The sequence below is a fragment of the Pseudoalteromonas sp. SG44-1 genome, assembly GCF_014164315.1.
Lineage (GTDB): Bacteria > Pseudomonadota > Gammaproteobacteria > Enterobacterales > Alteromonadaceae > Pseudoalteromonas > Pseudoalteromonas rhizosphaerae.
In genome coordinates, this window is the sequence record NZ_JACJEW010000031.1 from 1 (window position 1) to 57,671 (window position 57,671).

Below are 57,671 nucleotides of genomic sequence, written 5' to 3' on the forward strand. Positions count from 1 at the left end.
ATCGGCAAAATCATTAAGAACACAAAAGTGATCATTATCGCGTGATTTTCGTGATCAAAGCTTAATGAGAATAAGCGATCAAAGTTAATGCCATTGGGTGATCAAAGCTGGTGAGAATATGCACTCCAGATTGACGACCATCTTTTGTCATTCTTCTTAGGCAACAATACGGTTGTAAATCTGGTAGTACTAAACCTGGCTCTCTTACACCGAAAGTAACGCAACTAGCTTCAAGCATGAACTTGCGATATTGAGCTGGGAATTTAAAAGATAAGTCTTTTTCAGCACAAGACACTTCGTCTTCCGTTGGTAATAGTAAAGGCTTTGGGACCGGTTCATTCTTTTCTTTTAATAGTGCTATGACTTCTTCAATTTGCATTGTATTTTCCTGACTTATAAATGCCTATCAAACGCGGTAGCTTTAAACAACAAAACAGCACAAAAGTGGTTACCGCGATGTCGATTTTATGTAATCTTTAGTTTGATAACACATTTCGCACTTGTTCTTCATTCTCGGCATATTCGTCTACAAGATAATTAATCAGCTCGTCGACACTGCGGCCAATTTCTCTAACTGCACTTGGGCTATCGATATAATATACGATGAAAACAGGCGTCGCTCCCTCAAAATAAAAACCTGTTATCATGTCGTCTGATTCCCACAGCGGAATTACGTCTAAACCAGGTGATGAAAACCCGTCTGGTTCAAGATAATACTTTGGTTTATTGCACCTAAACTCAAGGTCTTCGTGCACAAAATCGCCTAGAGTGAGCTTCATTAAGCCACTCGTCAAATTGAGCTTAGCAATTTTTAGCACTCTAGCGTGCTCAGTGATCCTCATAGCATCCTACTCTTTGGTATAACAACCTTAGAAGGATTATACAGGGCCTTCTTAGGTATTAAAGTTACAATAGTTCTTATTTGAAGTATCATCTGAATTTAACACGCGCATTTCAAAATCGTTCGCTAGCGAGTATGTTGCCAACACTTCTTTGACTTCTCTAGATTTAACTACAGCAGCACATGCAGAAAGAATTCGTCTGCTTTAGCAGATGGCTCGCTTTCAGACTCATAACTTTGTTGCATTTCAATTGCCAGTTCAGTAGCTTGAGGCCACTTGGAGGGGTACGTAGATGTGAAATCGTATAGTCTACACTGTGCCATAAAGTCTACGTCTCGTGAAAACATTTCCATCTCTGGTTCATCGTTCGTTAAAAAGCTCAATTCAAAATAGCCATGCCATGCAAAACATCCAAAATCGAAAACTAACATTGTTTGATTGCACAGCCGATGTCTCCACATTTTTAGTTCGTTTACCAGTATAGTTTGTAGTCGTTGACGAAATTCTAAAACTTCCATTTTAATACCCTATTTTTATCTGATCAGAACCCATGGCAAATCAGTCAGGTAATATGCGCTCATTAAGTGAATTTACAATAAATAGAGCCTATTACTCCCAAACTCTACCAAACTATGGCAAGACACTTCTGCCATTTCAATTCGAAACCCCTGAACCTCAATTATCCCTTCATTTTTATCAAAACTAACCGAATACACCTGGCCAGTTTTAGGTAAAACGAATTTATAGGCGTTAATTTTTCAAAGCTTTGCGCCAAATATAACTATGACCATTACATTGTCTGAAGTAACTCAATACTCATAATTCATTATTTTAAATTAATGTTTACTCATGGATCAAAGTTAGTCTTTAATTCTGCCTAACAGTTCAATTACTTCTTGCACCACCCTATCTGGTTCATCATTTTGAGGATAATGATAGCTCTTATCAATTAATACAGCTTTACCTTGTGGAAAAGACTCAGCCCAAGCTGAATGCAATTCGCCCCACATTTTTCGGCCTTCATCGGTAAAAAAGAGTAATGGCGGATTTTTATACTTTTTCACGGATGCAATAACGGTTACTGGAATATCTGGGATCTGTGGATAATCTGGCAATGGTCTTTTCGCCCAAAAGTCCAGATACTGGTTGGACATACCATTAGCCATATCGTCTAATTTCACTTGTGTTATTTCTTTCTCAGCTTTTGCAAGATCAATTTGGCGCATGATATCAACATCATGCTCCGAAGCAGGCTCAATCAGCATGAGGGCTGAAACCCACTCAGGATAAGTTGCAGCGAATCGTCTTGCGATATAAGCACCATATGAATGAGCAATATAGACAATTGGTTTTTCAACGTGTAACGCTTCAAGTAGCATGAGAGCTTCGTTTGCATACTCTTCCGAGCTGTAGTTTTTTCTCAATTGCGTAGAACCGCCGTTACCAATTCTTGAATAACGAATGATGCGGGCTTCCTTTGCAAACTTTTCAAAAACCGGCTCCCAATCAAATACCCCCGCAGAGCCACCAGCCTCTAAAAATACAGTATGCTTGCCACTCCCCCGCGATTTCGTACTCAACATCATAGCCATTAACCTTAATAAAATTAGGCTTGGCAAACACACTTGCTGTGACAAAAAAATAGCAAAGCATCAATCCAAATTTCACTTTTTTCTCCTTAAAGACTAAACCTGTAGATAAACTCGTTTTAAATTCACTTTTATTAATGAACCATAGCCAAGTTACTATTTTGGTCGAATTATTTATTGTATAAAAGCTAGAGTAATAATCTTATTCGCGGTGGTTTTTTCAGACAGCTTAATTAATTTAGTATCGACTGTAACTATGCTTCGGCACACAGCAAAAACAAGAAAGCGCGGTGTAAACACCACGCTTTCAACTAATTCAAATCTGCTTAAAACTTACCGCTTATGGCTTATGGCTTAAAGCGCTAGTCTTCACTTTCCATAAACCGTTGCAATTGGTCTTTAAGGTTCGGCGGTATGCCTTTAATAACTAACGTATCAGTGGCCTCGTTGTACATTACCCGTTCGCCTAAGTGTTTGCGCTCAAAACTGATGCTCACGCCGCCGCCAAGGCCAGAGAATTTAACCATACTGGTAACGGTTTTTTTATCGACCGGGAATGACTCTTCTAAATCATAGCTTTGCTCTTTGCAAAAGCTTTCAAATGGGTTGTCGTCACCTTTGGTGAGCGTTGCTGATAACTCGCTGACGTTAGCATCTTCACCAGTAGTAACGCAGTCATTACAGTAATCAAATACTTGTTTACGCAGATCGTCTTTTTCAGATTTATCAAATTGTTGCTCTGATAAATAATCTTCAACTGCATTGAGCATTACTTGGCTTTGCTGTTTTGGATCGATGCCTTCTTCGCAACCTAAAAAGTCTAAGAAAAAGTCGGCGACTTTGCGCCCTGCTCGGCCTTTAATAAATGAGATATAACGATTGTCTTCTGCTTGGGTGTCCCACGCAGTTAAATCGATGCGTGCAGCTAGTTGCATGCGGGAAATATCTAAATGGCGTGACGAGGCTAAATCAAGCTCAGAGGTAATAGAGTAATGCTCTTTGATGTTGATCATTGCAATCAGCATATAATCGGTTGCTACGTATTGATAATGACAAAATACTAAATAGCCAGTTTCGTTAAACGCGTACTTATCAAGTTCCTCTTTAAGTACAGCTGAAGCTTGCTCTGTCATGTGCCAAAAGCCAAGCTCGCTATTGCGGTAACTTTGCATGGCTGATGCAACTACAGAGTTTTTATCACCACTAAAAGCACAGTACCCTTTACCTGGTTTGCCGTTGTATGCGTGATGAAGTTGCTCGATGAATACAGCGACTTTATCATTCACTGCCATTTCGTCATTGCGCAAATGAATTTGCGTATCGTCGTCTTTTTTGTCTACATAATGAACGACTAACTTTTTAACATCTATTGCCATCTTTGTTTTTCACGCCTCTGGTGTTAAAATGTGAGAATATAACTCTTTTATTGAACCAACTGATGCCAATCTTATCAAAATATTCTAATGATGAAGTAGAACAAATCGTCGATCAGCTCATTGATGTGTTAACTAAGCACAATGCGCCGGTTGATTTAAGTCTTATGTGTTTAGGAAATTCTATCACGCATATCTTAAAAGAGCATGTACCAACAGGGAAAAGACAAGCGGTTGCAGACAATTTTGCCAAAGCACTTGCGCAATCGGTTAAATAGACTTTATGAATTTATCGCAGCACAATCAGTTTTCGTCTAAAGCGAGTCAATTATTAAGTTGGGGGCATTTGTTTACTTTTGCCAATATCGGCTTAGTGTTGCTTATAAGTTTAAGTTACTTATTTGCTGACTCTCCTCCCACCAGCTTTATGGGTATGCTTTATATGCTAGTGACATGGCTTAGCCACACTAGTTTTATTACCTTTATTGCCTTTGTGCTGACGGTATTTCCGCTAAGTTTAATATTTCCTTACCCACGTCATATCCGCGGTATGGCAGCAATACTTGCCACCTGTGGTGCATCACTACTGACGCTTGATGCCTATGTGTATTTTAATTTAGGCTACCATTTAAGTAGCTCTGCATTACCTGAAATTATTACCTTATTATGGCATCGTTTAACCAGCTCTCCAGCGCTGACAACCCTGCTCGCTGGCGGAATTGTGATGCTTATTTTTGCATTTCAATTATTAGCAAGTAACTATACATGGCACCATTTAGCCCGCTTAAAACAATATAAATTTGCTCGTTACGCCAGCTCATTGTTATTAGTCTGTTTTGCGATGAGTCACAGTATTCATATTTGGGCTGATGCAAATTTGAAGTTTGATATTACTAAGCAAGATAATGTCTTACCCTTGTCCTACCCAACGACAGCAAAAAGTTTATTGGCAAAAAATGATTTACTTGATATTGAAAGCTACGAGCAAGCACATAACGTAAAGGTTAATACACAAAATGTAGATTACACGGCTCCAACACCAATTGCTCGCTGTGAAGAATTTACTGCTGCGACAGTCGATATTTTAGTGTTTAGCTCTGCGCCTGCGTTAACTAATTTTGCTAAACAGCACAAAAATTTAAATAAAACCGAGCAGCTTTTACAACCCGTTCATCATCAAGATGTGCTATTTAGCTTGATTTACGGTTTACCTGCATACTACAAGCCAGCCTTAATGACAGAGCAAACATTGCCGGTGTGGCAAAGTAATCGTCGTAGTATTAGTGTCAGTGGCTTTAATGATTTTAACTATATCAATAGTACAACAGCGGGTGATGCAGCAATTCGTATCATTAACGCCGATGAAAACACTGCGCTTCGTGAGGGAGTCAATCAAGTATTTGCATTTAGTTTAGCCGATGTTGATCACGGTATTGTGAGTGCTTCATCTTTATACAGCACGGATAGAAAAGTAACCCGTACTGAAGGCTTGATCCAACCAAGCGATTTAATTGCCACAAGCGTTGGCCAATATTTAAATTGTGCTGATATCGCAAAGCAAAGCATGCTAGGCGTTAATTTGTATAACAAAAAAGGCGATATGGGCGTTAATTATTCGCAAGGCGTATTTATTGCCTATAAGAAAGACCGTATTACATTAATTGATTCTGATGGTAATTATAAAAATATCTCTGCTGCACAAGGCTTTTCAATAGAGCAAGGTTTAGATATTCCGTTTTTAGCACAAAGCATTAAAAAGCTAAAAACCTTTACCGAATAACTGCTACTGGCAATTTACCCAAGTTAGGTTATAGTTTTCATATATGATTATGCCCTAACTAGGGAAGGCTAGCGTAATGAAACTGTGTACTCTTTTCGTTATTTTTATTAGTTTGCTATTTGTTGCTGATCAGGCGGCTTCCGCAGATCAATATTACAAGTGCGTAACCGACAGAGGCACTACATTTAGCCAATTCCCCTGTGGCGGGCAGGCAACGCAACATAAAATAGCAGTGTCGCCCAACGTCACTCCGGCTACTGTAAATCATGTCAAAGCGCTTAACTCCCTTGAGCGTGAACAAATTATTCGTAATCTCAACGCTGAGATACGCAGTGTTAAATATAAACTCGCCATTTTGAGTCGTGACCGTGATCGCGCTGAATACGAGCAACTGCAACGGCTAAATCGTTTAATGAGTGATGATGATAAAAAAAAGCTGAGTAAAGAGATAAAAAAGCAGCTAAAAGTGATCAATAAAACGTTTGCCAAAAACACCAAAACGACCACCAAACAGCTCTCCGCACTCGAAAAAAAACTGAAACGTTATGAATAAACTATTGGGTTTTACCAATATATAGCATACTCTTAACATGTGTAGAGCATATACTCTACAGGTCATTTTGGAGTACCCGTTCATGCAACCACAAAACATTGCCGAGCTAATTTTAAATGGCTTTAAAAAGCATTATAAATTATTTCAGCAGATCACCGCACAAGCACCTCTGGCATTTGCAAATAAAAACTGGACAAAAATGCACGACATTAGTCGCTTGCGGATCACTTATTACGATGATCGGGTTAACGAAACCACCCAGCAACTACAAAATCAGCAATTAGCCAATCAATTGGATGAATCACTCTGGCTGCAAACAAAACAAATCTACCAGCACTTTTTAACGTTTCATCCACAAGCAGAATTAGCCGAAACATTTTATAACTCTGTGTTTTGCCGCTTATTTCATCGACGTTATTTTAATAATGATTTTATTTTTGTAAAAGCCACCTTGGCAGATGCTCCTGCGCTTCCTGTAGAAGCAGAATACCGCAGCTACTTTCCTGTTGTAGACGGCTTAAAGCCCACTATCCGTAAAATAATTAATCAATTTGATTTTAAAGCCGATTTTGTTAATTTAGAGCGCGATATACGACTTTTAGTAAAAGCGTTTTATAAACAAGCACCCGACACCCATCACCGTGCGTGGCAAATGCGCTTTGACATATTACAAACGCCGTTTTATCGCAACAAAGCAGCCTATATTGTCGGCCGTGTAGTATCACAAAGTGGTGTGCAGCCATTTATTATTGCGGTGTTACATCATCAAGAGCAAGGTCTGTATCTCGATGCTTTACTGACTAACTCATCGCAAATGCGGGTTATTTTTGGCTTTGCTCGTGCTTATTTTATGGTTGAAACCCACGCTCCTTCCGCATTAGTTCGGTTTTTAAACCAACTAATGCCCAACAAAACCTTAGCAGAGCTTTACAATGCCATTGGCTTTCATAAACAAGGTAAAACCGAGTTCTATCGCGAGTTTTTAACCCATTTACAACGCTCCAGTGATGATTTTGTGATTGCCCCTGGCACACCGGGCATGGTGATGATGGTATTTACCCTACCTTCATTTGATTATGTATTTAAAATAATTAAAGACAAATTTGGTGAAAGTAAACCATTTGGCCGCGATACCGTTCTCAAACGCTACCAATTAGTTAAAAGCCATGATCGGGTTGGTCGTATGGCAGATACCATAGAGTATTCTAACGTCGTATTCCCTGTTGCGCGTTTTAACGCTACATTGCTTGCACAGCTTAAACAAACTATTGGTTCATCAATGATCATCGAAGGCGACTTACTGATCATCAAACATATGTATATTGAGCGACGCATGACGCCACTGAATTTATATTTAGAAAAAGCTAATACTGAAGATGCCGCTGTTGCCATTGCAGAATATGGCCAAGCACTCAAGGAAATGATCGCCGTTAATATTTTCCCAGGCGATATGTTGCTTAAAAACTTTGGTGTCAGTAAACACAAACGCATTATTTTTTATGATTATGATGAAGTGCAATATTTAACAGACATGAACTTTAGAGCACTGCCTAAAGCCAAAAGTTATGATGACTACTTAACCAATGAGCAAAGTTACTCTGTGGCACCACAAGATGTATTTCCAGAGCAGTTATGCACTTTTGTAATGCCGAACCCGCAATACAAAGCAGTTTTCAGCCAAACACATCCAGAACTATTAGACGTCGCATTTTGGCAGCAAGCGCAACGAAATATAAAAGCAGGGGTCGTTAGCCATATCTACCCTTATCCAGCAGCGCAGCGTTTTATCCATCAATGGTAGACGAAAGGACACACAATGAATATCAGTAAAATAGATTTAAACTTACTCGTTTATCTCGACACATTATTACGCGAATGTAATGTTACTCGCGCCGCAAACCAGCTTAGCATTACACAGCCGGCAATGAGTAATGGTTTAAAACGTTTACGTAACCTGTTTAACGATCCGATCTTAGTACGCACCAGTGATGGTATGGTGCCCACTGAACGAGCTATTGAATTGCAGCCGGTGATCCGTGGCATCTTAATGACATTAGAAGAAACGCTTGCACCAAACCGTGAATTTGAGGCCAGCCAAAGCAAACGGGTATTTAGGATTATGGCCAGTGACTATGCTGCCAGCACCTTAGCACCTAAGCTACTGAGTAAATTACACGATGAAGCGCCGGATACCACACTCGATATTCTCACTCCAAGTGATGTTACTTTTCATGATGTAGAAAACGGTAAAGTTGATATGGCAATAAATCGTTTCGAAAACCTACCGCAGTCGTTTCATCACAAACGTATTTGGAAAGATAGCTTTTGTTGTTTAGTAAAAGCTGACAACCCGATCATTGAAAATTTTAGCCTCGATAGTTATTTAAAAGCTCGGCATATTTGGGTAAGTAAAACAGGTTTTGGTGTCGGGGTTGGTATGGATCCTAAAGACGTACAAAAACTTGGCTGGGTTGATGAAGCGCTCGCCCACTTTGGTAAACACCGAAATATTGCCACATTCACCCGTAATTACCACGTTGCAATACATCTAGCGAAAGAGAAGAACCTGATTGCGACACTCCCTTCAAAAGCCGCTAATATTTATTTAGATGATCCTGGTTTGCAAATTCTGGAGCCTCCCTTCCCTATACCACCATTTGAGTTAGATATGATTTGGAGCCCATTACTTCACAGAGATGCCAGTCATATTTGGTTACGCCAAAAAGTAGCCGAAGTTGCAGATGAATTAAAGTAACGCTCTTACAAAAGCCCTGTAAAATTTGCTTACTGGTATTTTCAAGTAAGCAAACATCAATTTAAAAGTATTAATAATCATGATGTTAAAATAATTTAAAAATGGAATGGCAATTGCTTTAAGTTACTTGAACTTTAATATTCATTTAACTTAAAGAGGTCAATATTATGAATGCCCAGCAAGGAAACGAAGTAAATCATATCACTGACATTATCCAAGTAATGAACAGCGGCATCGACTTTTATGAAAAGGCGCAGGAAAAAGTACAAGATCCAGCCATTGGTGCGCTATTTCAGCGTATGATAGACGCACGTAAAGTCAGCGTTGAAAACTTACAGCCTTACGCTATTAATCAGCAAGGTGAACGAGAAGATGGTTCGTCTTTTGCTGTTGAAGCTCGCCGAGCATATACCGCACTGATCACAAAATTTAGTGCCAACAACGACCAAATTTATGTCAAAGAGCTTGAAGAAGTGGAAGATAAAACACTTGAAGAAATTAAAGCTGCCATGAAAAAACCACAACCGCACGATTGTGAAGCCGCCCTCGCTAAAGTATTACTGACCATGCAAAGCTGTCATACGGAGATGAGCCGTATGCAGAAGCATTAACCACAATGCTTAAATGAAAGCCCAGCCACGCGCTGGGCTTTTTTATGCTCATAATTATAGTTAAATGATTTTTATAACAAAATAATGCAAATAATTAATAAAAATAGCATATTTATTTAACCACAGCATGATTTTAATCGTCTAGGCTTATTAATAGGTACCTACTATCCCGCTGTGGCGCCGCAGCATTTTATCAAAAATAACAAGGTTCCATTATGAGAAATAAACAACATGTAAACCCACAAAACGCTGACGTTGATATGACGCCGATGCTTGATATTGTATTTATACTTTTAATATTTTTTATTGTTACAACTTCATTTGTAAAACCTGTGGCAATAGAGCTGCAACGGCCTGTAGATAAACCCAGTATTGATAAACAAACTAAAAGTGCTCATTTTAGTATTGACCAAAGCAATGCGGTGTATTTTGCGGGGCGATTAATTGACTTAAACCAAGTTGCCACTAACCTTGCGATGTTTGCTGCGAAGTATAATATCGCCACAGTACAAATAGCCGCTGACGAAAACAGTACGCATCAAACTTTAATGACAGTAATGAATAATATCAAAGAGTATGATAACTACCCCATTGCACTCACATCACACTAAAAGCAAAAAAAGGGCCAGACGGCCCTTCAAAACTAAATAACGTAGGAGAAGTTATTTTTAGAATCGGTATTCAGCACCTACATAGTAGTAAGCACCGTTAAAACCAAATGGTGCTGAACGGCGTGAGTACTCAAATACACCGGTTGAACTGATAATAGTATTACCAGAAGCATCAACAATTGTGCCTGAGCGAGAATTACCTATGGTATTTTTATCAGGGTAAACGTCAAATAAATTATTTGCACCAATATTTAGTGACAAGTTGTCTGTGACAAAATAATTTACTTTGATATCGGTAAGAATTTCAGCGCCGTAAGTCTGGCGACCGCCATCTTCAACCGTGTATTCGCCATAACGATTGAGCGATAAGTTTACCGTCCAATCTTCAAGGCGATATAATGCACTTAAGTTTACTCTGTCTTGTGGTTGCCATTCTTCGATGATTGAGGTTTCTTGCGAAGAAAATACATCTTCGACAGGGATCGTTTCCAAACCACTGCCCGCAGGAGTAAATAAATCAACCACATCGGTTTCAGTAAAGTTAGCCGCTAATGTAAAATCTAGGGTACCGCCTAAGCCTTCCGTGTTCCATGTCGCAACAAAATCCACACCTTGCGTTTCGGTATCTGCACCATTTAAGAAAAACTGCCCTGCACCTGCGCCAGAACTAACCAATGCAGCATCTAGCGTTGATGACAACCCTTTACCTAAACGGTTACTGATCACAATACGGTCGTCAATATCAATTGAATAATAATCAACGGTAACATTAATATTATCCGTCACGTTATACACAATACCTAAGCTCATGTTTTGTGACTTTTCTTCTTTAAGTTTTGGAATACCAATACTCTGTGCAAGTGTGCTGTCGTTTCTAAAAGTACCAACTTCTTCTGCAATTAGATCGCCATTAGGACCAACTACAAACTGGGTACTGATATTATTGAAATACAATTGCTGCATTGATGGTGCTCTAAAACCAGTACTCACCGCACCGCGCAGTGAAACGTCATCAGTCACCGACCAGTTACCCGCTAACTTAAAGTTAACCGTATCACCAAAGCCTTTGTAGTTATCGTAACGCAGTGCGCCAGAGATAATTACATCATCAATAATGTAAGTTTCAGCATCAAGGTAAAACGAAATCACATCACGTGATTCATCCACAGAAGATTCCGGCGATGAACCACCAAAACCTTGAGTACCACCTGCTGCATTTTCGCTGCCAATACCACCGCTCATACCATCGTAAATATTAACACCATTATTAGTATCATAATCACGGTAAGCGTATTCACTGCCTTCTAAAATACGATATTCATCGGTGCGAAGCTCGGCACCCATTGCCAGTGAAAAATTATCATAGTCTTGTGTAAAATCAAGATTGATTGTTTGCAGTGATAACTCCATGCCATACGCATACGCTTGGCGAGGAATAGTGGCACGAATATCATCAGCACTTAAACCTTGATCATAACGTAATAAATTAGCGTATGAACCATTGATAGTGTCACTAGTGGTATAATCGATGCTGTTTTCACCATAGGTGTATGACAGGTCAAGACTAGAGCTATTATCAAACTCTTTTTTAAAGCCAAAGTTATACGATATATCATCAATGGTGGTGTTGATCATTGGCAAGAAGCCCATCGGGATCACCGCATCACCATCTTGTAAAACTGGGTTGCCATCAGCATTGGCATTATGACGGAAGAACGCGGCTGATTCGTTATCTCGGGTTGAATAAGTAATAAAGCCATAGAGCTCACCACCAGCAAGTTCATAACCGGTATTCACCGTTAAAGCAAATTGTTGCGAGTCTGCATCACCAATTCTAAACGTATCACGTGGTGCAGTCAGCTCACGAGGATCGCCCGCTAACAGCGTGCCATCATCAAGCTCTGTGCAACCATAAAACTGGCAAGAGCCATGTAAACCGGCACGATTTGTAGGTGCACGGTCGCGGTAGTTGATAGTGGTATTTAAATAACCATCATCGCCTAAAGCAAAGCCTTTATTAAAATCAACCGTAACGGTTTCGCCATCACCTTCAGAATACTGGCCATAATTAACCGCGGCTTTACCGCCTTCATCAGCATCTTTTAATACGATGTTGATAACACCCGCAATCGCATCTGAACCATATTGCGCAGCCGCACCATCACGTAATACTTCGATACGTTTAATTGCAGCAGCTGGGATCGCATTCATATCTGTACCTGCGGTACCACGACCTACAGATGTATTAATATGGATAATGCTGGCTTGGTGACGACGTTTACCATTGATAAGTACTAATGTTTGATCTGGCCCTAAGCCACGTAAAGTAGCAGGTCGTAGTGCATCAGTACCGTCACTGATCGATGAACTTGAAAAGTTAAAAGACGGTGCGATAGCTTGTAACATACGACCGACTTCTGTTTGTCCGGTATTTTCTAGCGCTTCTGCACTTAAAATATCAACAGGTACGGGTAAGTCTTCGACCGAACGCCCTGCTACACGGCTACCAACGATGGCGATTTTTTCAATATTTTCTTGAGCGGCTTGTTCTTGTGCATTAGCAACTTGGCTATTGGTTGCCATTAAAAGTGGTATTACAGCAGCACTGACCCCTGAAAGCTTTCTCATGTTGTTATCATTCCTATTGATTTGTTTGAGTTTTATACTCAGTAAACCATTTTGATCAACAACCGCATCGAGTTCAGTATTTTTCAGCATTGTACTAAGCGCTTCTAACTGAGTGTAATAACCATACACTGATTGAGCTTGGTATTGTTTTGCTAAATCAAACGAAAAAACCACGGTTTGTTCTGTTTGTTTTGCAAACTCTATCAATGCTTGATCTGCTCGCTGCGCTTTTATATCAAATTGTACCATCTGTGGATTTGCAGCCTCAGCCTGAACTTTTAGGCTAAATACTAAAGGTGCTAATACAATTAACCCACAAATTGGATACGTTTGGTTACTGCGCAACTTATACAAACAGTTGAGAAAGAATAATCCGCTATGCAATCCTATTTTTTTATTAATTATTTTTTTACTTTTTATATTTACCATTGTAACTTCTGACACTTTAAATCAAAGAGCAAGCATAAAGCTTAGCTGTGATCACCGTGTTTTAGGCTTACGATATGTTCACCTAAACGTTCATGCTCAATGGCTAAATTGATGCGCAGGCTATCAAGTAAACCGATAATATCACCGGCTTTAAACACCCCAGCCACTTTTAAAGAAGCTAATGCAGGATCAGCAAGTTCAAAACGCGTTGCGGTATAGCGACTCACTTCTTGCAGTGCTTCGCTTAACGACTCGCCATTAAAAATTAGCATACCTTGTTGCCATGCCAGATCCCGTTGTACATCATCTTGTGTTAACCGTTTGATTGGCTTAGTAATGCTTTCTTTAATTAATGCTTTTTCGCCAGAGATAACAATACTAGCATTAATTTTTTTCACACTGTCGGTATCATTACTAGCACTTTGCAATTGAACAAAATCATCAGCATTTACTGCAACCGAAGGATCCGTGATCATCACTTTACCCTCAGTAACAACCAACTCAAGATCCGATGCTGCATTACGTTGCACATTAAAAACAGTCCCCAGTGCGGTAAATGACTTATCGCCCGCCATCACCGTAAATGGACGTGCGGCATCTTTAGCAACATTAAAACGCCCTTCGCCTCGACTTAAAATCAGTTGTCGGCGGTTTTTTGTATACGCAACTTCTAATAAGGTATTGGTATTTAATTGCACTATCGTACTATCTGGTAGCACAAACGTTGCTTGCTCACCGACTTTAGTACGGTAAATTTTACTGTACTTGGCTTGTTCTTGTGGTGTTGTTGGCCACTGTTCAATACCAACAAATATAAAGCTGGCAACTAGCAATGCGGCAAAGACACTTGCCGCAATCGAAAAATTAATTTCTCTGCGGGCAGGCTTATTGATGCTATTTTTATTGGGAAATAAGCTACTCAACTCATTTAATACGCTCAGTTCATCCCATAACTGGGCTAACTCAAATACCGCATCTTGATGAGCTTTATTTTGTTGCACCCAGTGCTGAAATTGCATACGTTCTTGCTTTGATAAGCCCCTATCCATAGCACTTATCCAACGACTGGCATCTGCTTGAATAGCATCTTTAGACGAAAATTGATGAATATTACTCATTTTCCCACCCTCCTGGCAGGTTCAATAGTGGCACTGCTGTGCTCACCTAACTGCTCATGTTGCTGCATGTAGCGCATAGATTGTAACAGACCTTTGGCAATATGTTTTTCAACCGTACTTTCACTTAACTTCATTTGCGCTGCGATTTCTTTTTGGCTCATGCCATATACTTTCTTTAAAATAAAACATTTTCGCACTGGCTGGCTTAGTTGCTCAGTAGCACGGCAAAACAGTAAAAAGCGCTCTTTTGAGGTCACTTCATCCTCAAGCTGCATAGATCGCAACGACTGCTGATAATCATCAGAGGTATCTAATGAATCGCAATGCTGATTATCCCATTTAGCAATATGGTTAAGCGCCAAATGCTTGGCAGTCTTTAGCATATAACTGCGCGTATATTTAATATCTTGTTTTAAATCAGCCTGATAGCTCTTAACAAAGGTTTCTTGTACTATATCTTCCACGTCATCTGGTTGTACAATCCGCGAAACAAAACGTCGCAACTGTGAAGACAGATCAATAAATGTTGTAGATAATGTCGGCTTGCGCGTCATTATTAACTTTACCCTTGCTATTATTATTACGCCTAGGGTACGAGTTTTAGCGCCAATTACAAGGCAATTTGTTAATTTTGTGGTTATTAAAGCAGTTTCGCTAACAAAGCACTTACAGCACGTCATAATTAAGCTATTGTCATACAAAACAATGACTTCATTATTTTATAAACAGCTTTATTGCGGGGCGCATAAAAGCGCTCAATTATTTAGTTATTAAACTAAATTACGCTTTAAAAACCACGGTTGCTGCGACTTGGTTCATATAGCCCTAATATGTTCTACACTCTTTAAAATGCAATGAAAAAAATAAACACCAGCATATACCTGTAAAAATTTAAGGTATACACTCGTATTTAACTAAGCTAAATGGATTAAGCACCACGTAAGTCAAGCTGATGATAAAATCAACAGAATGTCATGCTATTAGCTTATAAAATGTTACATATTATTTATACTTAACAATTGGAACTGTGGAGTAACCATGCGTCTGTCTTTCGCACCATCAAAATTATCTTTATTCTTATTTACCTCGGCTTCGTTGTTTCTACAAGGTTGTAGTGAAGCACCTAAAGCCGAACAAGCAGCAATGCATCCAGCAGCTGTGGCAACAACCATAGCAACCTATGAAGATGCCCCATTCACTATTGAACTACCGGCAACCTTATCAGGTTCTAAAGAAGTTCAAGTACGTGCCAGAGTAACGGGGATCCTAGAATCTCGTAACTTTGATGAAGGCCAGACAGTTAAGCAAGGTCAGTCACTTTTCACTGTGGATTTAGCCCCCTATCAATTGGCGGTTGAAAGCGCGCAAGCAGCTCTTAATGGTGCAAAAGCATCTTTAGTGCAAGCCGAACGTGAAGTGAAACGATTAGCCAAACTACGTGCTGAGAAATCAGTCTCACAACGGGATTATGATAACGCCAGCTCCACCCAAGATATTGCTAACACGACGTTAGAGGCCGCGAAAGTTGCATTAAAAGAAGCCCAACTGAATTTAGAATATGCGCAAGTAAAAGCACCTGTCGCTGGAGTGGTGGGCCGTGAATTTGTGTCGGTAGGTACTTTTGTATCAGGTCCCGATCTATTATTAACGCAAATTACCCAGTTTGATCCTATTCGTTTACGATTTGGTATTTCTGAGCGTGAACAATTACAAATGCGTCAAGATGTTGCAAATGGCTCATTATCGCTGCCAGAAAAAGGTCAGTGGCACACGAGCATTAAATTGCAAGACGGTTCACTCTCCAATAAAAGTGGCAAAGTTAACTTCTCCGATGTACGTATTAATCCAAATACCGGCACCAGCGAACTACAAGCAATTATCCCCAACACTGATTTTGAACTTCGCCCAGGTCAATTTGTGCGAGTGATGTTAAGTGGTGCGGTACGCAAAAATGCATTTGTAATACCACAACGTGCGGTACTTGATAATGGCACTGGTAAATTTGTTTATGTAGTCGCTAAAAATGAACAAGGCGGCACGATTGCGCGCCCAGCTCCCGTTGAAGTAGGTGAGTGGATCCAAAAGCCAGATAATCAAGGTGATAAAAACTTTTGGTTGATTAAATCAGGCATACAGCAAGGCGATGAAGTGATCATCGATGGTATGGCAAAGATTTTCTTTCCAGGCATGCCAGTGGCCGTTAACAATGCAACAAACAACGTAAGCGCAGAATAGGCGCAGGGAGTTTTATGTTTTCTCGTTATTTTATCGACAGACCTATTTTTGCGTTTGTGATCTCAATTGTTATTGTGCTGGCGGGCCTGGCTGCCATGCGCAGCTTGCCGATCGCCCAATACCCTGAAATTGCCCCACCCGTTGTGCAAGTGACAGCAGCCTATCCGGGTGCGTCGGCTGAAGTACTCGAACAAACCGTAGCCGCGCCGATTGAAAATGCGATTACCGGTGTTGAAGGCATGATGTATATGTCTTCAACCTCGACCAGCTCTGGTGCAACAACCATTGAAATAACGTTTGAAATTGGCACCGATATTGACCAAGCAGCAGTTAACGTCAATAACCGTGTAAAGCAAGTTGAAGCTCGTTTACCTGAAGAAACACGGCGCCAAGGCGTGGTGGTGCAAAAAGGTTCATCGAGTTTTTTGCAAGTTCATGCGTTTTATTCACCGGACGGCACTCGTGATAGTCTATGGACTTCAAACTATGTCACCCTGAATATTTTAGACCGTATTAAACGTGTTCCTGGTACAACGAGTGTACAAATTTTTGGTGCGAAAGATTACGCCATGCGTATTTGGCTGCGCCCTGATGTAATGAGTCAGCTCGGTGTTACTGTTGAAGAAGTCGCAGGGGCAGTTCGCAGCCAAAACTCTCAATATGCAGCCGGTTCGATTGGTGCAACCCCCACTTCACAATCAGCGCAAGAGCTGGTTTACAGTGTTACCGCTCAAGGGCGTTTATCAGAGCCTGAACAATTTGAAGAAATCATTATTCGTTCAAACCTTGATGGCAGTAGCTTACGTTTAAAAGACATTGCCCGTGTTGAACTTGGTGCAAAAGATTATAACTTCAGAGGCACTATCAACGGCAAAGAAGCTGTACTATTAGGTATTTTCCTACAACCTGGTGCCAATGCACTTGATGTAGCAGCAGAAGTTAATGGCGTATTAGCAGAGTTAACTCAGCAATTTCCCACTGGACTTGCTCACTTAAATTCGTACGATACCACCCGTTTTGTTGAAGTCTCGATCCGCGAAGTAGTGAAAACACTACTTGAAGCAATGGTACTGGTTTTCTTAGTGGTGTTCTTATTTTTACAAAATTGGCGCGCCACACTGATCCCAACTCTTGCCGTACCGGTGTCATTACTTGGTACGTTTGCTGGCATGTATATGCTTGGTTATTCTATTAACTCATTGACTTTATTTGGTATGGTACTGTCTATTGGTATCGTAGTGGATGACGCCATAGTGGTACTTGAAAACGTAGAGCGTATCATGCACGAAGAGCATGTGAGCGCCCATGAAGCCGCAATAAAAGCGATGAAAGAAGTATCAGGACCTGTTGTTGCTATTGTTCTAGTACTTTGCTCAGTGTTTGTGCCAATTGCATTTCTAGGTGGCTTAACTGGCGAACTATTCCGTCAGTTTGCGATCACCATTTCAATTGCTGTGAGCTTATCTGGCATAGTTGCACTAACAATGACCCCAGCTTTATGTGTGCTTATTTTAAAACAAGAGCATAAACAAACCGCAAGCTTCTTTTTATGGTTCAACCGTGTATTTACTAAAATAACCAGTAAGTATGTGGGTGCTGTTGGTTTTATGGTGCGCCGAGGCGCATTAGGTTTATTGCTGATGATTGGTATGGTGTCAATTACCATTGGCCTTTGGAAAAGCACTCCAGGTTCATTAGTGCCTGATGAAGACCAAGGCTACTATATTTCAGCTATTTTCTTACCTGACGGCTCATCCCTTGAGCGTACAGAAAAAGTAGTGGCTGAAGTTATTAGCGCCGTACAATCTAATCCTGCCAATGAAAATGTGGTGGCATTTACAGGCTTTGATTTTATTGGCGGCGGTTATAAAAACAGTGCAGCCACCTTATTCGTCACCCAAAAACATTGGGATGAACGAGAGGTTGATACTAAAAGTTTGGTTAATGAGCTGTTTATGAAAACTGCGCATATCAACGAAGCACTTGTTTTAGCGTTTAACCCCCCTGCTATTTTTGGTTTAGGGAGCACTGGCGGATTTGAATTTTATATTCAAAACAAAGGCGCAGGTGGCCCAGAAAAACTGCAACAAGCCATGGGTTTAATGATGGCTGAAGCACAAAATAGCCCTATTTTAAGTGGCCTACAAACGTTGTGGCGACCAAATGCACCGCAACTTAAAGTTGATGTAGATCGTGAACAAGCCCGCGCAATGGGCATTGAAATTGACGATGCCTTTACAGCCCTTGCCGGCACACTGGGTACTTATTATGTGAACGACTTCAATAAGTTTGGCCGAGCTTGGCAAGTACTCATGTCAGCAGAAGCTGAATTTAGAATGAAGCCTGATGACATTGGACGAATTTATGTAAAAAACAGTCAAGGTACTATGGTCCCTATGTCTGCGTTTACTAATATTGAATATAGCCGCGGACCAGAAAATCTAAATCGTTATAATAACTTGCCTGCGGTAAAACTGCTCGGTAATGCTGCACCCGGTTACAGCTCTGGCCAAGCAATTGCTGAAGTTGAACGTATTGCAAAAGCAGTATTACCACCGGATATGACCTACGACTGGACCGGCTCTGCGTATCAAGAAAAACGCAGCTCAGGTACCACAGGAATTGCTTTAGGCCTTGCGGTGATCATGGTTTTCTTAATCCTTGCAGCACTATATGAGCGTTGGTCATTGCCACTATCGGTGATGCTAGCATTGCCATTTGGAACCTTTGGCGCATTGGTATCAATCTGGTTAGTAGGCATGACTAACGATGTGTACTTCCAAATCGGCTTAGTGACCTTACTTGGTTTAGCCAGTAAAAATGCCATTTTGATTGTTGAATATGCATTGATGAAACATCAACAAGGTTGGAGCGCAAGCGCTGCAGCACTTGAAGCTGCCCGCCTTCGATTTAGACCCATCATCATGACTTCGATGGCCTTTATTTTAGGTGTAGTGCCATTAGTATTGAGCTCAGGCGCCGGTGCAGGTGCACGTCATAGCGTTGGTACTGGCGTTATGGGCGGCATGATGGCAGCAACCTTCCTTGCCGTGTTCTTTGTACCACTGTTCTTTTATTGGTTAACTGAGCGCAAACTTACTGAAAAACGCTCGCGAGCAGATTTATCCGATGAAATTGCAAGCCACCACAAGCGTGAACATGTCGACACCCAAGAGGGTAATTTATGATTTAAGCTCAGCTACAAAAATATAAGGGCAAACAGTGGTTTGCCCTTTTTTATGGTAATTTGATAACTAGCAATTTTATACTGTCGGCGCTACTATTAAACTATTGCGTCGAGGAGCCTTATGATGAATAGTGAAAAATTAACCGAGTTTGAGCAGTACTTTCAGATTGATGAAAGTAATCGAGTAAATTTATTTGCTGTTGACGATAGCAAAGTGCCTACTACCTTAGCGCAACTAGAAGCAGATATCCCACCGTTATTTAAATTGGCCAATGAGGTTAGTGAATTAGAGCAAAGCTCGTTAAGACCATTGCGTAGCCTTGGTGATTTGGCACAAGAGCTTGCCGTATTTTTACAAGCACAATCGCGTAAAATCGACTTGATCATGAGCCATATATTAGCCTCAGAGCAGCCCGAAGATAACGCCATTTATTGTGATAGCTACGGCGGTGGCGGTGTCAAACTAACCGATACAAAAGTCTACTCTATTGGCCAAGTATTTCGCACTAAATTATTTTTACAGCATGAAGCCTCTGCTATTTATTGTTATACCGAGGTAGTTGCGGTTAATAAGATTGACGATGAACACTACCAATACACCCTACTTTTTAAAGCCATCCGCGATACTGATCAAGAACTTGTGGTACGTGCTAGTTTACATGCACAAACCAGACAACTGAAAAAGCGTCAGCTGCTGCAACATGAAAGCGACAACTTTGATAACCAAGACACAACAGAGCCAACAAAACCAGAATAATATAGATACTAGCAACCCTCATTTTGAAGTGGCTTGGCTATAGTTGAAATGCTAAACTAATAGCACCTTTGTTTGTTTATTAAATTCATGAACTTTAGACTTTTACCCGAATGGGCTGAGCAAGACGCCGTTATGCTCACTTGGCCACACCAAGCCACTGATTGGTGCGACAATTTAACCGCTGTAGAGCCTGTATACGTGCAATTATGTCAGCATATTTGTAATGCAGAGCAATTAGTGATCATCGCTCATGATGAAGCCTTAAAAACACACATTAGCCAGTTATTGCATACCAACGCTGTTGATTTGAGCCGCGTGCATTTTGTTGTTACTCCCTGTAACGATACGTGGGCACGTGATCATGGCCCATTAACCTGCGCCGCAGTTGCTGATAATAGCCAACTAAAAATTGTTGATTTTACCTTTAATGGCTGGGGTAATAAATTTACCAGTGAATTAGATAATAAAATTAATGCGGTACTAGTTAAACAACTTGCCGATACGCGCAATCAATACCACGTGCTTGATTTAGTTCTTGAAGGTGGCGGTGTAGAGATTGATCAACACGGTGTACTATTGACCACCAGTGAATGTTTGCTTAATCCAAATCGTAATCCAAATCTAACCCAACAAGACATTGAACAGTGCTTGCGTGAACAACTTGGCGCCACCGACTTTTTATGGGTTGATCATGGCTATTTAGCCGGTGACGATACCGACAGTCATATCGACACTTTAGTGCGTTTTGCGCCTAATGATACCTTAGTGTATGTAAAGTGTGATGATAAAAATGACCAACACTTCAGCGCTCTTGATGCCATGGAAAAGCAGTTACAAGGTTTTAAAACAACAACAGCTAAACCTTATACCTTAATTGATTTACCATGGCCAAAAGCCGTATTTAATGATGATGGCGACAGGTTACCTGCCACCTACGCAAATTATTTAATCATTAATGGAGCTGTACTTGTGCCTATTTATGCTGATGCCAATGACGAATTAGCCTTAGCACAAATTCAAACGGCCTACCCTGAGCATCAAATAATAGGCGTAAACTGCTTACCAATTATTCATCAATTTGGTAGTTTACACTGCATTACTATGCAATTACCCCGTGGATTTTTAGCTGGAGCATCATTATGAGCAGCCCTGCAAATTTAACCGTTGCCTTAGTGCAGCAAAGTAACAGTGATAATGCCGCACAAAACATGGCAAAATCAATTGCCGGTATTCGCGATGCCGCAAGCCAAGGCGCACAACTGGTGGTGTTACAAGAATTACATCGCAGTCTGTACTTTTGTCAAACCGAAGATGTTGATGTATTTGATTTGGCAGAGACTATTCCTGGCCCAAGTAGCGACACTTTAGCTGAGCTTGCAAAAGAATTAAGCATTGTTATTGTTGCCTCTTTATTTGAAAAACGTGCCACAGGGCTTTATCACAATACTGCGGTAGTGCTTGAAAAAGACGGCACAATTGCGGGTAAATACCGTAAAATGCATATCCCTGACGATCCAGGCTTTTACGAAAAGTTTTATTTCACTCCGGGTGATTTAGGTTTCGAACCAATTCAAACTTCTGTCGGCAAACTTGGTGTCTTAGTGTGTTGGGATCAATGGTTTCCAGAGGCTGCGCGTTTAATGGCAATGGCCGGTGCTGAACTATTAATTTACCCAACCGCAATTGGCTGGGATCCACGTGATGACGAAGGCGAGAAAACACGTCAAAAAGATGCGTGGGTAATATCGCAACGCGCACATGCGGTTGCCAATGGCGTACCCGTGATTAGTTGTAATCGTGTCGGTCATGAAAGTGATCCAAGTGGTCAAAGTGAAGGTATTCAATTTTGGGGTAACTCGTTTATAGCGGGTCCTCAAGGTGAACTGCTAGCAGAAGCCAACAACACTGATGAGCAACTGTTACTTGTTGAACTTGATCAAAAGCGTTCTGAAAATGTAAGACGCATTTGGCCGTACCTACGCGACCGTCGTATAGATCATTACCACGATTTAACCAAAATATATCGCGATTAAGAATAAATTAGCGCCTCAGTTGAGGCGCATTAAAGGAGTAGTAAATGGCGTTTGCGCAATGGGCAGCCTTGCCTTGGGTAAAATCTCAAAAAGATAAAATTCAATGGGGGCAACTCACTGGCAGTGGTTTAAGTATTGCCATTGCACAAGGAGTTAAACAACAAGCTGGCTTAGTGCTTATTGTTACCCCTGATACACCCAGTGCATTGCGCCTTGAAACAGAGTTGGAGTGCTTGCTCCCCGAGCATCCAGTAATGATATTCCCTGATTGGGAAACGTTGCCTTACGATCATTTCTCACCCCATCAAGATATAATTTCATCGCGCTTAGCCACCTTAAATACTTTAAAAAAAGAACAACAAAGTGTATTAATTGTGCCTGTGTCTACCTTGATGCTACGTACCGCCCCTGCTTCGTTTATTTATGGTTCAACCATTAATTTTAAAGTCGGTGATATTCTCGATACCCACAAACTTCGCAGTAACTTAGAGCAAGCAGGCTATTTACATGTGCAACAAGTCATGGAGCATGGTGAATACGCCATTCGTGGCTCGATTGTTGATTTATACCCAATGGGCAGTCCGCATCCATTTAGACTCGATTTTCTTGATGACGAACTTGATACCATTCGTTTATTTGATGTTGAAAGCCAACGCTCGGATGAAAAAGTCGATAAAATTGAATTACTACCTGCTCATGAGTTCCCTACCAACGAAGCCGATGTTGAACGATTTAGAATAAACTACCGTGAAAAATTTGGTGCCAGCTCATCGCAAGATTCCGTGTATATGCAAGTGACCAAAGGCAATTGGCCTGCTGGTATCGAATATTATATGCCGCTGTTTTTTGAGCAATTAGCCACTATCTTTGATTACCTGCCAGATACTGCAACAGTGATGCAACTGGGAGATTTAGAAGATGCTGCGGAGCATTTTTGGCATGATATTAATGTGCGTTATGAAAACCGTCGAGTCGATCCACTGCGCCCGTTACTTGAGCCAGTTGCACTTTATCAACCCATTAATGAACTGTTTGAAAATTTAGGCAACTTTGCTCGCATTCGGTTATCGCAAGCAAAACTCGCGACAAAAGCAGGCAATAAAAATCTAGTCACCAGCGAGTTACCCGCAATACGCATTGATCATAAACTACATGAACCCTATCAAGCATTTATAAATTATGTAGCAGCGCAAAAGAAACAAAAAGGCCGTATCTTACTGTCAGTAGAATCCGATGGTCGCCGTGAATCTCTGCTCGCTATACTTAAACCCAGTGGCTTAAAGTTTAAAGAGTTTTCATCATTCGATGAATTTGTAAATAGTAGTAGCGATGTTGGCTTAATTGTCAGCCCACTAGAACAAAGTGTGGTACTTGGTACAAAGCCCGCATTATCCATTGTTACTGAACAAGAATTACTTGGCATTAAAGTATCGCAGCGTCGCCGTCGTAAACATAAATACGAAGCTAGCCAAGATGCGCTCATCCGTAACTTAGCTGAACTTAAAGTTGGCCAACCGATTGTACACTTGGATCATGGTGTAGGCCGCTACCAAGGTCTGCAAACGATTGATGCGGCGGGACTGATCACTGAGTTTGTAACCATTACCTATGCCAATGAAGCAAAGTTGTATGTGCCAGTGTCAGCCCTGCATATGCTCAGTCGTTATTCTGGTGGCGAAGAAGCCAGTGCACCGCTGCATAAACTGGGATCTGATGCTTGGGAAAAAGCGAAAAAACGCGCGGCGGAAAAGGTACGTGATGTGGCCGCTGAATTACTCGATATTTACGCCCAGCGCCAAGCAAAACCGGGGAATGCCTTTAAACTTGATGGTGCTGCTTATCGCGTCTTTAGCGATGGGTTTCCATTTGAGGAAACTGACGATCAGCGTAACGCTATCGAAGCTATGCTAGGTGATATGCAAAGTAAACAAGCAATGGATAGGTTAGTCTGTGGTGATGTAGGTTTTGGCAAAACTGAAGTTGCGATGCGCGCCGCCTTTGTTGCTGTAAACGACAATAAACAAGTAGCCGTTTTAGTACCAACTACCTTGCTTGCACAACAACACTTTGAAAACTTTAAAGATCGATTTGCCGACTTACCCATTGAAGTCGGTGTGCTGTCTCGCTTTAATTCACCTAAAGAACAAAAAGACACCCTAGAAAAAATGGCTAAAGGTACCTTGGACATCGTCATTGGTACTCACAAATTGATCCAAGCCGATATTATATTTAAAGATCTTGGCTTGCTCATTGTCGATGAAGAACACCGGTTTGGGGTACGTCAAAAAGAGAAGATAAAATCACTGCGTGCCGATGTTGACATTTTAACACTCACTGCAACACCTATCCCACGTACATTAAATATGGCCATGAGTGGTATGCGTGATCTTTCAATCATCGCTACCCCTCCTGCAAAACGCTTAGCGGTTAAAACATTTGTTCGTCAACGCGATGCAGATTTGATCAGAGAGGCGGTATTGCGGGAAATAAAGCGTGGTGGCCAAGTATACTTTTTACATAATAACGTTGAAACTATTGACCGCGTGGCAGAAGAAATTAGTGAGTGGGTACCTGAAGCAAGCGTCGCTTCTGCCCATGGCCAAATGCGCGAACGTGATTTAGAACAACTGATGAGCGAATTTTACCACCAGAAATACAACGTACTCGTATGTACTACCATCATTGAAACGGGAATTGATATCCCCACAGCAAACACAATTATTATGGATAGAGCCGATAAACTAGGCTTGGCGCAGTTACATCAGTTACGGGGTCGAGTTGGTCGCAGCCATCATCAAGCTTATGCTTACTTATTAACGGGTAATCCTAAAGGGCTGTCGAAAGATGCTGTAAAACGCCTTGAAGCCATCGAGTCACTGGAAGATTTAGGTGCCGGTTTTGCACTCGCAACCCACGATTTAGAGATCCGTGGTGCTGGTGAGTTGCTTGGTGATGATCAATCAGGACAAATGCAGACCATCGGCTTTAGCTTATATATGGAAATGCTTGAGCAAGCTGTGAAATCTCTTCGTGAAGGCAAAGAGCCTACCCTTGATAACTTGCTACAACAACAAAGTGAAGTGGACTTAAAATTAGCCGCTTTACTGCCTGAAGATTATATTCACGATGTAAATGCGCGACTAGGTATTTACAAACGGGTTGCCAGCTGCGCTAACCTAGATGATATGGACGAATTACAAGTTGAGCTGATTGATCGCTTCGGCCTGCTGCCTGATGCAACTAAAAACCTATTTAGTTTGCAACAACTGAAACTCAAAGCCAGCGAATTAGGCATTAAAAAAATTGAAGCAAATCCAAAAGGTGGCTATTTTGAGTTTAGTCAACATACTAAGGTTAACCCTAGCTTCATTATAGGTTTGATACAAAGTGCACCTAAGGTGTATAAAATGGATGGTGCAAATAAGTTGCGCTTTGCGATCGATGAGGCGAATGCCCGCGAACGCTTAAAAATGGTCACTGCAATGATTGCAGATTTCGAAAAAAAGGTTAGCCATTAATGTTGCTTAAAAAATCTCTTATCCTATTGTGTTGTGTATTTAGTAGCACAGCATTTGCAGAACGTTGGTTTGAAGTAGAAGTACTGATATTCAAACAGCGCCCTGCCCCTTATTTGCAAGAGGATTTTAGCTTAGACAAAGAGCAAATTAAGGCCAAGCGTAGCGTTGATTTACTGACACCACTTTATACTGCGCAAGCTAAACAGGAGTGTATCAACGGCGACACTCGCTTTAATTCACAGTCATTAACCGATTCTGTGATTGGTGCCAATCGCTCTAATTTATGTGATGGCAGTATTGACTACCTACACAGTTACTCAGCACTGCCACTTAGCCCAATAGCGCCTGTTAAAGACGATATGGAGCAAACCTACCTACTTGCTCCCGAACAGCTACAATTTATATCACAACAGCAAGAGCTGGCGCAAAAAGGACTCAAGCCTATACTTCATACCGGATGGCGTTTTGAAGGTGCGAGCCAATCTCGCTCTGAAAGCATTAAACTGTTTGGCGGTAAATTATTACGCGCTCCTGTGATTGCGCAAACGCCACAGTATACAAATAATGACTTTATTAGTTTAGTCAACACCAACCAGAGCATAGCCCCAGTAGTTGAACAAGCTACGGATCAATGGGAGCTAGATGGTAGCTTTAATATTTACTTGCGCCATTATTTATTTATTAATGCCAGTTTTGATGTGAATGAAAGACAAGCCAACGGTGAAATCCAACACGCTCGGTTCGCACAATTCAAACGTGTTATAAGTGGCGACATTCATTATTTTGACCATCCTAAAATGGGCATGATTGTACAAATTAGAAAATTCAAACACTAAATAAAGGAAGATGACCGAATGAAAAAGCTTTTAATTATTGCTGCAGCATTAAGCCTAGCAGCTTGCTCAAAAGTAAGCTTAGAGAACTACGAAAAAATCGAAATTGGCATGGATAAAACTGCAGTAGAAGCTATTTTAGGCAGTGCTGATAATTGTGTTGAAAAAACCCTACACACAAATTGTACATGGGGCGATGACAGTAAAAACATTGAAATAACCTTAGTGTCAAACAAAGTATCTTTGTACAGTAAAACTGGTTTAGAAAAATAAACCATTGCAGTAGGTAGTAACAAACTTACTACCTACTGACTTAATGTTATTACCACCAATAAACAGGATAATGACGTTTAGGATTGCGTGATAAATTATTAACTAGCAACCCAACTAACAGCATAATTGTCGTACCAAACAACACAGGGCTAAGCACATAGTAATAACCAAGCTGTTGTATACCATTACCACCAATAACCGCAATCAATGCAGTAGCGCCACCGGGAGGATGCAAAGTACGTGTTAAGTGCATAACTGCAACTGATAATGATACAGCCAAAGCACTTGCCAACATTAAATCAGCAGTTAGCAGTTTTGCCACAGTCACACCTACCAACGCGCTGAGAGCATGACCGCCAATAAGATTGCGCGGCTGAGAAAACTCCGCTAATGGCGCACCGTAAACAAGCACTGCAGTTGCACCTAAAGAACCAATTAAAAATAAATTAGTTAACGGATCAAACTGTAAACTTTTACCAATTATAGCAACCAAATAAATGCCCAAAAATGACCCAAGTAAAGACCACATAATTTTACTCATTGGTTTACGTGGTGGACATTGACTGGTTGCGGCCATCCTGGAAATCAGAAAGCGCATATCACTTCCCCTCAAGCTGTGTAAAATGAGGGAGATAATACCTGATAGATAAGAAAATCGACGACAACTTTTATTCCATTTCGCTATAAATAAGCTCAATACTAACAATTTTACTTCTATTTAAAGTGATTTTATAACGCTGATACTTTATCTCTTCGTCATTTTGATATGAAAGCACTACATTTAGTTGATAGCGGCGCTCCACACTTTGTTTTGATATTTTATTACTATCAAGATGATACAGTTTACCTTCGCCTTTTTTTAAGTTCCGCGCAAACGCCGCTAAACTAAACTGCAAGGTCTGTTGCAAGCTATCATAACCAGGTAAAAACTCTTTTGCATTAACCCGAATTTCACTGGCAAAGTGCAGCCATTGCGCTGCTTGTTTATTTTGTTGACGTCGTTTTGAAAATATTTTTCGTACATCCTCTGGAATATGTTTAAAGCGTGTATATTCAAGCCAGATGTATTGTGTAGCTATTTTATCTTTGGTTACACTATTTCGAAATTGAAACCGCCATTTTGGCCGCCCTTTCACAATGGCTCGCCAAATAACTCGTGTTATGTCTTCTTTAAAAATTTCTCGCATCCCGTAAATAGCGCCCAAAATGATCACTAATGTCGCAGTCACTTCGGTAAATGAGATCCGCGCATTCAGAACCACAACCATAACAAGCGCCATTATAATCGCTGTAACGGTTCCTTTAACCAATCGTTTTAAATAACTATTAAGGTAACGAGTATTACGATTTAACACCACACCATGCTCAATCAAACGCTGTAAAAGACGCATCTTATTGGTGATCCGGTTTGCATCCTGAAGGGTTGATTCCGAGTTATATTGCAGCTCATGTCGATAATCTTGCTCGGCTTTACAAAAATTCATCAGATCATTACGCTCTTTCGCGAAATCACTGCTACGAGGCCCTTCGTCAAGTAATTTTAAAAACGACTGCTCAATATGCCAACTCAGATAGTTATCTGCATTGGTATAAAACGAGATCAGTTTTTCATCATCTGGTGTGTAACGCCTTAGTTTTTTAAGTAAGCTTTGACTTTGTTCACATAATTCAATAGCGCGCTGATAAAACTCATCAACTTCTTCAATCTTCAAGGTATCTTTGATATCGGTATCAATCGCTAGGCGGACTTGATAACAATACAAATTGAGGTTTTGCCGATAGTCTTGTTGTTCACCTTTATTTTTACTAACAAAGCGACTGCGCACTAAAGGTAAATGGATATTATTGGCGTTATACGCTAAATACGATTTGAAGTGGTTATTAAAATACGATTCTTCTGTTAACGTTTGCGGATTGATGCCCATTTCATTCGGAATAGAAAAATACATATCAATGCGCTGTTCAGAGCGCGGGCTCAATTCAGGTTCAATTATAAAGGATAAGTTTTCATCCTGTTTTAGCAATCAGCTCTCCTAATAAGTAAAAAGATGCCTCTAGTTTACTGCCACACTTTCATTTGTTCAATAAAAAAAGGCCTAGTAAAAACTAGGCCTTAGATAAAATCAAAGTTACTTACTGATTAAAGTTTAACATTCACACCAGCAAAGAAACGACGACCTAATACATCATATGTGAACGGATCAGTATTTGAATCGTAGTTACCTGAGTAATAAGGTGGTTGTTTATCAAATAAGTTATTTACACCAGCTGAAACACTCACGATATCATTTATCATATATGAGCCACTTATATCGTGGTATACAATAGATGGAGTCGTTGGTGCAATACATTTACCCGGTTCATTACGACATGTAAAGCTATCCATTCCGGCAATATAACGGGCTTCATACGTTGCATCCCAGCTATCACTGCTTGCTGTAAGGTGGAAGTTTGACTTAAGATCTGCAAAACCACCGCTACCATTTGTAACGTAGCCTTGGTAATCAATCACAGCACCAGTGTCTACTACATACTCGTCTAAATATGTTGTATCTAAGCCTGCTTTCCAAGCTACACCTAATGCATCAAATGAATACGCTAAGTTTAAATCAATACCTGATGTTTTTTCAGAACCGATATTACGTAACTGGTTATTAAATACTATACGACCATCTGGACGTATAAATGCACCGGTATTTTCACACAGTGTAGTACCTGTGCCGCTAGGATTAATACATTGATCAACAACGAATTGACTAGTGTAAGTACTGATCGCATTTTCAATTTCAATATCGTAGTAATCTACTGTCATTGAAAAGCCGCTAATCCACTCAGGCTCATACACAATACCGAATGTTAATGTATCAGCTTCTTCTGGAGTTAAAGCTGTATTACCACCAACAGTAACTTCAGCTTGATCGTCTGCGCCAGGGTAAGTTACACCATCATAAGATATTGCTTTACCAGAATACAATTCATCAACAGTAGGTGCACGGAAAGCTGTTGAACGCACAGCACGCATCATTAGCTCGTCTGTTGCTCTCCAAGTTAAACCTAACTTCCAAGTATTATCTGAACCAAAGGTGCTGTAATCAAAAGCACGAATTGCCGCACTTAATTCAACACTTTGCGCTAAAGGTGCATCTGCTAATAATGGAATTGCAAATTCGACATAAGCTTCATCAACATCAAAGCCGCCACTTGTTGGATCGATACGAGGATCATTACCTAGACCTTGTGCAGCAATTGAGTCAGGATCTTGCCATGCTTTTTCTTGACGATGCTCTACGCCAGCAGCAAATGCAGCATAACCTGCAGGTAGTTCAAACATCTCACCAGACAGTGAACCAGCAACGATAAATAACTGGCTGCCACCTGATTCTTGTTCTTTGTAAATATAAGGATTTACATTTGCTTGAGCCCAATCAGCTTCATTTAAAGGATTAAATGTGCCAGCATCTACGGCCGCTTTTAACGCCGAAACATTGTGAAGATTGCTGGTTTTACTTACTGAATCGTTACGACCAAAATTTGCAGAAAGATCCCAAGAGTAATCATTAATTACACCTTCAGCACCAACAACTATGCGCACAGTATCTACAGTTTGGGTGTAGTTACGAGTACCACTTTCGCTCATACGACGACGGTAGCTAATTGGGTCACCTGCAGCGTAGTTGGTTGGCGTTGTAACATAATCACCATTTGCATCTTCTACAAACGCATTATTAACAACTTGACGTTTATCATACGTTTGGCCTAATAAGCTATTGCCCATAGTGCTTGGATCGTAGTTAAATGCAAAGTTAATTGGTTGTGGAGCTAACTGCTGCTCTGACCAACGTTTAGTATAAGTGAATTCACTGAAGAAATTTGTATCGTCGGTAAGTTCATATGTACCAAGACCCGTAATATTTAAACGATTCATTGGTGTATATAAATAGCTACTTTTTGAGTAGTTGTATGCATCAGCTGCTGTTGTGTAGCGATGTAAAGTACCGCCTAGTCCACTTAAACCACTGTCGTCAGCAACACCCGTCTTCTCTAATTCACCATCTTTATTTAAGATATCAGCCGTCACATTACTTTGAATGTGTCCACCTTCGCTGAATGAAGAACCACCACAATATAGGCCATTTGCGCCTTCTAGTAGTGGGCAGCTTGAGAAGTCACGATCACTTTGGCTTGCTTGGCCACGATTAGTGTACTGAGCACCAAAAACAATGTTACCTTTATCAAAAGAAGTACCAACTGTAAAATCAATTGAATTTTCAGTTGCATCATGCTTTGAAGTCATTGCAGTGTTTACATTTAAATCTAAACCTTCAAAGTCATTTTTAAGGATGATGTTTACAACACCTGCCACAGCATCAGTACCATAAACAGCAGAAGCACCATCTTTAAGTACTTCAATTTGCTTGATCATTGATACTGGAATAGTGTTTAAATCAACGGTAGACGCTGCACCAGTCCCTGAGTTGATCATACGACGACCGTTAACAAGCACTAAAGTACGTTGAGAACCTAAACCGCGAAGGTTAATCGATGCGTTACCGCCAGATCCATTATTAACACCAGGGTTTGTCATTGCGCCGCCTGTAGCGGTCATCTTTTGTAATACGCTATCGATGCTTGTTGCACCCATTGCTTTAATATCATCGGCGCCAATTAATGTAACTGGGCTAGCGGTTTCCATATCTGAACGCTTAATGCGAGAACCCGTTACTTGAATTTTTTCGATAGTTTGCGCCGCATTTTCAGCTGCTGCTACTTGCATTGTTGAAAACATAGGAATAGCTGTGACAACAGCTAAGCCAATCATAGATTTTTTCATGTGAAACCCTACTTGTTGGAGAAATACCTTGCTCAGGTAGCGCTCGTTTTATTTGAGAATATCGAGTCAGCGATGGCAACTTAGGCGGATTTAACTGAATGAAATCTGAATGAGTGGTCAATAATTATCTTTGTGATTATTGATAAACCTGCAACAGGTACGTTAGTTAATGAATGTTTCATTGTTAACTAGTTAATACACTTTAAGTTCATAAACTTAAGGACAAACAAAAACATTTTAAACATGTATGAAATCAAACTAATGGATTTTGTAATTATATGTAATTAACGTATAAAAAATACCTAAATCAGAAAATTTCACAAGTTAATCACATCATTTTATTAAAACTGCAAAACTGACCAACAACTGCTAACCATAGTTATGCAATAATTTTGCGTATTTAAGCTCTATGCAACTTTTTTGATAGCAATGTAGTGGTTTTTAGCTTTGTTCATTGCAGCTTAATGTCAAAATAAGGTGGTTTTATGCGCACTCTATAAATTTAACTGAAAATATAAAAACGAGGCGAGACTTAAACTGAAAACTCTGATTTACAAATAGATACTCAACTTAATGTTTAGCGTATTATTTCAGTAAATATTGCTTTGAAGTGTTTTGATGAGTTAAAGGTTCAATTAAAAAAATGGGTCCAGTGCATTATTAATGCATGAAGTCAGCTAATACTTAGCTAATGAAGGTACCAAAAATTGCGTGTATGGATGGGTAGAATAATTGATAACGAACGTTCGTAACTCTATACTCTAAGCTTCGGGTAGCAAACTTCTTAACCAACAATCCGATTTAATATGAATTAAACTGATATCAATAAATCGCATCAAAGTAATAAAATATCTGCTTAAATTGGCCCTGTGGATTTTTAACTTCGAGTGTCAACTTCCAGGTCATATTACGCTCGGAACAAATGCCAACCATACCTTGCGCGACTAAAATATCATTACGCGGCTCAAACAACACTGGAATATATCCCATATACATAGTGATACCTTCAAGCTTAGCACTGTGAACTAACAATGTGCTTGGTAACGATAAATGTATTTCAAAAGGCGTCTCTGGTGTTATTTGTTGCTCACTCAACCAAATTTTCACCTGATTATCATACTCGCATAACTGATTTGGCCGACAACTTGCATCTTGGGTTTGCGCTTCTATACTTAGCGGTTGTGGGCCACACGCCATTAACATATGCAATGCGCTTAAAAACACAACTAAAAGCTTAATTGGCATAGTATTCCTTAGATAAATTAAAGGCCGATACTAATCAGCGTACTGTTAAAATACAACCACTGAACAAAATTCTTACACAAATGTACAAAAGTGTGTCAAAAAATAGCCAACTGCATGTGAAAAATTGATTGATGTCATAATTTTATGCAATTGACCTATCTTTTTTAGGCCAAAAATTTTATCATTTCCCCGCAAAAATAAGGGTTTCTCGAGTTTGTTTTCTGAAGCAGTCAAGGCATTGAGGGTTTTTTGATAACATACTTGAGAATAATAGTAGGCCCCACTTTATAAAGTGGGTAATTCATTTCTAAACGCATTTATTGCAGCGGAAGCCAGAAAATGAGCCAAACAGTAGCATCACAAACTGAGTACAACTATAAGGTTGTACGCCAATTCGCTATTATGACAGTGATTTGGGGCATCGTTGGCATGAGTATTGGGGTTCTGATTGCTGCCCAATTAGCTTGGCCAGCACTTAACTTTGATACACCATGGTTAACATACTCTCGACTACGTCCGTTACACACGAACGCAGTTATTTTCGCATTTGGTACCAGTGCACTTTTTGCAACATCTTATTATGTTGTTCAACGTACTTGTCAAACGCGCCTTCTTTCCGACAAATTAGCCGCCTTTACATTTTGGGGCTGGCAGTTAGTTATCGTACTTGCGGTTATCACTCTACCTCTAGGTATAACAAGTTCAAAAGAATATGCTGAGCTTGAGTGGCCAATCGATATTCTAATCGCTATTGTCTGGGTTACCTATGCAGTTGTATTTATGGGCACCATTGCTAAACGTAAAGTGTCTCATATCTATGTTGCTAACTGGTTCTATGCTGGCTTTATCATTACTGTTGCAGTACTTCATATTGTTAACAGCATGGCAGTACCAGTATCACTGACTAAGTCATACTCAATCTACGCCGGTGCAGTAGATGCTATGGTTCAGTGGTGGTACGGTCATAACGCTGTAGGTTTCCTATTAACAGCTGGTTTCTTGGGTATGATGTATTATTTCGTGCCTAAACAAGCTGGTCGTCCAGTTTATTCATACCGTTTATCAGTTGTTCACTTTTGGGCATTGATATCACTGTATATCTGGGCTGGTCCTCACCACTTACACTACACTGCACTTCCTGATTGGACACAAAGTTTAGGTATGGTGATGTCAATCATCTTATTCGTTCCATCTTGGGGTGGTATGATCAACGGTATCATGACGTTATCTGGTGCATGGCATAAACTACGTACTGATCCAGTACTACGTTTCTTAGTTGTATCGTTGTCTTTCTATGGTATGTCGACCTTCGAAGGCCCAATGATGGCAATTAAATCAGTTAATGCTCTTTCTCATTACACTGATTGGACTGTTGGCCACGTTCACTCTGGTGCGCTTGGTTGGGTTGCAATGATTTCTATCGGTGCTATTTACCACCTTATCCCTGCGTTATTTTCACAAGGTCGTATGTATAGCGTGAAACTTGTTAATACACACTTCTGGTTACACACTGTGGGTGTTGTACTTTACATTGTAGCAATGTGGATCTCAGGTGTTATGCAAGGTCTAATGTGGCGTGCAGTAAATGCCGACGGTACATTAATGTACAGCTTTGTACAGTCGCTACAAGCATCACATCCTTTCTATGTTATGCGCTTCTTAGGCGGTGTATTCATCGTCACAGGCATGCTGGTTATGGCTTATAACGTTTACCGTACAATTTCAGCGAAGAATGATTCGTTGAAATTAGATGCGCAAGCACAATTAGCATAACGGAGTGAGATGATGAGCAATAAAAATTCACAAAACAAACATGAAATAGTCGAAAAAAATATCGGCCTTATGGCTATCTTGACTGTTTTTGCTATCAGCTTCGGCGCATTAGTAGAGATCACTCCACTGATGTTCCAAGACGATACAACAAAGCCAGTGGATGGTTTACGTCCACTAAACGCGCTGGAAATGGAAGGCCGCGATATCTATGTACGTGAAGGTTGTTATAACTGTCACTCACAAATGATCCGCCCTTTCCGTGATGAAGTAGAACGTTACGGTCACTACTCTGTTGCTGGTGAATCAGTATGGGATCACCCATTTCAATGGGGTTCTAAACGTACTGGTCCTGACCTAGCACGCGTAGGTAAACGTTACTCGGATGACTGGCATTATGCTCACTTAGTGAATCCACGTGCTGTGGTTCCTGAGTCAAACATGCCAGGTTTCCCTTGGTTAGCAGAGGATCGTGTTGACACTAGCCTTACTCTGAAAAAGCTTAAAATTTTCCGTGATACATTTGCTATTAATCCACAAAACCCAGCTCACCCTGGTTTAGGATATGGTAGTGATGAAGAACTAATCGCTGATGTTGCTAAAGTTGATGCAATGAATGACGGTAAAGGTGCGACAGAAATACAAGCCCTTATCGCTTATTTGCAACAACTTGGCACGCACTTGAAGTAATTAATTATGGATTACGGAACATACAGAGGCATTTTAACTCTGGTAATTTTAGTACTATTTATTGTCATTGTTGTGTGGGCATATAGCAAGCGTAGTAAAACTCGTTTTAAAGACGCCGCTAATGTCATCTTTGAAGATGAGAAAAAACACAACGATACAATCTCTAACGAGGAAAAGGGGTCTGAGAAATGACTAGCTTTTGGAGTATATGGGTTATTGTATTAACCCTTGCATGCTTATTTATCATTTTTGGCTTACTAGTGTGGAATTTAACAAACTACACTGGTGTTAAAGAAGGTGAAAGCTGCGGGCACGAATTTGATGGTATTGAAGAACTAAATAATCCGCTACCTAAGTGGTGGACTTACATGTTCTTTGCAACATTTGTATGGTCAGTTTACTACTTAGCAGCATACCCAGGTTTAGGTAATTGGGAAGGTATTGCTAAATGGAGTAGCTCTAACCAAGGTATTACCTCTTTAGCTGAATCTAAAAAAGCAGTTGAAGAAGCCAAAGCGAATGGTGAATTTGTAAAGCTTGATAAAGAATATGAAGCTGCAGATGAGCGTTTTGGTCCTATTTTTGCCGCTTATGCTCAGCAAGATATCGAAACGCTTGTTACTGATGAAAAAGCACTGGAAATTGGCCAGCGTTTGTTCGCACAAAACTGTTCGCAGTGTCATGGTTCTGATGCCCGTGGTGGTCAAGGCTTCCCTAACCTAACTGATAAAGATTGGTTGTACGGTGGCACGCCAGATAAAATCAAAGAAACACTGTTACATGGTCGTATTGCTGCAATGCCACCTTGGGGTGCTGCATTGGGTGAGCAAGGCGTTAAAGAAATGACTGCTCATGTACTAAGTTTATCAGGTCGTACCGTTAACCAAAAAGACGCAGCCGCAGGTGCAGCTAAGTTTGCAATGTGTGCCGCGTGTCATGGTGCTGATGGTAAAGGTTCAGTTGCACATAATTTACCGTTTGGTGCACCTAACTTAACTGATAACATCTGGCTATATGGTGGTTCTCAACGTGCTGTTGAAGAAACACTTAACAACGGTCGTGCCGGTGTTATGCCAGCTTGGAAAGACATTTTAGGTGAAGAAAAAATTCATCTATTAACTGCATACGTTTATAGTTTATCGCAAGATAAATAACTAAAACGTTAATAGAATGTTTATATTTTAATGTTTTAATTCAATAGATTAATTCAGATCAAAAAAGCCTCCATCTGGAGGCTTTTTTTTAGTTTTTTCAACTTAAATCCTATAAAATGCCCTTATCGTAAACTAATTAAGTGTATTTATGACCCCTACTCCTTGGTATAAAAATTTCTGGCCGTGGTTCTTAATCTTTTTTCCGCTAGTTGCCATCATTGGTTGTATTTCCCTTTTTATAACTGCGATCGGCAATGGTCCTGATATGGTGGTTGATGATTACTATAAAAAAGGCAAAGCAATTAACTTAGAACTGAGCAAATTCGAGAAAGCTAAAGCGTTATATTTACATGGTGACTTGCTAATCGAAGCTGATAAAGTCAGCTTTAAATTCAATAAGGGGGACACCAGTAATATCCACTCATTAAAACTATCGTTTTATCATCGAACGATTCAGGCTCATGACTTTAGTACTCATTTAACCCCAAATGCGAATGGTGAATTTACAGCAATTGTCGAACCATATACTGATGGTGCTTATACTGTATTTATTGAGCCGATAGACGGTAGCTGGAAATTAAAAGAAAACATCACTTTGCCAAGTGAGCAAAGTATTGCCATAAGTCCTGAATATAAGTAGTCACCCCATCATGTCTAATAACTGCTTTCATTGCCTTGAAAGTGTACCATCGGGTTTTAACGCTACTGTTGTTATCGACGGTAGCGCGCAACCGATGTGTTGCATAGGCTGTCAAACCGTTGCCGAGACTATTGTTGCTCAAGGCATGACCGATTATTATAAATTCAGAACCGTGCGCGCTGGTAAAGTAGAACAGCTAGTTCCTGAGCAATTAGCATTTATTAGTAGTTACGATAACCCAGATATTCAAGACGAGTTTATTTCTCAAATCAACGACATCAGTGAAGTGTTATTGACCGTTGAAGGGATCACTTGCGCTGCCTGTGCATGGTTGATTGAAAGGCAACTGTTAAACATACCCGCAATCAAACGCGTTGACGTAAATACATCAACAAACCGCGCGATGATCCAATGGCATAAAGATCAGACACCATTAAGCGACATTATCAAATCGTTATTAGAAATTGGCTACAAGGCCTACCCGTTTCAAGTTGATGTTGAAGCAAGTCAAAAGCAGCTAGTTGCTAAAGCGTATATACGCAGGCTCGGCGTAGCAGGCTTAATGACCATGCAAGTGATGATGTTTGCTTTCGCCATGTACTTTGGCATGTTTTCTGGTATGGAAGAAAACTTTGAACAGTATTTTAGATGGATCAGCTTAATACTCGCTTCACCGGTTATTTTATACAGTGCTATGCCCTTTTTAACCAATGCAATTAATGGCTTAAAAGCCAAGCAGTTAAACATGGATCTTCCTGTATCCCTTGCTATTTTTGGCGCATATGGCGCAAGTAGTTACGCCACAGTGATGGCCGTGGGCGAAGTGTATTTTGAATCAATTTGTATGTTCACCTTCTTATTATTGCTAGGTAAATATTTAGAGTTTAGGGCTCGACTGAAAGCCAGTGAGTTTACTGCTAACTTACAAAAGTTATTACCACTTACAGCCCGTACTTTGGATGAAAACGGCCACGAACATATTATTGCAGCTAAAAAATTAAAACTCGGTGACCGAGTCTTAATTAAAGCCGGAGAAACAATTCCTGCAGATGGTGTTATTTGCACTGGCAGCACCACCGTTGATGAAGCAATGATGACAGGTGAGCATTTACCAGTTAGTAAGTACATTGATCATCAAGTTTTTGCCGGTACCGTGAATCATGATGGTGTAATTGAAATCCTTATCAATAAAATTGGTCAAAATACTCTTTTAAACCAAATAATTAAATTGCAGCACAGTGCGCTTGCCACCCGTCCTAAACTGGTGGAAATCACCGACAAAGTGGCGCAGTGGTTTGTTGCCTGCTTGCTGGTATTTGCCTCACTTACCGCCATCGGCTGGTATCAAGTTGACCCTGAACATGCCTTTTGGATCACCATTGCGGTCCTTGTTGCAACTTGCCCATGTGCGCTAAGTTTAGCAATTCCAACCGCCTTAACCTGCGCGGTGGCTACCTTAACCCGCAAAGGAATACTCATTAAGCAGTCTCATGTGCTAGAAACACTACCACAATTAACGCGCGTTGCTTTTGATAAAACAGGCACGTTAACACAGGGGCGTTTTAGCCTAGATGCTGTGGACTTATTAGCAAATTCTTTATCTAAAAAACAGATTTTGGCTCTTGCAGCACAACTTGAAAGTTACTCCGAACACCCTATTGCGACTGCATTTAATGAGTTCACACCCACACAGCGCGACTTAACGAATATTAAAATTCATCCTGGCTGTGGCATCACCGGTGAAGATGACAATCATAACTATGCAATTGGTAAAAGTGGTTGGTTCAACAGTAAAAAAAGTAATGCTCAAGCAACGTTCTACATTGATCAACAACCGGTTGCTAATTTTTACTTTGTAGATGAAGTAAAAAGTAATGCTGCAAACTTAATCACCTCTTTGCAACAGCAAGGCTTAACCTGCCACATGCTAACTGGGGACGCCTCAAATGCAGGGCAACAAATTGCTAAGAAGCTCAAACTTGATAGCTTTAAAGTAGGCTGTCTACCAGAGGATAAACAAAGCGAAGTGAAGCTGTGGTCAAGCCAAGGTGAAATTGTTGCTATGGTAGGAGATGGTGTCAACGACAGTCCAGTGTTTAATAGCGCGCATTTATCTATCGCAATGGAAACTGGCGCTGATATTTCCAAAAACACCGCTGATGTGGTATTACTCAATAGTGATTTAGCCGCTATAGAGCATTTATTGACGGTATCGAAAAAAACACGCCGAATAATAAAGCAAAATTTAGCGCTTTCATTGCTCTATAATGGTTCAATCTTACCGCTTGCGGCATTAGGCCTAGTTGCACCTTGGATGGCTGTGATTGGGATGTCTGCCAGTTCCATCATAGTGATCAGTAACTCACTAAGGTTATTAAAATTATGAGTATAATTTATATTCTAGTTCCAATTGCTATTTTATTTGTACTGATCGCGATTGGGGTGTTTTTTTGGGCCGTTCGCGGTGAACAATTTTCAGATTTAAACAAACAAGGTCACAGCATTTTGTTTGAAGATGATAAAGAGCAGCACAAAAAAAGTAATGATTGACCCCTTATTTTTCAGCGCTTTTATCATGGGCCTTATTGGCAGCGGACATTGCATCGCAATGTGTGGTGGTATTGCCAGCTCCTTACAATTAGCCACAGATAAAACCCGGCCATTGCAGTACTCCATTGCGTATAACATCGGTCGTGCCGGCAGTTATATGCTCGCAGGGGCGCTCGTTGCTGGGATCAGCAGCCATTTTGCCACCCAAAGTCATTGGTTCGCGTTAATTTTAGCGTTTTTAAGTGGCCTGTTTATGATTTTGGTTGGCTTGTATATCATGCGGTTAGGCGCAAGCTTACAATGGCTGGAATCGCTAGGGAAAACCTTGGTGTGGCAGCACTTGGTAAAACTAAATCGTTTTATAATGCCAATCAACTCATTACCTAAAGCAATGGCTTATGGCGCATTATGGGGTTGGTTACCCTGTGGTTTAGTTTATTCAGCGCTAACCTGGGCGATGACCAGCAACACAGCCCTTGATGGCGCTCTAGTCATGCTATTTTTCGCGCTTGGTACGTTTCCCGCGATGTTAAGTATCGGCATGGGCGCACAAGTATTACATAAAGTATTAAATCACCCATGGGCACGAATAGCACTGGGCAGTGTACTTATTTGGTACGGGATTTATTTACTTATCATTGCAACTGACAAGCTGCTGCATTAACCTTAACAAATTAATGTGACAACATTTAATGGACTGAACTAATGGATTTATATCAAAACAAAGCCAAAAATAATTGCACAATCAGCTGCAATGACTGCAGTATTAGTCAACTGTGCTTACCTTTTACCCTCAATGGGCAAGAAATGGATAAACTTGATGAAATCATTGAGCGTAAAAAACCATTACATAAAGGGGATTTTCTTTTTGAATCAGGAGCGCCACTGAACGCTATTTTTGCTGTTCGCTCTGGTTCATTTAAGTCCTACACCCTTTCAGAGCAAGGTGACGAGCAAATTACTGGCTTTCATCTCGCAGGAGATTTAATCGGCTTTGATGCAATAAATAAAATGGCACACCAAAGCTTTTCTCAAGCGCTCGAAACCTCAATGGTATGCGAAATTCCATTTGAAACACTCGATGACCTAGCGGGTAAATTACCAAAACTACGCCAGCAGATTATGCGCCTGATGAGCAGTGAAATTAACTACGACCAAGAAATGTTTTTGTCACTGAATAAAAAATCAGCCGAAGAGCGCTTAGCTAGTTTTATCTACAACTTGTCAAATCGCTTTGGCGAACGCGGGTTTTCTCGTAAAGAGTTTCGCTTTACCATGACCCGGGGTGAAATTGGTAATTACCTTGGTTTAACCGTTGAAACGATTAGTCGTTTACTGAGTCGTTTTCAAAAAGCTGCTTTAATAAAAGTGGAAGGTAAATTTATCACTATTCTAGATAGTGATGGGTTATCCGCAGCTGCAGCAATTCACCCAAAATAAACTTGATCTAGCGCAACAAGTTGTTAGCTGTTACTTTAACTACTCGCGTTATACGTTACACTCTAGCTATAAAGTAGTTAAAGGAGCAGCTTATGAACACCATCAAACAAATACTCGCCATTATTGATCCAACCGCTGAGTCTCAGCATGGTTTATCTCGCTCTATCGAATTAGCCAAAAAGTCCGGTGCCAGTATCACCGCTTTTATGAGCATTTATGATTTTTCCTATGAGATGACGACCATGCTCTCTGGCGATGAGCGCGAGGCAATGCGCAATGCCGTCGTTAAAGACCGTCAGTTATGGCTGGATGAAATTTTGCAACATTACCCAGACGTCGATATTAACAGCCAAGTGGTTTGGCATAATCGCACTTATGAAGCGATCATCGATACGGTAATAGACCAACAGTTTGATTTGGTTGTAAAAGGAACTCACGAGCACGATACACTTAAGTCAGTAATTTTTACTCCAACCGATTGGCATTTAATTCGTAAATGCCCAGCCCCGGTATTATTGGTAAAAGAGCACGCTTGGCCTTCGCAGGGTAATATTTTAGCTGCTGTTAACGCTGTAAGTGAAAACCAACAGCACCTTGATTTAAACCATCGTATTATTCAAGATGCGCAGTTTTTATGTGAACTGGCTAACGCAAGCCTTAGTATCGTTAACGCCTATCCTGCGACACCGGTAAACATTGCAATTGAAATCCCTGAGTTTAACCCCAGTATTTATAACGAGTCGGTTAAAAAACACCATATAGAATCAACCCATGAGTTAGCAGCTAGTCATCAAATCGCCCAGCAAAACTGTGTCATAGAAGAAGGTTTACCAGAGGACGTGATCCCGGATGTAGCAAAGCGCCTTAATAGTGAATTAGTGGTAATTGGTACGGTTGGCCGCACTGGATTAAGTGCAGCCTTAGTAGGTAACACCGCAGAGCATGTTATTGACAGCCTTGATTGTGACGTATTAGCCTTAAAACCCGATGGCTATGTGAGCCCGCTGGCAAAAGATTAAATAAATTTTGTTGATTGAAACTTTAGGCATATAATACGCCCCTTTATTTTACCCATAGTTCTAAAGGGGGCGTAATGTCGCATTCTGTTCAAGCCAAAGCTCAACATAGCTTATCTAAGTTACAAAAACGCTTACGTCGTCAAACCGGTCAAGCGGTGATGGACTTCAATATGATTGAAGAAGGCGACCGTATCATGGTGTGCCTCTCTGGTGGAAAAGACAGTTATACTCTACTTGACATGCTGCAGCATTTACAGCGTGTTGCACCTATTAAATTTGATTTGTTTGTTGTTAACCTTGATCAAAAGCAACCAGGCTTTCCTGAACATGTATTGCCAGCATATTTAGACACTCAGAATATTGAATACAAAATTGTTGAAGAAGACACCTACAGTATAGTGACTGATATTATTCCTGAAGGTAAAACAACCTGTTCGCTATGCTCACGCTTACGTCGCGGCATTTTATATCGTACCGCAAATGAAATGGGGGCCACTAAAATCGCCTTAGGTCATCATCGCGACGATATGATCGAAACCCTATTCTTAAATATGTTTTATGGTGGCAAACTGAAAAGCATGCCAGCTAAATTAATGAGCGATAACGGCGAGCACATGGTAATTCGTCCATTAGCCTACTGTAAAGAAACAGATATTGAACAATATGCTATCAGCCAAGCATACCCTATCATTCCATGTAATCTGTGTGGCTCACAAGAAAATCTGCAACGCAAACATACCAAAGCGATGCTTGCACAGTGGGATATTGAGCACCCTGGTCGTATTGAGAGTATTTTTACTGCAATGCAAAATGTTGTGCCTTCGCATCTAGCAGATAATGAGTTATTTGATTTCACCAACTTAAAAACCGGTGAAGTAATTGATGGCGGCGATATTGCGCTTGATAAACCAGACATACCAAAACAACCTGTACTTAACGATGATGAAACAGCTGATGTTGTGACAATTAATTTAAGTTAACAAATTAACTTAAAGAATAACAATGCCGCGTATATCGCGGCATTTTTGTTTTCCGTTGATAAAGTCAGTTACGGCATATCCATCAACGCTTGGCTTTGCTCATCGACCTTAACTTGATAGTTTTCATGCCTTAAACCAAGTAACTGTGGTAACGTTGCAGCAATACAAATTGACGATAATGTTCCCACAACAATTCCTACAAATAGTCCGATAGAAAACCCCTGTAACGGCGCACCAGCCAATAACCACACACTCGCCACTGTTGCAAGAGTAGTGCCTGAGGTGATTAAAGTACGGGTCAAAGTGCTCTTAATTGATTCATTGATCACCGTATTCACGCTAGCTTGTTGTGTTGTGGAATCTAAGCGCAGTAGCTCGCGTACCCTGTCACCGACAATAATTGAATCATTTAATGAATAACCAATGATTGCCAGTAAACTCGCTAATACGGTTAAGTTAAAATCAAGCTGTAACCATGCAAATAAACCAACTACCACCACCACGTCATGCATTAAAGCCACAACCGATCCCAACGCTAAACGCCACTCAAAGCGTAGCGCTAAATAAATCATCACGGCAACCATTGCCGCAAATAATGCCAAACAGCCTTGTTCAAATAATTCATCGCCAACTTGTGAGCCTAAGTAAGAAGATGACAACACTTCAGCACCCAATGTCTCATCTTGCGTAAGCGTTGCTAACCAAGGCGATGTACTGGCTTGCTCTGCCTCTCTTAACTGAAAGTGCTGGCTAGATTGAGCGCTTAAGGTAAAGTCATCATGGTGATAATAACTAATTTTTTTCGCCAGCTCAGCCTCACTAATTGGCACTGCAGTGGTAAACTCAGTTAAATAGCCACCAGTAAAATCAAGGCCGAAATTCAATCCTTTTGTAGCAACCCCTATTACAGAGAGCAGCACTAATAGGATAGATAAAACCAACCCCGATAAACGTAAGCGGGTTGTGGTGCTCATTTTTTCATTTGAATTGCTCATGCGCGAGCTCCTCGCTTATTTGCCAATTTTAAATACAAAGTCTGACTCAACGCCTTAGAAACATACACCCCGGTAAATACGCTAGTTATTAGCCCTAACGCCAGCGTAATTGCAAAGCCTTTGATTGGCCCATAGCCAATACCATATAAAATAATTGCCGTGATCATAGTGGTAATATTAGCATCAAAAATTGTCGCAAATGCTTGTTGGTAGCCCTGCTCTATCGCTTGATATGGTGCTCGGCCTTTACGGCGCTCTTCTTTGATCCGCTCAAAAATAATAACATTAGTATCAACAGCCATACCGATTGTCAGTACCAGCCCGGCTATGCCCGGTAAAGTTAGCACCACACCAGGCAGCAGTGACATTAATCCTACTAAAGCTGTTAAATTCAATAATAAGGCAATATTTGCCACCAGCCCTAAACGACGATACCACAGCGCCATAAAGGCTAATGTAATACCCATTCCCAACATTAAGGCCGCGAGCCCATTATGTATGTTATCTGCGCCCAAGCTTGGCCCAATGGTTTGTTCTTGTACGATTGTCACCGGCGCAGTTAATGAACCTGCACGTAATAGCAATGCTAAATCCTGCGCCGCTTGTGGGCTTTGCATATTAGTAATACTAAATTGGCTACTCAAATGTTGAGCTATATTGGCTACATTAATCACTTCACTTTTTTTAACTACTTCACCTTTGGCATTTTTATAATATTCAGAATACACCGTTGCCATTGGTTTACCGATATTACGTTTTGAAAATGCTGACATCGCCTCGCCACCTTGGCTGTCAAGGCTAAGCTGCACTAGCGGCTTGCCCCATTCATCGCGCCCTGCATGGGCATTATTGATGTGCTGTCCTGAAAAAATAGCAATTGGGTCTAAATTGATCGAGCCACCATTTTGCAGGTTAAAGGTTTTTCCACCGATTTCTTTAAGCTGATAAAAATCAAGCGACGCTGTTGCACCTATAATACGTTTTGCTTCACTTGGATCTTGTACACCGGGTAACTCAATACGAATACGTTGTTTACCTTGGCGCTGCGTAACTGCTTCAGTAATGCCTAATTCTTCAATACGGCCTCTTAAAGTGGTTAAGGTTTGACTCATTACTTCTTTATCAAACGCATTACTACCTTGTTCACTAAAACTAAATGCCACCGTTGTTAAATTACCCTGTGAATGCGCAGTTGCCATTAAACACTCAAAACGCTTTAGTACATTCGCCTGTACTGCGGCTAAGTCACTTTTAGCAGCAGGCAACGCGTGTAATTCAAAACCATGGGCATTTTTTTGTACACGAACACCTCTGGCTTTTTCATCACGAATAATTGTTTTAGTTTGTTCATACGCACTATCAAGTTGCTCTTGTTGCGCTTTCACTAAATCAACATCTAATACAAATAACACACCACCATTAAGATCAAGACCTAATTTTATAGGTGCTAATCCTAAGCTTTGTAACCAATCGGGACTTGTTTGATGCGTGACTATTTTTGCATTCAACTGCGTAAATTCACTTTTTAACGCTTGTTGCGCTGCGGCACTTTTGGTTGGCTCTTGTAGTAACACATTTAATGAAAGGCTGTTTTGCGCCACTTGAATTGATTGCTCAACCAGAAACCCATGTTGATTTAAAAAATCAATAACAGATTTTTGCGAAGGAGTATTCGCTAGTAACTGCTGTGAATGTTGCTGGATCTGCGTTGTACTCAGATGCAGCCACGATTTTGCTGGATATAAATTTGGTAAGGCACTGATAGCTAATAATACCAGCGCCAAAAACATCGCCATATAGCTTATTTTAAAACGCTGTAGCTGCGGTTTTTTTGATGAATTTTTTAACATATTGCTTCCTTTAAACCAATGCAAGCATCGGTTTCTCGCCTCATAGGCGCAGTAATTTATTTGCTTTAGTTGAATGACTAAAACATCGAAAAAATTAGTAGGAAGAGTTAACTGAAGTAAGTAAGTACTGCACGGTATTGTAAGTTGGCGTCTTTCCAACCACTAATCCGTGATTTTTTACCTTCGTAGGCTACAAACCAAGGTAATGTTATTGGCGGTTCAAGGGGTTGTAAGTAAAGTTGGCGCGCAAGGCTAGGTACAAAAAACTCAAATATTGCCACATAACTTGGCTCAACTTGGCTTTGATACAGAAATAACGATGAATTACTCGCTGAAAAGCGTGGCTGTAAAGACTCAAACCCCGCGCCTTCTGTTTGTTGATCAGCCGCCGCAATTGGTATCTTCTTGGTAAAAGGGGTGCTATCTGATACTGAAGTATCAAATACCTTAACCTCTAAAACACTCAAATCAGATAACATCGCCGACTGAAAAAAAGCGGTAGGCTGGCTCACATTAGTCTCAGCGTTGCTCACAGCATTAGCCTGCACACTAAAAAGTGCAGTAAACAGCAGTAATACAGTAAGGACTAAGCGAAAACGGATCATTTTATTATCTAAATAGCAAGCTGGTATTATAAATGGGGAGTAATTGCCCTATTTCAATAGCTAATTTGCAATTGAACAAAAAAAACCGCAAGTAAAACTACTTACGGCCAAAAATCACAGTCGATAATTAAGCGACTTCAAGTGAGGACATGTCAATGACATAACGATGAGACAAATCACCTTCTTTTAAGCGTTCAAAAGCCTGATTAATATCTGCCATGTTGATCATCTCTACTTCCGGTAAAATATTATGCAGCGCACAGAAATTAAGAATTTCTTGAGTTTGTGCAATACCACCAATCAAAGAGCCAGCCACGCGGCGACGCCCCAATAATAATGGCACCGAGTTTGATTCAGCCATCTCACCCACTTGTCCGACTAATACTTGAGTACCATCAATATCTAATAGGGGCATATAAGGGGTAAAGTCATGCTTAACTGGAATAGTATTAATGATCACATCAAACTGATTAGCGTATGCTTTCATGGCTTGTTCGTCTTTAGATACCAGTAAACCTTCAGCACCATATTCCAACGCTTGCTGTTTTTTATCATCTGATCGACTAATAGCTGTCACATGGGCACCCATTGCCGCTGCGATTTTAATTGCCATATGGCCTAACCCACCTAAGCCAATAACGCCAACTCGGCTTCCAGGCCCGACATTAAAAGTACGTAGCGGCGAATAAGTGGTAATACCCGCGCATAAAATTGGCGCACACTTAGCAAGATCAAGTGATTCTGGAACGTTTAAAACAAACTCTTCGCGCACTACAATGTGTTTGGCGTAGCCACCTTTGGTTGATTCACCAGTGATACGATCTTTTCCTGAATAAGTTCCGACCATGCCTTCGCGACAAAATTGCTCTTCGCCTTTGTGGCATTGGTCACACTCAAGGCAGCTATCAACCATACAACCAACTGCTACATTATCGCCAACTTTGTATTTAGTCACTTTGCTGCCAACCTCAGTGACACGACCTACAATCTCATGTCCTGGTAAAATTGGGTAACTGGTGCCACCCCAATCATTATTTACGGTATGTAGATCTGAATGGCACACCCCGCAATATAAGATTTCAATCGCAACATCTTCATCGCGCAAATCGCGTCTTTCAAAATGAAATGGCTCTAATGGCGTATTAGCTTGATTTGCTGCGTATCCGATAGTTTTCATCTGCTTTCCCTTCTTTGTTAAAAACTGAGTTTAATTAACCACTCTAAAACATTGTCTTAAGCTGCCTAAACTGTACTATGTGCTGTTAGTAGTATAGCCCTAGATACAAACTGTTAAAGTTTATACTCTAGGCTACTAGAAAAAGTTTAATGCAGACTTAATAGAGTTAGAGAAAATATGCGCGGAATGGGTAAACAAGAAGCAATAAAACATCATGATGCGATGAATTTAAAGCAAAGCATTGTCACCTTGTGGCCTTACTTAGTTGCTTTTAAAGGCCGTGTAACACTTGCAACACTGGCATTGATCGCCGCAAAGGGTGCCACTTTATTGATGCCATGGGCGCTGAAAGAAATAATCGACAGTGTTGATCCAAGTTTACAAAATATAGTCATCGTACCCATAGCTTTACTGTTACTGTATGGCGGACTACGTTTTGCGAGTGTGTTTTTTGGTGAAGTACGTGATGCGTTGTTTGGTCGTGTAACTGAACATGCTATGCGCCATATTGGCCTAAAAGTATTTAATCACCTACACAGCCTTGAGTTGTCGTTTCATCTTGATAGGCAAACTGGCGGCATTAGCCGTGATATAGAGCGTGGCACCAGTGGCTTAAGCTTCTTAATGCGCTTTTTAATGTTCAATATTGTGCCAACTTTATTTGAAATAGCCGTAGTTGCGATTATTTTTGCAACTTTATTTTCGCCGTGGTTTGCCGTAGTTACCCTGCTTGCAGTGGCTTTATATATTACCTTCACGGTTGTTGTAACACAGTGGCGCAACCGCTTTATTCGCGAAGCAAACCAAGCCGACAATAATAGTAATAGCCGTGCTATTGACAGCTTACTTAATTATGAAACCGTTAAATATTTTAATAATGAAAAGCATGAAGCACAAACTTATGATGGTTTTTTAGCTAGTTGGGAGCAAGCCCGGCTTAAAAACCGCTTATCGTTGCTTGCCCTTAATTCAGGTCAAGCCTTGATCATAGCAGCAGCGATCACCGCCTTAATGTGGCTTGCTAGTATTGAAGTGGTTAAAGGCACACTCTCTATTGGTGAGTTGGTAATGATCAACGCCTATATGATCCAATTATTTTTACCGCTCAATTTTTTAGGCTTTGTTTATCGAGAAATTCGCCGCGCCTTAACCGACCTTGAAAATATGCTCGGACTATTAACCCGTAAACCACTCATTTCAGATAAAGCAAATGCACAACAGCTCAATATACAACACGCTGATATAGAATTTAAAAACGTTAACTTTGGCTACCATCCATCAAGACCTATCATTAAGCAGCTTAGTTTTTCTATTAAAGCAGGCAGCAAAGTCGCGGTGGTGGGCGCCAGCGGTGCAGGAAAAAGCACCCTAGCCCGTTTACTGTATCGCTTTTATGATATTGACAGCGGTGAAATACATATTGATGGTCAACAACTTACTAGCGTCACACTCAACAGCTTGCGACAAGCGATTGCCATTGTGCCACAAGATACTGTGTTATTTAATACCAGCATTCGCGACAACATTGCTTATGGCCGTCCAGATGCTACAGCACAAGGCATTGATAATGCTATTAATATGGCGCATTTACGCAGCTTTATTGATAGTTTAGATAAAGGTGATCAAACCCTCGTTGGTGAACGAGGTTTAAAAGTTTCAGGCGGTGAAAAACAACGAATTGCCATAGCCCGAACCATTTTAAAACGCTCCCCTATTATCATTTTTGACGAAGCAACATCAGCGCTAGACTCTCATTCCGAGCAAGCAATATTAAAAGCCATGTCTGCACTGGCCTCTAATCATACCAGTTTAGTTATTGCCCATCGCTTATCAACAATAACAGATGCAGACACGATTATTGTGCTCAAAGAGGGTCAGCTGATCGAGCAAGGCAAACATGATGAGTTACTTACCCTCAATGGTGAATACGCGCGCATGTGGGAACTTCAACAAAAAACAGCATAAACATGGAGACTCATCTTCGGCGCGGGATACACACTGTATGTCGCGTTGCTTGTTGTTTCACCTAACTGAGAAGTAATTCACCTCAAAAGTTTGTCTGTTTTTAGGTTATCAATAACAATCCGAGTTAGAAAAACGTGAGATAAAAATAATTAAATTACATTCAGGGAAATCCAATGAAGAAAACACTTATTGCAGCAACACTTGCTGCCACATTTCTGACCGGCTGTTCAGAGCCTAAAACAACACAAGCGCAACAGCAGCCTAGTGCCGAAACCCAGACAGCAAAAGCTGAATTAGGTAGCTTTGGGGTAGATTTAACAGCCCGCAATGAAGCCATAAAACCAGGTGATGACTTTTTCATGTACGCCAGTGGCACATGGTATGACAACTACGTTATGCCTGCCGATAAAACTCGCTACGGTGCATTTGCAGGATTGGCAGAGCGCAGCGAAGAGCGTGTTAAGGCAATTATTGAAGAGATCGCAGCCCGAAAAGATTTAAATACTGAAGAAAAGTTAGTTGCCGATTTCTATAACGCGTATATGGATACCGATACCCTTAATAAGCTTGGTGTGTCGCCAATTAAACCACTACTAACGGAAATTAGTAACGTTTCATCAACCGATGATCTAACCAAATTGTTTGGCCAATCGTGGTTAACGGGCGTTAACTCGCCTATTGGTGGTGGCATGTGGTTTAACCGCTTAGACCCAAATAAATATGAAATGTCATTAGGTGCTGGCGGCTTAGGTTTACCAGATCGTTCTTACTACCTTGAAGATTCAGAACGTTTTGTTAAAACTCGTACTGCTTATGTAGCCCATATTGCCGACATGCTTAAATTTGCAGGTGTTGACAATACAACTGAACGTGCTGAGGCAATTTTAGCCCTTGAAACCAAAATAGCACAAGGCCAGTGGCCACGAGAAAAACGTCGTAACCGCGACCTTACCCTAAATCAAATCGAACGCAGCGAGCTGAGCTCTAGCTATCCTGATTTTAATTGGGATCTGTATTTTGAACAAACAGGATACCAAGTACCACAGTTAAATGTATCGCAACCAGAGCCGATCAAAGCCATGATTGCATTGATCAATCAAGAAGATGTTACTGTATGGAAAGATTACTTAACCTATCACGCACTAAGCTCTAATGCAGAGCTACTGTCTGAAGATGTATTCAATACTAACTTCGCATTTTACGGAAAAGAGCTAAATGGCCAGCAAGAGCCTCGCCCACGCTGGAAACGCGCTATCAGCCAAATGTCGAGCACTGATTCATTAGGTTTTGCCATTGGTAAAGTGTATGTAGCACGCTACTTCCCTGAATCATCAAAACAACAAATGTCAGCATTGGTAGAAAACCTGCGAACAGCTCTGGGCGAACGTATTGACAACCTAGACTGGATGGGAGCAGAAACGAAAGTAAATGCCCGCGCTAAACTCGCTGCGTTTGTGCCTAAAATTGGCTATCCCGATGTATGGCAATCATTTGATGGTTTAAGCATAAGTAGCAATGATTTGATGGGCAACATCAAAAATACCCGCGAGTTTTTCCGAGCTGAAAGCGCTGCAAAAGAATTGCAAAAAACCGACCGTAACCGCTGGGGCATGACACCACAACGTGTTAACGCTTACTACAACAGTTCGTTTAACGAAATTGTATTCCCTGCAGCAATTCTACAACCACCATTTTTCGATCCTAATGCCGATCCGGCAGTAAACTATGGTGGCATTGGTGCCGTGATTGGTCATGAAATGGGCCATGGTTTTGACGATCAAGGCTCTAAGTCAGATGCTAACGGCGTACAACGTAACTGGTGGACAGATGCCGATCGTGCTGCATTTGATGCCAAAGCCGACCAACTTGCTGCACAATACAGTCAATACGAGCCAATCCCTGGTAACTTCGTTAATGGTCGTAATAGCTTAGGTGAAAACATCGGTGACGTGGGTGGGTTAGCAATGGCTTATCACGCTTACAAACTCAGCCTAAACGGTAAAGAAGCGCCTATTATTGACGGCCTTACGGGCGATCAACGGTTCTTCCTAGCCTGGGCACAAGTATGGAAAGAAAAACGCACTGAGCAAAGCATGTTAAACCAGCTTCGTGGTGGCACACATGCACCCGGTCGCTTTAGAGCACAAGCACCACGTAACCACGATGCATGGTACAAAGCATTCAATGTACAACCGGGTGATGCCTTGTATTTACCAGAAGATCAACGCGTACGTATTTGGTAATAACCCGATACATTTCGATTGAAAATATAACCCGCAACTGCGGGTTATATTTTTTGTGCTGCTTGCTCACTCAAAGCAACTTTAATTCCCACTGAATTCTGTATTTCCAAGCGAGTTGGGTATAGAATACGGCACTACAAAATTTATACTTTTAAAAACATATTTAAGGCGAAACGCAGATGGGAAGAGCTTACCAAAACAAAAAAGATTCAATGGCTAAGACTGCGGGTGCTAAAACTAAAGTTTACTCAAAGTACGGTAAAGAAATTTATATTTGCGCAAAAAATGGTGGTATTGATCCCGATGGCAACCTATCGCTACGTCGTTTAATTGAACGCGCTAAAAAAGATCAAGTACCAGCACACGTAATTGACCGCGCAATTGATAAAGCCAAAGGCGGCGGCGGTGAAGACTACTCAGCAACTCGTTACGAAGGCTATGGCCCTGGTAACTGCATGATCATTGTTGATTGCTTAACTGACAACAACAAACGTACCTTTGCTGATGTACGTGTATGTTTTACTAAAGCAAACGCTAAAATTGGTGCACAAAACTCGGTATCTCACTTATTTGATCATTTAGCTATTTTTGTATTTGATGGCGATGATGACGAAGCCGTGCTTGAAGCACTAATGATGGCTGACGTTGATGTTACTGACGTAGAAGTTGAAGCCGGCAAAGTCACTGTTTTTGCTCCGCATACTGAGTACAACAACACCCGTACCGCACTTGAAGAAATGGGCGTTACTGAGTTTGATGAAGATTTGATCTCTTTTGTGCCGCAAGTTGAAGCACCCATTGCAGGCGAAGACGTAGAAGTAATGGAACGCTTTTTAGCGATGCTTGAAGATTGTGACGACGTACAAAACGTGTACCACAACGCACAATTTTAATTTTATTGACTAAAATTATGACTAAGGCCAACTTGATTGGCCTTTTTATTTTCTTATTGTTAAACCCCTAAATAAATGGATTTGTATTTTGAATACCGTTGAACAGCTTCGTAGTGGTAAATTAGCTGGCACTAAACGTTTACAACTAGTTGAAGAGCTAACCACATTCCCAGACGAAATTTTTACCCTTGCAGATACCCTCGAAGTACTCGATTTATCAAATAATAATTTATCTGATTTGCCCGACGAATTTGCTAGTTTAACTAAATTAAAGCGGGTGTTTTTATCATTCAATCAGTTCCAGCATATTCCTGCTGTATTGGCAAAATGCCCTTCCCTTATTATGATTGCATTTAAAGGCAATAAAATCAGTGAATTTGCCGAGCATAGTTTGCCGCTTTCGACACAATGGTTAATTTTAACTGACAACCATATTGAACAATTGCCAGACTCTTTTGGTGAACTTACGCAACTGCGTAAACTTGCCCTTGCTGGTAATCGACTAACGACTTTGCCACACAGCATGCAGCAGTGCCAAGCGCTTGAACTCGTGCGTTTATCTGCGAATAACTTAACTGATGTTAATGACTGGCTGTTTGAATTACCAAAACTCAGTTGGCTGGCTTTTGCAGGCAATGACTTTAATAAAGCACAAAGTTTACAACAAGTTCAATTAGCAGCCGTACAACTAAACGAGTTTTCACTTGTTGAAAAAATTGGTGAAGGTGCGTCTGGGATTATTCACTTAGCACAGTGGCAGCACAATAATGTGGCGTTAAAACTGTTTAAAGGCGCGATCACCAGTGATGGCTATCCACTTGATGAAGTAAACTGTTGCTTGCAAGCGGGCGAACATAAAAACCTAATAAACGTTCTCGCCTATATCGATAACCCAGAGCAACTTGGTCTGGTTATGGAGCTTATCAGTAAGGACTATCAAAACCTCGGCTTACCGCCGTCACTTGATACTTGCACCCGCGATACCTTTTTTGAGCATACACAGTTCACTGCTCACGCCATTAAACACATTGCTAAGCAAATGGTCAGCACCCTTGCCCACTTACATATCAATAACGTAAGTCATGGCGATGTATATGCGCACAACACCATGATAAACGATGAATACACAGTATTGTTTGGTGACTTTGGCGCAGCAACTAATTTAGACTCTCTGACCGACTATCAGCGCCAACAAATGCAGCGTATTGAAGTCAGAGCGATTGGCTGCTTAATTGATGATTTACTGAGCGTGTGTTCTGAAGTTACGAGCGATGCAACACAGCTAAGAAAACTTGCTCAACAATGTATGAATGCAGATATGAGCCAACGACCAACTCTAAAAGCACTAATAGAAAAACTATAACTTTTATGCGCGACTCTGAGTCATGCTTTACCGCCTTGCTTTGCTACATAGCTATAAAATAAAACTGAATATAAATAAGCCTTGGTCTACTTATATGGCTTTCGTGTCTGGTATGCTTTTATAATATCAGTAACTTTACTGAGCTTTGGTCAAACTAATTCACCCAAAGCTCAGTTGGTTAATAAAATAGCGTTAATCAAGCGTTATTGTAATGACTTCGTTGGCAAATTCGCTATACACCACAAGGTGTTTTTCAGAAATAGTCTCAAAATGAAAGTCTTTCATTGAATAACTTTCCCATGACACATCAGCTTTGATCAAATACTCTTTATCCGCTGATAGGGCCCACAGTTGCCCCGTAGATTGATTAGATGACGCATCACCTACATAAATCAATAAATAGCCTTGTTCACTCACAATAGGAGTTATTTTTTTAGTATTACTTCGTGCATAACTCGCAATTGTGCGCCATGTTTCATTATAAACTCTGATCGGTTGAGTGGTATTTAACCGTGATTGCAACTGCAATTCTGACTGCTCTGTACCAGCCTTACGTAAATATTTAAGCACGGCATATTTTATCGATGCTGTCTCAACAAAATCACCCGCTAGTAAAGTATCTAAGTCGCCGCCAATCCAATCAGGAGTTATTTGTCTTAACGCGGTTAAATCGAATGCAGTACTTGTCTCTACTTGTTCTCGTGTAAATTTAAACTGTTCAATGCCACTGTCTTGGTTTGTAAATAAGAACTGGTTATTACCATTTTGCCAAATAGTAGCATTGCGTACATTATTCAATGAAAACACAGCGTCATCGCGCGCACTTGGTATAACGTCCATTACATTTATAAGCAACTGCTCATCAGTACCAAAACCTAGACCAAATGTGATGTCATCATATTCAAAAAATGGTGTATGACTAAATGTACTGATCTGCTTACTCAATACAGTGCTCCCTCGGATCTGAGCATTTATGATCTGTATATACGATTTTGATGAAACCTCATTATTATCTTCAAGCGCTAGATAAAGGTCTTGATTATTTGCAATAAATTCACTTTTCAAAACCCCATCGTTGATTAGGTTAGATACTGCTTTCCATTTACCACTTTGCCAACTATAAACACCATCAGGAAAAGACGTTAACGCAAATAGTTTACCGCCTGAAATAGCTAGACTTGAAGCGTTAATATCATGGATTTTATAATTACCTAATTGGCCATTATCAAAAGAAGCAGAGTGTAATTTGTATTGCGTAGAGGCGCCTTCAGTAATAAACCAAACTTGCTCATCAAACCATAAATATTCAGATTCAATTAACCGCTCTTTGTCGGGGTTATCAAATAATAATTGCTTTTCTTGTTCACTAAACACCAAATACAATTTACGTTTTTCATACACCACAGTATAAGGACGGCAAGCTACTTTAAACTTAAGATTAGAGGAGTCATCAACTTCACAAATCTGTGGCCCGCCAAGCGCTGTAATTTCAGGCTCAATCATTGTAAGTGGTGGAACCGAGACTGGAGAGTCTTTTAACTGAATACTTTGCTCGCCATAACGAATAGTTACAGGGTATGAATAAGGGGTTGTTTGTGCAAAACTCGCCTGAGAAGATACACATTTAACAGCAAGGCTATAATTCAACGTTGTTGTATTGCTCAGCTGTGTGTCGCACGTGATACTTTCTGGTATAGCTAATAAGGTTGGTTGTACAAATGTTTTTGACGTTGCGCTCAGTTCAATAACCTTGTCTGCAGTAAGCTTCGCTTTGTTATCCATCCATGACACTTCAAGTCCTGCGGCAACACCATTGGCTGTTATTTTGAGCGTAAACGTTTGCTCTGAAATAGCAGGTGGCTTTGTATCTTGACTGTCTCCAGAAGAGCCACCGCATCCACTTGCGGCTAAAATAGATAAGCTCACTAAAAATGATTTAAATTGCAAAATAGAATCCTTGTGTTTAATTAGTTTCAAAAAAGTCGCTACTAATACATATTCCTTCAGTTATCAATTATTACTACTAGTACCTTTTTTAGCAATATATTTTTGGTTATTATCTGTCCATACCAATACTCGATAAAATATGATCACTATCGAAAACACTAAATTGAAAGGATTCCCATATCGCGACTATTTTTGCTTTTTAAACGGAAACAGCTGCTGTTTTAACATCCCAGTTGGTACATAGTCCCCGACTACGCCATAAGCTTCTGGCCATTCTTGTTGGCCTTTTACGGCCGTGCCAAAAACATAATCTAAGAATGAAAAGTGCGCAGCATAATTACGGTCAATGGCCGCTTTATCTGAAGAGTGATGCCAATGATGAAACTGTGGCGTAACCAATAAATATTTCAACCAACCAAATTTCACCCGTACATTGGCATGGTTAAATACCGCCTGAAAACCCACGATTATCACATATAAGCTGATCACTTGCTGCGAAAAACCCAGCACGAAAATAGGCGTAAGTACTAAACTGCGCGTCACTAAAATCTCTAAAATGTGCTGGCGAGAGCCTGCAAGCCAGTCCATTTCTTTTGCACTGTGATGAATACCATGAAAACGCCATAAATAAGGCACTTCATGATAAGCGCGGTGTACAAAGTACTGCATCAAATCAGCGACTAAAATAATTAACAGCACTTGCAATATAAAAGGTAATTGACTGATGTAGCCCTGCACAGTGCTTGACACTGCCCAACCAAAACCATAGTGCACAAAGTGATTAGTCACTAATAACACAAACCCAATAATCAAATGGTTAACAAAAAAGTGGTTTAGATCACCGCGCCATTCACTGCGTAATATCTTTTGTTCTTTGCGGTGCGGTAACAGCTTTTCAATGAGAATAAATATTAAGGTTGAGCCCAATAAATCTAATATAAACCAGTCTAGGCCTATATAGGGGGTGTTATCAGCAAAATCATTCACCTCAACATTAGGGCCGCCAAACGCAATGGCCAGCACAATAAAAAACCACGCAGTTGCACCTAAACGTTTATTTTTGTTACGTACAAAGTTAAGTAACCCCAAACTACCGGCCACGATAAGCGCACCAAACATCAGTTGACGTAAAAATTCGACACTGTAGCTCTTTCTCAATTCCGGTGTGGTTAAATATTCTGGAAAATGA

General features: G+C 40.6%; 47 protein-coding genes and 1 pseudogene (1 of these 48 running past the window's edge). 30 read left to right on the plus strand and 18 right to left on the minus strand.

The genetic code is table 11. From position 1 onward, the window contains the following. Nucleotides 1-61: 61 nt before the first annotated feature. The 5 genes and pseudogenes from H5187_RS14600 to yejK form a co-directional block, all read right to left on the minus strand. Entirely contained in the window at nucleotides 62-379 is a 318-nt protein-coding gene (locus H5187_RS14600; protein ID WP_182797985.1) for an SMI1/KNR4 family protein, read from the minus strand. Nucleotides 380-476: 97 nt separating this feature from the next. Then, nucleotides 477-779 carry a hypothetical protein gene (locus tag H5187_RS14605; RefSeq protein ID WP_182785077.1) on the minus strand — a complete coding sequence of 101 codons (303 nt, stop codon included), beginning with the start codon at nucleotides 777-779 and terminating at the stop codon, nucleotides 477-479. Between the two features lie 233 nt (nucleotides 780-1,012). Next, nucleotides 1,013-1,303 carry a hypothetical protein gene (locus H5187_RS14610; protein ID WP_182797986.1) on the minus strand — a complete coding sequence of 97 codons (291 nt, stop codon included), beginning with the start codon at nucleotides 1,301-1,303 and terminating at the stop codon, nucleotides 1,013-1,015. 399 nt (nucleotides 1,304-1,702) lie between these two features. Beyond that, nucleotides 1,703-2,495: pseudogene (locus H5187_RS14615) on the minus strand (alpha/beta fold hydrolase). A gap of 298 nt (nucleotides 2,496-2,793) precedes the next feature. Beyond that, nucleotides 2,794-3,807 carry a nucleoid-associated protein YejK gene (gene yejK, locus H5187_RS14620; protein ID WP_149982371.1) on the minus strand — a complete coding sequence of 338 codons (1,014 nt, stop codon included), beginning with the start codon at nucleotides 3,805-3,807 and terminating at the stop codon, nucleotides 2,794-2,796. Between the two features lie 62 nt (nucleotides 3,808-3,869). Here yejK and H5187_RS14625 point away from each other — a divergent pair, with 62 nt between their 5' ends. The 7 genes from H5187_RS14625 (at nucleotide 3,870) to H5187_RS14655 (ending at nucleotide 10,114) form a co-directional block, all read left to right on the plus strand. Further along, the gene (locus H5187_RS14625) at nucleotides 3,870-4,082 is read left to right on the plus strand and encodes a DUF1414 domain-containing protein (RefSeq protein WP_016707302.1); all 213 of its coding nucleotides are present in this window, start codon (nucleotides 3,870-3,872) and stop codon (nucleotides 4,080-4,082) included. Between the two features lie 5 nt (nucleotides 4,083-4,087). Next, nucleotides 4,088-5,584, plus strand: a complete 1,497-nt coding sequence (locus tag H5187_RS14630) for a DUF3413 domain-containing protein (protein WP_182718592.1) — start codon at nucleotides 4,088-4,090, stop codon at nucleotides 5,582-5,584. Nucleotides 5,585-5,660: 76 nt separating this feature from the next. Continuing rightward, the gene (locus H5187_RS14635) at nucleotides 5,661-6,137 is read left to right on the plus strand and encodes a DUF4124 domain-containing protein (RefSeq protein ID WP_182740233.1); all 477 of its coding nucleotides are present in this window, start codon (nucleotides 5,661-5,663) and stop codon (nucleotides 6,135-6,137) included. A gap of 82 nt (nucleotides 6,138-6,219) precedes the next feature. After that, complete coding sequence (aceK, locus tag H5187_RS14640; RefSeq protein ID WP_145233564.1) at nucleotides 6,220-7,938, plus strand: bifunctional isocitrate dehydrogenase kinase/phosphatase; 1,719 nt, start codon at nucleotides 6,220-6,222, stop codon at nucleotides 7,936-7,938. Between the two features lie 15 nt (nucleotides 7,939-7,953). Next, nucleotides 7,954-8,892 (plus strand): LysR family transcriptional regulator, encoded by a 939-nt coding sequence (locus tag H5187_RS14645; protein ID WP_145233562.1) that lies wholly within the window; start codon nucleotides 7,954-7,956, stop codon nucleotides 8,890-8,892. Nucleotides 8,893-9,059: 167 nt separating this feature from the next. Continuing rightward, nucleotides 9,060-9,503: a PA2169 family four-helix-bundle protein gene (locus H5187_RS14650; RefSeq protein ID WP_145233559.1), complete on the plus strand. Its 444-nt coding sequence runs from the start codon at nucleotides 9,060-9,062 to the stop codon at nucleotides 9,501-9,503. A 215-nt stretch (nucleotides 9,504-9,718) separates the two neighbouring features. Continuing rightward, a complete protein-coding gene (locus H5187_RS14655; RefSeq protein WP_145233557.1) occupies nucleotides 9,719-10,114 on the plus strand; it encodes a biopolymer transporter ExbD in 396 nt (131 codons plus the stop codon). Between the two features lie 57 nt (nucleotides 10,115-10,171). On the opposite strand, the gene H5187_RS14660 is transcribed toward H5187_RS14655, so the two are convergent. Genes H5187_RS14660 through H5187_RS14670 form a run of 3 tightly spaced genes read right to left on the minus strand, consistent with a single transcriptional unit; the run spans nucleotide 10,172 to nucleotide 14,843 of the window. Then, a complete protein-coding gene (locus H5187_RS14660) occupies nucleotides 10,172-13,171 on the minus strand; it encodes a TonB-dependent receptor plug domain-containing protein (RefSeq protein ID WP_409072547.1) in 3,000 nt (999 codons plus the stop codon). A 41-nt stretch (nucleotides 13,172-13,212) separates the two neighbouring features. Then, entirely contained in the window at nucleotides 13,213-14,289 is a 1,077-nt protein-coding gene (locus H5187_RS14665; RefSeq protein WP_182797987.1) for a FecR family protein, read from the minus strand. Beyond that, on the minus strand, nucleotides 14,286-14,843 hold the full coding sequence (locus tag H5187_RS14670; protein ID WP_145233553.1) for an RNA polymerase sigma factor: 558 nt from the start codon (nucleotides 14,841-14,843) through the stop codon (nucleotides 14,286-14,288). Before H5187_RS14670 ends, H5187_RS14665 begins: the two co-directional genes overlap by 4 nt. Nucleotides 14,844-15,327: 484 nt before the next feature. Between H5187_RS14670 and H5187_RS14675 the strand changes: the two genes are divergently transcribed. From H5187_RS14675 to H5187_RS14710, 8 genes are all read left to right on the plus strand, one after another. Next, nucleotides 15,328-16,524, plus strand: coding sequence for an efflux RND transporter periplasmic adaptor subunit (locus H5187_RS14675; protein WP_182718582.1), 1,197 nt, complete (start codon nucleotides 15,328-15,330; stop codon nucleotides 16,522-16,524). Between the two features lie 14 nt (nucleotides 16,525-16,538). Continuing rightward, nucleotides 16,539-19,712: an efflux RND transporter permease subunit gene (locus tag H5187_RS14680; RefSeq protein ID WP_182797988.1), complete on the plus strand. Its 3,174-nt coding sequence runs from the start codon at nucleotides 16,539-16,541 to the stop codon at nucleotides 19,710-19,712. A 123-nt stretch (nucleotides 19,713-19,835) separates the two neighbouring features. Then, nucleotides 19,836-20,468 carry a PilZ domain-containing protein gene (locus H5187_RS14685; protein WP_182740247.1) on the plus strand — a complete coding sequence of 211 codons (633 nt, stop codon included), beginning with the start codon at nucleotides 19,836-19,838 and terminating at the stop codon, nucleotides 20,466-20,468. 87 nt (nucleotides 20,469-20,555) lie between these two features. Next, the gene (locus H5187_RS14690) at nucleotides 20,556-21,611 is read left to right on the plus strand and encodes an agmatine/peptidylarginine deiminase (protein WP_182797989.1); all 1,056 of its coding nucleotides are present in this window, start codon (nucleotides 20,556-20,558) and stop codon (nucleotides 21,609-21,611) included. Continuing rightward, nucleotides 21,608-22,501 carry a carbon-nitrogen hydrolase gene (locus H5187_RS14695; protein WP_145233544.1) on the plus strand — a complete coding sequence of 298 codons (894 nt, stop codon included), beginning with the start codon at nucleotides 21,608-21,610 and terminating at the stop codon, nucleotides 22,499-22,501. Before H5187_RS14690 ends, H5187_RS14695 begins: the two co-directional genes overlap by 4 nt. A 44-nt stretch (nucleotides 22,502-22,545) precedes the next feature. Next, a complete protein-coding gene (mfd, locus tag H5187_RS14700; RefSeq protein ID WP_182797990.1) occupies nucleotides 22,546-26,019 on the plus strand; it encodes a transcription-repair coupling factor in 3,474 nt (1,157 codons plus the stop codon). Then, complete coding sequence (locus tag H5187_RS14705) at nucleotides 26,019-26,855, plus strand: peptidoglycan binding protein CsiV (RefSeq protein ID WP_182793916.1); 837 nt, start codon at nucleotides 26,019-26,021, stop codon at nucleotides 26,853-26,855. Before mfd ends, H5187_RS14705 begins: the two co-directional genes overlap by 1 nt. A gap of 18 nt (nucleotides 26,856-26,873) precedes the next feature. Beyond that, nucleotides 26,874-27,125: a DUF3862 domain-containing protein gene (locus tag H5187_RS14710; protein WP_149982381.1), complete on the plus strand. Its 252-nt coding sequence runs from the start codon at nucleotides 26,874-26,876 to the stop codon at nucleotides 27,123-27,125. 49 nt (nucleotides 27,126-27,174) lie between these two features. On the opposite strand, the gene H5187_RS14715 is transcribed toward H5187_RS14710, so the two are convergent. The 4 genes from H5187_RS14715 to H5187_RS14730 all read right to left on the minus strand — a co-directional run bounded on the left by H5187_RS14715 (nucleotide 27,175) and on the right by H5187_RS14730 (nucleotide 33,201). After that, a complete protein-coding gene (locus tag H5187_RS14715; RefSeq protein WP_149982382.1) occupies nucleotides 27,175-27,723 on the minus strand; it encodes an HPP family protein in 549 nt (182 codons plus the stop codon). A gap of 70 nt (nucleotides 27,724-27,793) precedes the next feature. Further along, nucleotides 27,794-29,149, minus strand: a complete 1,356-nt coding sequence (locus H5187_RS14720) for a hypothetical protein (protein ID WP_182740239.1) — start codon at nucleotides 29,147-29,149, stop codon at nucleotides 27,794-27,796. 116 nt (nucleotides 29,150-29,265) lie between these two features. Then, nucleotides 29,266-31,956, minus strand: a complete 2,691-nt coding sequence (locus tag H5187_RS14725; RefSeq protein WP_182718576.1) for a TonB-dependent receptor — start codon at nucleotides 31,954-31,956, stop codon at nucleotides 29,266-29,268. Between the two features lie 822 nt (nucleotides 31,957-32,778). Next, nucleotides 32,779-33,201 carry a hypothetical protein gene (locus H5187_RS14730; protein ID WP_259398507.1) on the minus strand — a complete coding sequence of 141 codons (423 nt, stop codon included), beginning with the start codon at nucleotides 33,199-33,201 and terminating at the stop codon, nucleotides 32,779-32,781. A 339-nt stretch (nucleotides 33,202-33,540) separates the two neighbouring features. On the opposite strand from H5187_RS14730, the gene ccoN reads away from it, so the two are divergent. The 11 genes from ccoN (at nucleotide 33,541) to ttcA (ending at nucleotide 43,444) form a co-directional block, all read left to right on the plus strand. Beyond that, nucleotides 33,541-34,974, plus strand: a complete 1,434-nt coding sequence (gene ccoN, locus H5187_RS14735) for a cytochrome-c oxidase, cbb3-type subunit I (protein WP_149982386.1) — start codon at nucleotides 33,541-33,543, stop codon at nucleotides 34,972-34,974. A gap of 12 nt (nucleotides 34,975-34,986) precedes the next feature. Continuing rightward, entirely contained in the window at nucleotides 34,987-35,661 is a 675-nt protein-coding gene (ccoO, locus tag H5187_RS14740) for a cytochrome-c oxidase, cbb3-type subunit II (protein WP_149982438.1), read from the plus strand. Nucleotides 35,662-35,667: 6 nt separating this feature from the next. Then, a complete protein-coding gene (locus H5187_RS14745; protein ID WP_064667100.1) occupies nucleotides 35,668-35,853 on the plus strand; it encodes a cbb3-type cytochrome c oxidase subunit 3 in 186 nt (61 codons plus the stop codon). Beyond that, the gene (ccoP, locus tag H5187_RS14750; protein WP_182718575.1) at nucleotides 35,850-36,815 is read left to right on the plus strand and encodes a cytochrome-c oxidase, cbb3-type subunit III; all 966 of its coding nucleotides are present in this window, start codon (nucleotides 35,850-35,852) and stop codon (nucleotides 36,813-36,815) included. The genes H5187_RS14745 and ccoP overlap by 4 nt, the downstream gene beginning before the upstream one ends. A gap of 148 nt (nucleotides 36,816-36,963) precedes the next feature. After that, entirely contained in the window at nucleotides 36,964-37,455 is a 492-nt protein-coding gene (locus H5187_RS14755) for a FixH family protein (protein ID WP_182718574.1), read from the plus strand. A 10-nt stretch (nucleotides 37,456-37,465) separates the two neighbouring features. After that, nucleotides 37,466-39,841 carry a heavy metal translocating P-type ATPase gene (locus H5187_RS14760; RefSeq protein ID WP_182797991.1) on the plus strand — a complete coding sequence of 792 codons (2,376 nt, stop codon included), beginning with the start codon at nucleotides 37,466-37,468 and terminating at the stop codon, nucleotides 39,839-39,841. Further along, the gene (ccoS, locus tag H5187_RS14765) at nucleotides 39,838-40,005 is read left to right on the plus strand and encodes a cbb3-type cytochrome oxidase assembly protein CcoS (protein WP_145233504.1); all 168 of its coding nucleotides are present in this window, start codon (nucleotides 39,838-39,840) and stop codon (nucleotides 40,003-40,005) included. The genes H5187_RS14760 and ccoS overlap by 4 nt, the downstream gene beginning before the upstream one ends. After that, nucleotides 39,998-40,669 carry a sulfite exporter TauE/SafE family protein gene (locus H5187_RS14770; protein WP_182718572.1) on the plus strand — a complete coding sequence of 224 codons (672 nt, stop codon included), beginning with the start codon at nucleotides 39,998-40,000 and terminating at the stop codon, nucleotides 40,667-40,669. Before ccoS ends, H5187_RS14770 begins: the two co-directional genes overlap by 8 nt. 41 nt (nucleotides 40,670-40,710) lie before the next feature. Continuing rightward, nucleotides 40,711-41,445: an FNR family transcription factor gene (locus tag H5187_RS14775; protein ID WP_145233499.1), complete on the plus strand. Its 735-nt coding sequence runs from the start codon at nucleotides 40,711-40,713 to the stop codon at nucleotides 41,443-41,445. 92 nt (nucleotides 41,446-41,537) lie between these two features. Further along, nucleotides 41,538-42,464 carry a universal stress protein UspE gene (uspE, locus tag H5187_RS14780; RefSeq protein WP_182718571.1) on the plus strand — a complete coding sequence of 309 codons (927 nt, stop codon included), beginning with the start codon at nucleotides 41,538-41,540 and terminating at the stop codon, nucleotides 42,462-42,464. Nucleotides 42,465-42,538: 74 nt separating this feature from the next. Further along, nucleotides 42,539-43,444, plus strand: coding sequence for a tRNA 2-thiocytidine(32) synthetase TtcA (ttcA, locus tag H5187_RS14785; protein WP_145233494.1), 906 nt, complete (start codon nucleotides 42,539-42,541; stop codon nucleotides 43,442-43,444). Nucleotides 43,445-43,512: 68 nt separating this feature from the next. Here ttcA and secF read toward each other — a convergent pair whose 3' ends face one another. The 4 genes from secF to H5187_RS14805 all read right to left on the minus strand — a co-directional run bounded on the left by secF (nucleotide 43,513) and on the right by H5187_RS14805 (nucleotide 48,071). After that, nucleotides 43,513-44,439, minus strand: coding sequence for a protein translocase subunit SecF (gene secF / locus H5187_RS14790; protein WP_182797992.1), 927 nt, complete (start codon nucleotides 44,437-44,439; stop codon nucleotides 43,513-43,515). Continuing rightward, nucleotides 44,436-46,289 (minus strand): protein translocase subunit SecD, encoded by a 1,854-nt coding sequence (secD, locus tag H5187_RS14795; protein ID WP_182797993.1) that lies wholly within the window; start codon nucleotides 46,287-46,289, stop codon nucleotides 44,436-44,438. The genes secF and secD overlap by 4 nt, the downstream gene beginning before the upstream one ends. 107 nt (nucleotides 46,290-46,396) lie before the next feature. Then, the gene (locus tag H5187_RS14800; RefSeq protein ID WP_182718568.1) at nucleotides 46,397-46,894 is read right to left on the minus strand and encodes a hypothetical protein; all 498 of its coding nucleotides are present in this window, start codon (nucleotides 46,892-46,894) and stop codon (nucleotides 46,397-46,399) included. Nucleotides 46,895-47,021: 127 nt separating this feature from the next. Further along, on the minus strand, nucleotides 47,022-48,071 hold the full coding sequence (locus H5187_RS14805) for an NAD(P)-dependent alcohol dehydrogenase (protein WP_182767569.1): 1,050 nt from the start codon (nucleotides 48,069-48,071) through the stop codon (nucleotides 47,022-47,024). Nucleotides 48,072-48,293: 222 nt separating this feature from the next. Here H5187_RS14805 and H5187_RS14810 point away from each other — a divergent pair, with 222 nt between their 5' ends. The 4 genes from H5187_RS14810 (at nucleotide 48,294) to H5187_RS14825 (ending at nucleotide 54,535) form a co-directional block, all read left to right on the plus strand. Beyond that, entirely contained in the window at nucleotides 48,294-50,036 is a 1,743-nt protein-coding gene (locus H5187_RS14810) for an ABC transporter ATP-binding protein/permease (RefSeq protein ID WP_182797997.1), read from the plus strand. 173 nt (nucleotides 50,037-50,209) lie between these two features. Continuing rightward, nucleotides 50,210-52,279, plus strand: coding sequence for a M13 family metallopeptidase (locus H5187_RS14815; protein ID WP_182718566.1), 2,070 nt, complete (start codon nucleotides 50,210-50,212; stop codon nucleotides 52,277-52,279). A gap of 179 nt (nucleotides 52,280-52,458) precedes the next feature. Further along, nucleotides 52,459-53,172: a YebC/PmpR family DNA-binding transcriptional regulator gene (locus H5187_RS14820; RefSeq protein WP_145233481.1), complete on the plus strand. Its 714-nt coding sequence runs from the start codon at nucleotides 52,459-52,461 to the stop codon at nucleotides 53,170-53,172. A gap of 88 nt (nucleotides 53,173-53,260) precedes the next feature. Continuing rightward, nucleotides 53,261-54,535 carry a leucine-rich repeat-containing protein kinase family protein gene (locus H5187_RS14825; protein WP_182797994.1) on the plus strand — a complete coding sequence of 425 codons (1,275 nt, stop codon included), beginning with the start codon at nucleotides 53,261-53,263 and terminating at the stop codon, nucleotides 54,533-54,535. 192 nt (nucleotides 54,536-54,727) lie between these two features. Here the strand turns inward: H5187_RS14825 and H5187_RS14830 are convergent, their stop codons facing one another. Further along, nucleotides 54,728-56,482: a hypothetical protein gene (locus tag H5187_RS14830; RefSeq protein ID WP_182797995.1), complete on the minus strand. Its 1,755-nt coding sequence runs from the start codon at nucleotides 56,480-56,482 to the stop codon at nucleotides 54,728-54,730. Nucleotides 56,483-56,668: 186 nt separating this feature from the next. Beyond that, nucleotides 56,669-57,671: the 3' portion of a sterol desaturase family protein gene (locus tag H5187_RS14835; RefSeq protein ID WP_149982407.1), read on the minus strand. The gene runs 122 nt beyond the window's last position; 1,003 of the gene's 1,125 nt are visible here — the last part of the coding sequence; its start codon lies beyond the right edge, outside the window; it ends in the stop codon at nucleotides 56,669-56,671.

Excerpts from the sequence above, each read along its gene's own strand:
- H5187_RS14600 (WP_182797985.1), bottom strand. The coding sequence starts at position 379 with ATGCAAATTGAAGAAGTCATAGCACTATTAAAAGAAAAGAATGAACCG.
- H5187_RS14605 (WP_182785077.1), bottom strand. The coding sequence starts at position 779 with ATGAAGCTCACTCTAGGCGATTTTGTGCACGAAGACCTTGAGTTTAGG.
- H5187_RS14610 (WP_182797986.1), bottom strand. The coding sequence starts at position 1,303 with ATGTGGAGACATCGGCTGTGCAATCAAACAATGTTAGTTTTCGATTTT.
- yejK (WP_149982371.1), bottom strand. The coding sequence starts at position 3,807 with ATGGCAATAGATGTTAAAAAGTTAGTCGTTCATTATGTAGACAAAAAA.
- H5187_RS14625 (WP_016707302.1), top strand. The coding sequence starts at position 3,870 with ATGCCAATCTTATCAAAATATTCTAATGATGAAGTAGAACAAATCGTC.
- H5187_RS14630 (WP_182718592.1), top strand. The coding sequence starts at position 4,088 with ATGAATTTATCGCAGCACAATCAGTTTTCGTCTAAAGCGAGTCAATTA.
- H5187_RS14635 (WP_182740233.1), top strand. The coding sequence starts at position 5,661 with ATGAAACTGTGTACTCTTTTCGTTATTTTTATTAGTTTGCTATTTGTT.
- aceK (WP_145233564.1), top strand. The coding sequence starts at position 6,220 with ATGCAACCACAAAACATTGCCGAGCTAATTTTAAATGGCTTTAAAAAG.
- H5187_RS14645 (WP_145233562.1), top strand. The coding sequence starts at position 7,954 with ATGAATATCAGTAAAATAGATTTAAACTTACTCGTTTATCTCGACACA.
- H5187_RS14650 (WP_145233559.1), top strand. The coding sequence starts at position 9,060 with ATGAATGCCCAGCAAGGAAACGAAGTAAATCATATCACTGACATTATC.
- H5187_RS14655 (WP_145233557.1), top strand. The coding sequence starts at position 9,719 with ATGAGAAATAAACAACATGTAAACCCACAAAACGCTGACGTTGATATG.
- H5187_RS14660 (WP_409072547.1), bottom strand. The coding sequence starts at position 13,171 with ATGGTAAATATAAAAAGTAAAAAAATAATTAATAAAAAAATAGGATTG.
- H5187_RS14665 (WP_182797987.1), bottom strand. The coding sequence starts at position 14,289 with ATGAGTAATATTCATCAATTTTCGTCTAAAGATGCTATTCAAGCAGAT.
- H5187_RS14670 (WP_145233553.1), bottom strand. The coding sequence starts at position 14,843 with ATGACGCGCAAGCCGACATTATCTACAACATTTATTGATCTGTCTTCA.
- H5187_RS14675 (WP_182718582.1), top strand. The coding sequence starts at position 15,328 with ATGCGTCTGTCTTTCGCACCATCAAAATTATCTTTATTCTTATTTACC.
- H5187_RS14680 (WP_182797988.1), top strand. The coding sequence starts at position 16,539 with ATGTTTTCTCGTTATTTTATCGACAGACCTATTTTTGCGTTTGTGATC.
- H5187_RS14685 (WP_182740247.1), top strand. The coding sequence starts at position 19,836 with ATGAATAGTGAAAAATTAACCGAGTTTGAGCAGTACTTTCAGATTGAT.
- H5187_RS14690 (WP_182797989.1), top strand. The coding sequence starts at position 20,556 with ATGAACTTTAGACTTTTACCCGAATGGGCTGAGCAAGACGCCGTTATG.
- H5187_RS14695 (WP_145233544.1), top strand. The coding sequence starts at position 21,608 with ATGAGCAGCCCTGCAAATTTAACCGTTGCCTTAGTGCAGCAAAGTAAC.
- mfd (WP_182797990.1), top strand. The coding sequence starts at position 22,546 with ATGGCGTTTGCGCAATGGGCAGCCTTGCCTTGGGTAAAATCTCAAAAA.
- H5187_RS14705 (WP_182793916.1), top strand. The coding sequence starts at position 26,019 with ATGTTGCTTAAAAAATCTCTTATCCTATTGTGTTGTGTATTTAGTAGC.
- H5187_RS14710 (WP_149982381.1), top strand. The coding sequence starts at position 26,874 with ATGAAAAAGCTTTTAATTATTGCTGCAGCATTAAGCCTAGCAGCTTGC.
- H5187_RS14715 (WP_149982382.1), bottom strand. The coding sequence starts at position 27,723 with ATGCGCTTTCTGATTTCCAGGATGGCCGCAACCAGTCAATGTCCACCA.
- H5187_RS14725 (WP_182718576.1), bottom strand. The coding sequence starts at position 31,956 with ATGAAAAAATCTATGATTGGCTTAGCTGTTGTCACAGCTATTCCTATG.
- H5187_RS14730 (WP_259398507.1), bottom strand. The coding sequence starts at position 33,201 with ATGCCAATTAAGCTTTTAGTTGTGTTTTTAAGCGCATTGCATATGTTA.
- ccoN (WP_149982386.1), top strand. The coding sequence starts at position 33,541 with ATGAGCCAAACAGTAGCATCACAAACTGAGTACAACTATAAGGTTGTA.
- ccoO (WP_149982438.1), top strand. The coding sequence starts at position 34,987 with ATGAGCAATAAAAATTCACAAAACAAACATGAAATAGTCGAAAAAAAT.
- H5187_RS14745 (WP_064667100.1), top strand. The coding sequence starts at position 35,668 with ATGGATTACGGAACATACAGAGGCATTTTAACTCTGGTAATTTTAGTA.
- ccoP (WP_182718575.1), top strand. The coding sequence starts at position 35,850 with ATGACTAGCTTTTGGAGTATATGGGTTATTGTATTAACCCTTGCATGC.
- H5187_RS14755 (WP_182718574.1), top strand. The coding sequence starts at position 36,964 with ATGACCCCTACTCCTTGGTATAAAAATTTCTGGCCGTGGTTCTTAATC.
- H5187_RS14760 (WP_182797991.1), top strand. The coding sequence starts at position 37,466 with ATGTCTAATAACTGCTTTCATTGCCTTGAAAGTGTACCATCGGGTTTT.
- ccoS (WP_145233504.1), top strand. The coding sequence starts at position 39,838 with ATGAGTATAATTTATATTCTAGTTCCAATTGCTATTTTATTTGTACTG.
- H5187_RS14770 (WP_182718572.1), top strand. The coding sequence starts at position 39,998 with ATGATTGACCCCTTATTTTTCAGCGCTTTTATCATGGGCCTTATTGGC.
- H5187_RS14775 (WP_145233499.1), top strand. The coding sequence starts at position 40,711 with ATGGATTTATATCAAAACAAAGCCAAAAATAATTGCACAATCAGCTGC.
- uspE (WP_182718571.1), top strand. The coding sequence starts at position 41,538 with ATGAACACCATCAAACAAATACTCGCCATTATTGATCCAACCGCTGAG.
- ttcA (WP_145233494.1), top strand. The coding sequence starts at position 42,539 with ATGTCGCATTCTGTTCAAGCCAAAGCTCAACATAGCTTATCTAAGTTA.
- secF (WP_182797992.1), bottom strand. The coding sequence starts at position 44,439 with ATGAGCAATTCAAATGAAAAAATGAGCACCACAACCCGCTTACGTTTA.
- secD (WP_182797993.1), bottom strand. The coding sequence starts at position 46,289 with ATGTTAAAAAATTCATCAAAAAAACCGCAGCTACAGCGTTTTAAAATA.
- H5187_RS14800 (WP_182718568.1), bottom strand. The coding sequence starts at position 46,894 with ATGATCCGTTTTCGCTTAGTCCTTACTGTATTACTGCTGTTTACTGCA.
- H5187_RS14805 (WP_182767569.1), bottom strand. The coding sequence starts at position 48,071 with ATGAAAACTATCGGATACGCAGCAAATCAAGCTAATACGCCATTAGAG.
- H5187_RS14810 (WP_182797997.1), top strand. The coding sequence starts at position 48,294 with ATGAATTTAAAGCAAAGCATTGTCACCTTGTGGCCTTACTTAGTTGCT.
- H5187_RS14815 (WP_182718566.1), top strand. The coding sequence starts at position 50,210 with ATGAAGAAAACACTTATTGCAGCAACACTTGCTGCCACATTTCTGACC.
- H5187_RS14820 (WP_145233481.1), top strand. The coding sequence starts at position 52,459 with ATGGGAAGAGCTTACCAAAACAAAAAAGATTCAATGGCTAAGACTGCG.